Here is a 57,671-nt window from a genome sequence, read left to right as displayed (position 1 = left end):
CGCGCACCGTCGCAAGTGTGGCGCTGACACCATTCACAAATTCGACCGCGAGCATTGCGGAGTCGAGCGGCGGCGGCCCGGCCTCGCGCGCGGTGAGGCGGCGAAGGTTGGGGCATCCGCACGGGGCATGATAGGGACGTTGCGCAAGCTGCGATCGGCAACAGGATACGCCCATGCCCGCCTTCCCGACCTCGACCACCGTTCTCGATTCCCTGCTGTTCCGCGACGCCTTCGGCACCAGCGCGATGCGCGAGGTGTTCTCCGATCTGCGGCTGCTACAGCGCTATGCCGAGGTCGAAGTCGCGCTGGCAAAAGCCGAAGCGCGCTGCGGCGTGATCCCGGCCGACGCCGCGGTGGAGATCGCAAAGCGCACGGATGTTGCCGCACTCGATTTCGATCGGCTGCGGCAGGAGACCGACATCGTCGGCTACCCGATCCTGCCGCTGGTGCACCAGATGGTGAAGCAGTGCGGCGAGGCCGGCCGTTACGTGCATTGGGGCGCGACCACGCAGGACATCATGGATACCGCCGTGGTGCTGCAGCTCCGCGACGGCCTGAAGATCGTTGAGGACGATATTGCCGCGCTGCGCAGCATCCTCGCTGATCTCTCGAAGCGCTATCGCGATACGCCGATGGCCGGTCGCACCCATCTGCAGCAGGCGCTGCCGGTGACCTTCGGCTACAAGACCGCGATCTGGCTCGCTGCATTCGACCGTCACGCCGAGCGGCTGGCCGAGCTCAAGCCGCGCGTCCTGGTCGGTCAGTTTGCCGGTGCTGCCGGGACATTGGCCTCGCTGGGTGACAAGGGCTTCGACGTGCAGCAGGCGCTCTGCGAAGAGCTCGGCCTCGGCGTTCCGGTCTCGACCTGGCATGTCGCGCGCGACGGGCTGGCGGAGGCGGTGAACTTCCTCGCGCTCGTCACGGGATCGCTCGGCAAGATCGCGCTCGACACCATGATCATGGCATCGACGGAATTCGCCGAAGTCTACGAGCCCTTCGTGAAGGGGCGCGGCGCCTCCTCGACGATGCCGCAGAAGCGCAATCCGATCTCGTCGGAGCTGATGCTGGCGGCGGCGAAGGCCGTGCGTCAGCACGCAGGCCTGATGCTGGACGCGATGGTGCAGGACTTCGAACGCGCCACCGGCCCGTGGCACGCCGAATGGATGGCGATCCCCGAGAGCTTCGTGCTAACCGCCGGCGCGCTGCATCAGGCGAAGTTCGCGCTCGGCGGTCTCATCGTCGACGAGAAGCGGATGGCCGACAATCTCGATATCAGCCGCGGGCTGATCGTTGCCGAAGCCGTGATGATGGGACTGGCACCCGCGATCGGTCGGCAGGAGGCCCATGACGTCGTCTACGACGCCTGCCGTGTCGCCAATGACAAGGGGCTGATGCTGGCCGACGCGCTGGCGGCGGATCCGCGCGTGGCAAGCCGCATCGATCGCGCGACGATCGACCGTCTCACCGCGCCGAAGAACTATCTCGGGCTCGCGCCCGAAATGGTCGATCGGGTGCTGACGTCGACGAAGCGGTAAAATTCGAGACATTCGCTCGCCGTCGCGTGATCGACTTTGGTCGCGGGAACCTTGCGAATGCGGATCGAATTGGACTACGAATCCCCTAATCCTCAACCGACAGCGCCGGACGTTTCATGACTGCACATCAACGCAACCTTTCCGCCTCGATCGATCCCGTGAAACTCGATCGGCTCGCCGAAGTGGCGGTGAGGGTCGGGCTGCAGCTGCAGCCTGGACAGGATCTTCTGCTCACAGCGCCTGCCGTGGCGATGCCGCTGGTGCGACGCATCGCCGAGCATGCCTACAAGGCCGGCGCGGGTCTCGTGACGCCGTTCTTCTCTGACGAAGAGCTCACGCTCGCCCGCTACCGCTACGCCAACGATGCGAGCTTCGATCGTGCCGCGAACTGGCTCTACGAGGGCATGGCCAAAGCCTTTGGCGCCAACACGGCGCGGCTTGCGATCGTCGGCGACAATCCGATGCTGCTGTCGGGCGAAGACCCGACCAAGGTCGCGCGCGCCAGCAAGGCCAATTCGATCGCCTATCAGCCGGCGCTGGAGAAGATCGTCAATTTCGACACCAACTGGAACATCATCGCCTATCCCAGCACATCCTGGGCCAAGCAGGTGTTCCCCGACGATGCCGAGGACGTCGCGGTGGCCAAGCTCGCCGACGCGATCTTCTCCGCGTCACGGGTCGATCAGGACGGCGCCGTCGCCGCCTGGGAAAAGCACAATGCCAAGCTGCGCCAGCGCACCGAATGGCTGAACGGCCAGCGCTTCCACGCGCTGAAATATTCCGGCCCCGGAATGGACCTGACGATCGGGCTGGCCGATGGCCACGAATGGGAAGGCGGCGCGTCGACCGCGAAGAACGGCATTGTCTGCAATGCGAACATTCCAACCGAAGAGGTCTTCACCACGCCGCATTGCCGGCGTGTCAGCGGCCACGTCGTCAGCTCCAAGCCGCTGTCCTATCAGGGCACGTTGATCGACAATATTGCCGTCAGGTTCGAGGACGGCCGCATCGTCGAGGCGAAGGCTTCGCGCGGCGAAGAGGTGTTGAAGAAGGTGCTCGACACCGACGAGGGCGCGCGCCGGCTGGGCGAAGTGGCGCTGGTGCCGCACTCCTCGCCCATCTCGAAGAGCGGGCTGTTGTTCTTCAACACGCTGTTCGACGAGAACGCCGCCTCGCACATCGCGCTCGGCCAGTGCTATTCGAAGTGCTTCGTCAACGGCGACAAGCTGACGTCGCAGCAGATCGCCGACCAGGGTGGCAACAAGAGCCTGATCCATATCGACTGGATGATCGGCTCCGCCCACACAGACATCGACGGCATCCATGCCGATGGCCGCACCGTGCCGGTGTTCCGGAAGGGTGAATGGGCCTAACGGCCGCTTGCGGTTAAACTAGTGGAACCGGCTGTCGCGTGAGGCGATCAACTCGCCTCGCGTGGCGCCGAAGCGGCAGGTCTCGTATTGTGGCCGGAAGCCGAGCCGGCGATAGATCTTCAGCGCAGGGGCATTCCGGCTCGAGACATTCAGCCAGCAGGGATGCTCGACCGACACCTCGTGGGCGCTCAGCACCCGATAGACCAGGAGCTGGCCGAGCCCGCGGCCCTGGCGCGCCGGATCGACGGCCACCGACTCGATCCACATCGAATTCTGTTCCGGCTCGGTCAGGCAGAAGCCCGACATCTGTCCGTCTTCCGACGCCACCCAGACCTCGCTGTCGGACAACAGTTGTGCCATCTCCTCCGGCGAATACAGGCGAAACGCGGCGTCCGAGGCGTAGGCCGCGTTGTGGATGCGGGCGACCTCGGCCGCGCAGGCGGTCACGTCGCCGGCGCGCTCGATGGTGGCGCGCGCAGCCGCAAGTGTACGGGCAGGCTGCAGCGGTTCCACGCACTTCATCCCGATCTCCGACCCGATATGAGCGAAGCCGAATATCGTCACGAACGCCATTCCCGCGGGCCAGTCGCGGCTCACCAGCGTCTGCACGAGGAGATCAGCGTCCGCGTCAATCGCGAGCACGTGATCGAGCAGCGCAAGCCCGATGCCGCGGCGCCGTGCCTCGGGTGTCACCACGATCTTGAGGAACCGGGAATGGTGCGCGCCCTGGTCGCGCAGTGAGGATTCCGCGAGGCCGACCAGGCGGCCGTTGCGCTCGGCGACACGAAAATCGCGCCCGCCGCGGTTCTGCGGCAGCTTCAGGAACTGCTCCCATTGCGGTAGCGTGACCGGACCAAGCCGCGGTTCCACCGCGGCCGCCTTGCTGTAGAGTGCGACAACCGCTTCCGCATCGGTTTCTCGGAGCGGCCGGATGGTGATGCCGTCATCCATGAGTCGCAAGATTACCCGATATCGAGTCGATAGACATCCTTTGCCGTCTTCGAGAATAACGCTGTCTTCTCGACTTCGCTATATTGTGATGCCAGCCGTTTGAACGCGTTGAAGATCACCTGGTAGCTACATTGGCCCTTATCAGGTGGGAAGTTGCTCTCGAACATGCAACGGCTGGGGCCAAAGGCCTCGATGCAGGTCTCCACATAGGGCCGCCATGCGGCGGCGAGTTCCTCCGACGAGGGCGGCTTCGGGCGGAGATGGAAGTCGTAGCCGAGCAGGCACATCGCGAGCCCACCGAGCTTGACCACGACGTTCGGGCATTTGGCGATCTCCTGGATCGAGGCCCTCCAGACCGGGAAGGTCTCGCTGCGCTTGCCGGCGAAGCGGCCGGTTCCAACCGGCCCGCCGCAATGATCGAGCACGATCCTGGTCTCGGGAAAGGCGCGGGCAAGGTCGGTCAGCTCGCCGATCTGCGGATGGAATAGCCAGGCATCAAAGCTGAGGCCGAGCGGTGCAAGGCAGGCAAAGCCCTTGCGGAAGGTGGGATCCAGCAACAGGCCCTTCGGCCGGTTCGCATACATGTGGGCGACATTGGGGTCTTCGTCCCAGGCGGAGGAATGGCGGATGCCGCGGAACCGGCCGTTGCCAGCCGCGATCTCGGCCTCGAGGACCGCCTTGGCCTGATCGCCGATCAAAAGATTGACGTGGCTGACGATGCCGGCGCAGATCGCCGCCTTGCCGTAGCCGCCGCTGGCCGCCATTGCGGCAACGCCGTTGGCGAACTCGACCTCGCCAACGGGGCGGAACGCCTCGGGCCCGGCAGCGCGATACATAGACCGGCAATCGACGTAGACGGTCGCGATGATGTTGTGTCCGGAGGCGATGTCATCACGCATGTCCTCGATCAGGTAGCGCAACCCGCCGCGGTCCCAGAGATGGTGGTGCGGATCGATGATCGGCCTATAGGGATCGATGATCTCCTCGGTATATTGTGCGAGCCAGTCTTCACGAGGATCGGCATAAAGCCCGCTTGCGGAGGCGGGCAGAGTGCTGGCCATGGATGATGCTCCCTGTTCTTGCTCTTGTCGGCCGCCGATGCGATGTCGGCTAGGGAGAGGATAACGAGGCGGGCGCGCAGGTCAAATGTGCACGTGCTGCGTCTTCTCGCGCGTCACCATCCACGCCACGCCGGCGCCCGCAAACTGAACAAGGCTGCCCGCGATCATCGACAACCACAATCCGTGCTCGCCGCCGCCGGGCGCGGCGTAGCATGCACCCAGTACCGCGACCCCGATCGTCGCACCGCTGATGCGGGCCACGTTGATGAGCGCTGCGGCCGTGCCGGCGCGCGCGGTGGTGACGTGACCGACAGCCATCGCGGAGAGCGGTCCTGCCGCGAGGCCGAGACCGAGGCCGGTCATCGCCAATCCGAATCCGGCGGTAGCGATGTTCGATTGCAGGCCGCCCAGACCGATCAGCAAGAGGCCGATGCCCATGAGCGTCACGCCGCCCGATGTGACCACGCGGATGCCGAGCTTCTCCGAAAGAGCGCCGGAGAGCGGCGAGACGACGATGAACACGAGCGACATCGGCAGCAATGCTGCGGCGCTTGCGGCGGCGTCGAGCCGTCCGCTCGACTGCCAGGCCAGGGGCAGGACGAAGACCATACCGTATCCGCCGAATGTCATGCCCAGGGTGGCGATCATGGCGGCCCGGAACTGCTTGATCGTGAAGATGTCCGGAGATACCAGCGCGTCGGAGCCTTTCTTCCGCTCGATCGCGATAAACAGTGCCGCCGAGAGCACCGTAACCGTCAGCGCCGCGGTCATTGCGCGGGGCGCCGACTGCGCGCTGATGGCGGCGTAAGTCAGACCGCCAAGCGCCAGCGCGCCGAAGAACTGCGCTGCGGCGTCGAAAGGGCGCCGCCGCGGATCGGAGGATTCCGCAATCGTCCATCCGGCCATGATCAGCGCCAGCAGGCCGAACGGCACGACGACCAGGAAGATGCTGCGCCAGCCGAACCAGGGAATCAACATGCCGCCGAGACTCGGCCCCAGCGCCATCGCGACACCGTTGTACGCGGCCCAGACGCCCAGCGCGCGGGCGCGTTCACCCGGTTGATCCCAGACCACCCGGATGATCGCAAGCGAGGCCGGAATCATCAGCGCGCCGCCGGCACCAGTAAGCGCGCGTCCCAGGATCAGCATTTGTGCGGACGGCGCCGCCGCGCATAGCAGCGACGCGAGGATGAAGATCAGCGCTCCTGACATCAGGATCCGGCGCCGGCCGTAGATATCGGCGAGCATTCCGCCGGTCAGCAGGGAGACCGCATAGACGAGGTTGTAGCAATCCACGATCCATTGCAGTTCGTCGACACCGGCGCCGAAGTGATCGCCGATCACGCGTGCGCCGAGATTGACGATGAACGTATCGACGTGCGCGATCATCACAGTCAGGCAAAGCGTCAGCAGTGTCAGCCGGTGCGACGCGCGCATGGCGAAGGGCTTACGCAGAAGCGTGTCGGTCATCGCGTATCCTGTTCTCTGATGTCGGGGTAGGGCGGTCAGGCCCTGGTCGCGGACCGCTTGGCGCGGGCGCGCTGCTGTGGCGAGACCGCAGGTCGGGTGCCGCCCGCGACCCATTCGTCGTAGAACTCGATCTTGGCGTCGACCAGCGCGAGCGCCTCGGTCCATTTGGCGATCATGGCTTGGACGCGAAGCTGGTGCTCGGCGAGCAGCGCACGGCGCTTGCGCAGGCTCGCGCTGCCCTGCTTCACCAGCGCGGTGTATTCCCGCAATTGCCGGATCGACATGCCGGTCAGGCGCAGCCGCTCCATCAGGTCGAGCCAGCCGATATGATAGTCGCTGTAGACGCGCCGACGACCGCGGTCCCTGATCACGCCGGGCATCAGGCCCTGTGCTTCGTACCAGCGGATCGTGTGCACGCTGCGGCCGGAGCGCCGCGCGATGTCACCGATGTAGAGCGCGCTCGGCACAGCCTGCGCCTGCGGTGTGCGGGCATCCATCACAGATACACGGCCTTCATCGCACCCGCCGGATAGCGTTCGCCGGCTACGGCTCCGGGCGGGATCGCGGCCGAAATCCGCGCAAGCTCTTCCGCCGACAGCGTCACCTTGAGCGCGCCGATATTCTCGTCCAGCCGTGCGCGCTGCTTGGTGCCGGGGATTGGCACGATGTCCTGACCCTGGCCGAGCAGCCAGGCGAGCACGAGCTGCGAGGGCGTGCAGGCCTTCTCACGCGCGATCGCCACGACGCTACCGACGAGATCACGGTTACGGGCAAAGTTGTCACCGGAAAAGCGCGGATGGTCGCCGCGGCGATCGCCCGCGATGTCAGCCTGCGAGTGGATCTGCCCGGTCAGGAAACCGCGACCGAGCGGCGAATAGGCGACGAAGGAGATGCCGAGCGCGCGGGTGGCTTGCAGTGTCTCCTCGGCCTCGCTGCGATAAAGCAGGGAGTATTCGGTCTGCACCGCCGCGAGCGGATGAATTTTGTGCGCGCGGCGAATGGTTTCGGGGCGCGCTTCGCAGAGGCCGAGATGACGGACCTTGCCTTGCTCCACCAATCGCGCCATCGCGCCGACGGTGTCCTCGATGGGGACGTTGGGGTCGATGCGGTGTTGGTAATAGAGGTCGATGGTCTCGATGCCGAGCCGCTTCAGGCTCGCCTCGCAGGCCTGCTGGACGTAGGCGGGGCGTCCGTCGACGCCCTGGCCGGTCGCGGTCTTCACCTGGCCGAACTTGGTTGCGATCACGACCTTGTCGCGCAAGCCCTTCAGGGAGCGGCCGAGCAGTTCCTCATTATGTCCCCAGCCGTAGAGATCGGCGCTGTCGAGAAAGTCGATCCCCTGGTCGATGGCGTGGCGGATCAGGTCGGGCGTCGCCGCATCGTCGTTGGCGCCGTAGACGCCCGACAGTGACATGCAGCCGAGCCCGATGGCTGAAACCAGCGGGCCGTTGTTGCCGAGCTTGCGGTGCGGGAGCTTGCTGGAGGTGGTCATGTCGCTGGTCCTCGTGGCAGGGGTGTCGGATAGCCCAAAGTGAACATGCTAGAGCATACTCTAGGTCAAGCGAAAAATGCCGGCGCACGAAATCGTGTCGATTTGACCGGCTGGCTCAAACGCCGTCGAGAATGATGACGGTCGGCGTGGCCGGCAGCGTATCGCGCGAGATCCTTAACGTGCGCTCGCCGCCGCGGCGGTCGATCTCGAATTGCTGGCCGATCAGGCGCATGAATTCGTCGAGCGGAGTCGCGAAGCGGTGCATCGGCAGCACCACCGCCGCGCGCAGCCGCTTGGTGATTTCGGAGATGCCGTCGAGCGACATCGTATAGGTGCCGTCGATCGGGACCATCACGATGTCGAGCCGGCCGATCGCCGCGAACTGGCTGTCGTCGAGCTTGACGTGGAGGTGGCCGAGATGGCCGATGCAGAGGCCCGCGACCTCGAAGATGAAGATCGAATTGCCGTCCTTGATCATCTCGCCGCCGGGACCTTCGCCCCAATAGCGGCGGATGTCGGTGGTGACATTGCGGATATAGACGTCGCCAATCCGCATCGCGTAGTGCGCGGCCTGGCCGTTCTCGCCCCAGCCGTGCAGCACGTGCGGAATACGGGGATCGGGGAACAGCGTGTAGTGCGTCGAATGCGCCCGGTTCATGGTGACGACATCGGGCAGCCGTCCGGTCTGGTAGGCGCCGCTGTAGTCGGTTGCGATGCGGATGCCGCCCGGCGTGTCGATGTAATAGGTCGAATGGCCGGCATAGGTGATCGCGACCTCGTCGGTCTTTGCCGCCACGCGCGGAAGGCTGACCGGCGTTGCGCGCGGCGGCGCATTCGCCATCGCCAGGCACTCGCTGCGCTGGGCCTCCTGGGCTTCCACGTGCGCGGCGAAAGCTCCGAACAGCACCAGCACCGCGAGCAGTCTGAGCATGGCATGTTCCGTCTGTGACGACGTTCGTTGCGCGACAGTATCGCCGAATTGACGTTTCGTCATGATGATGCCAGCGCATCGCTCCTGGGCGCAAGCTGCAACACGATTCCGGCGATTAATCCGACGAGCGGCGTTACCATGCGCTGATATCATCCAATTGCGGGAGTCCGCCGTGACTGACCAAGCCTCCGCGCCGCGTGCGCCTTCGACCAAGCGGCTGGAGCCGCTGCGTCACGTCAACGCCGATGTGCTCAACATCGCCTATTACGAAGCCGGCCCCGCCGATGGCCCGGCCGTGCTGCTGATGCACGGCTTTCCCTACGACATCCACTCCTACGTGGACGTCGCGCCTGACCTGGCGGCGCAAGGCTGCCGCGTCATCGTTCCCTACCTGCGCGGTTACGGGCCTACGACGTTCCGCGACAAGGCGACGCCGCGCTCGGGCGAGCAGGCCGCGGTCGGCGCCGACATGATGGCGCTGATGGATGCGCTAAGCATCAAGCGCGCGGTGTTTGCCGGCTATGATTGGGGCGGCCGCGCCGCCAGCATCGGCGCAGCGATCTGGCCGGAACGCTGCATCGGGCTCGTCTGCGCCAACGGCTACATGATCCAGGACGTCGCGAACGCAATGGTGCCGACGCGGCCGGAGCGCGAGGTGCCGCTCTGGTATCAGTATTACTTCCAGCTCGAGCGCGGTCGCGCCGGCCTTGCCGCCGACCGGCGCGGTATCGCGAGGATCTTGTGGTCTCAATGGTCGCCGACCTGGGTGTTCGACGATGCCTGCTTCGAACGGACGGCGGTCGCGCATGACAACCCCGACTATGTCGACGTCGTGATCCATAGCTATCGGCACCGCTTCGGCCTCGCCGAGGGCGATCCACGCTATGCCGAGATGCAGCGTCGGCTGGGCGCTTTGCCGGCGATCACCGTTCCTGCCGTCGTCCTCGACGGGGCCGATGACTGGGTGACTGCGCCAAGAGGCGGCAGCGCCAGCGCGGCAAAATTCACCAACCGCCGGGCGTATCGGGTGATCCCGGATGCCGGCCACAATCTGCCGCAAGAGGCGCCGGAAGTATTTACCGCTGCGGTGATGGAGCTGATCAAAGGATAGAACGCGTCACGCCCGTTTCGGGCTGATCTTCCAGGCGGTGACCAGGGTTATCGCTGTCAGAATTCCGCTGACGATCGCGGCTAGCGGGATCGTCAGCGCCAGCGCCGCGGTCGCGGCCCAGCCGATCGAGCAGAACGCTTCCGCGAAGGTCGCGATGCGCGAGGAGGTCTGGCGCCGGCGGAACTGGCTGCGCTTGGCCTGTGCGCGGAACCAGAGCTGGATCGCGGCGGCAGACCCGGTGGCCACGATGATGGCGATGGCGGTCACCGCCGCCTGCCATGGCGAGACAAATATCAGCGCCATGACCAGCGGCGCGAAGATGACCGCGATCGCGATCAGGACCACCTCGATCTTGGCGCGGATCACACGCGACGGTGGCAGCGGCGCGGTCGTCACCAGATCGGCGGCGTCCTCGCCCGAGATCGTCAGCCAGGCGAGCCCGCCGGCGAGCTGGCCCGCGGCCATCACGATCACGGGGGTGATCAGGACGATCGCGGTCGACGAGTCGGAAAAGCTCCGCCACAGCATCAGGGCGGGCGGCACCAGATAGAGCATCTGCATCAGGCTCTGCGACAACAGCCATGGGTCGCGGCGCAGCAGCAAGAACTCCTTCCGGCGCAGCGCTTGCTGCCGCGAGCCGACCCGGAACGAGCGATCGCGCCGGCGCGTGGCCGTGGCGGGNCGGGATTGGCGGCCACGCTGGTCACTGTGTCGGCAAATCGCGGCGCTAACGCCGCCATGACGATGCCGAGCATCATGAGCCCGCCGGCGACGAGCAGCAGCATCACTTCAAGGTCGCCCAGCGCGGCGCGCGCCGGCCACCAGACGATACTGTTGGGGCCGGGTGCAATGCGTGCTGCCGTGTCCGAGGTCAGCACGGCAAAACGCGACAGCGTGCCATAGGACAGCACCGCGACCACTTGCAGCGCGATCACGAAGCCCGCACCGATGACGGCGGAGACGATCTGCGCGACGAGCCGCGTCCGACCTGGCCCGATCAGGCGGAACAGCAACACGGTGACAGCAATCGCGGTCGCCGCCGCCGACAGGCCGATTGCAACGACGACGCCGAAGCCCGCAAGCCAGCGCGCGCCGCCGAGAAGCGCCAGCACATCGACGAACGGCGCCGACAGCAGGAGCGCCATGCTGGTCACCGACAGAGCGATCGCCGCGATCCGGACCGAGAAGAGGTTGGTGAGCTTCGCCGGCGACGACATGATCAGATCGAGGTCGGCGCGGGCATAGAACACGCGCGTCACGGATTCGATCGCTTGCGACAGCATCAGCGCCCAGGACAAGAAGACGGTCGCGGTCAGCACGATCAGCGACGAGGGATCGAGCGGAAACTGCAGGTCGGCAAAGCGGCCGACCACCGCATAGGCCGGCAAATGCAGGATCGCGGCGACGATCAAAAGTCCGATCACCGCGCGGTTGCGACGGCGCCGGCCGCCAGTCATCATCNNNNATTCCCGCCAGGCGAGGCGGAATTCGTGGCGGACGAACCAGGAGAGATGGGCGGCCGAGCTCACGCGGCCGCCGCTTCGGTATCGACAAGCGCGATGAACATGTCTTCCAGGCTGGTGTCGTTGCGTCCGTTCTGCTGACGCAGTTCGGCCAGCGTGCCTTCGGCGATCAGCTTGCCGGCTGCGATCACGCCGATCCGGTCGGCCATGCGCTCGGCGACTTCGAGAATGTGCGTCGTCATGATCACGGTGCAGCCGGCGCGCACGCGGTCCTGCAGCAAGCCCTTCACGTGACGCGCCGACAGCGCGTCGAGGCCGGTCAGCGGTTCGTCGAGAATGATCAGACGGGGATCGTGCACCAGCGCGCCGGCCAGAGCCACCTTCTGGCGCATGCCCTTGGAGAATCCCTCGCAGCGTTCGTGCAGATGCGGCTCGAGCCCGAGCGACACCAGGAGATCGCGCGCCGACGCCTCCGACTGCCTGGGATCGATGCCCCACAGACCGGCGACGAATTCGAGGTACTCCAGCGGGGTCAGCTTGTCGTAGATCATCGGCTCNTCGTCCGACACCCAGGCCGTCACCTGCTTGGCGGCGACCGGATCGGAGAGTGCATCGATGCCGAGCACCGAGACCGAGCCGGCATCGGGCCGCAGCAGCCCCGACACCATGCGCAGCGTGGTGGTCTTGCCGGCGCCGTTCGGCCCAAGCAGCGCGTAGAACTCGCCGATGCGCACGGTGAGATCGAGCGCGTCGACCGCCGGGCGGTCAAAACGCTTGGTTAACCCTCGCACCTCGAGTGCGGACAGTCCTGCGGTCATGATGTGTGGCGATCCGGGAGTTCGCTCTTCGGTTGCGCAGCTTGGGCAAAAACTGTTTCGGCACGGTGAATCGTCTCAGGCAAATCGCGCGGGTTATGAACAAAACTCCGTGCCGCGGCATATCTCGGCAATTGTGATAATACCCGACAACCCGGGCTTTGTTGACAGGGATCGGAGCTTTTGGCTCAATTGGACCCGGACATAGGCAGCTTTCAGCGCTCCCGGCACAGGGCGCGAGGGCGGGATGCACCAAGGCGATCGGCACGAATCGCCAGTGCATCGGGAGGGAACGATGCTGGACTTTGTTCAGCAGCTCGTCAGCGGCATTGCGCTCGGCTGCGTTTACGGCCTGATCGCGCTTGGCTTCGTGCTGGTCTACAAGGCAACCGAGGTCGTCAATTTCGCGCAAGGCGATTTGATGATGCTGGGCGGCTTCTTCGCCTTCACCTTCATCGGCATCCTCGGGCTGAATTACTGGGTCGGCTTTGCCGGCGCGGTGATCTGCATGGCGCTGTTCGGCATGCTGGCGGAGCGGCTGGTGGTGCGGCCGATCCTCGGCTACCCGCAATTCTCCATCATCATGGCGACGATCGGGCTCGGCTATTTCCTGCGCTCGGTCGCAGGGATGATCTGGGGCACCGACGACTTCAAGATCGAGACGCCGTTCAGCAACGGCGTATTGCGGATCGGCAGCCTGGTGCTGGCCTATGACAAGCTCTCGGTGATCGCGGCGACCATCATCCTGTGCACGCTGCTCTATCTGTTCTTCAACCGCACCACGCTCGGCACCGCGATGCGCGCGAGTTCGGAGAACATGCTGGCTGCCTATTACATGGGCATTCCGGTCAAGCGCGTGGTGTCGATCGTCTGGGCGATCTCGGCGGCGGTTGCGACTTGCGCCGGCGTGCTGCTGGCGCCGATCACCTTCATCCATTCCAATGTCGGACTGGTTCTGGGGCTGAAGGCGTTTCCAGCCGCGGTGCTCGGCGGCTTCGGCTCGATCCCCGGCGCCGTGGTTGGCGGCGTCCTGATCGGCGTGATCGAGAGCATGGCCGGCTTCTATCTGCCGGAGGGATGGAAGGACGTCGCGCCCTACATCGTGCTGCTCGCGGTACTGCTGCTCAAGCCCGAGGGCTTGTTCGGCGTTCACGCGCGCAAGAAGGTCTGAGGAGCAACGCATGCGCTTTCTCTTCAAGACCGACTATGACGACGACATCAGGCTCTTCCCGCATTCCGGTTACGTTTACTCGTACGGCCTTCTGCTGATAGCGCTGCTGATCGCGCCATACGTGCTCTCGAGCTATGTGATGAGCCAGCTCGTTTTCGTCTGCATCTATGCGACCGTCGGCGTCGGGCTCATGATCCTGACCGGCTTCACCGGACAGGCCTCGCTCGGTCACGCGGCCTTTCTCGCGATCGGCGCCTACACCGCGGCCTATCTGCAGCAGTTCAACGTGCCGTTTCCCGTCTATTTCCTTGCTGCGGGGCTGCTGACCGGCGTGGTCGGCGCACTGGTCGGCTTTCCGGCGCTGCGGCTGCAGGGCATCTATCTTGTGATCGCGACGATCTCTTTTGCGTTCATCGTCGAGGAGATCATGGCGCGCTGGGAAAGCGTGACCAACGGCAACGAGGGCATGCGGGTCAAGGCCGTGCAGTTGCTCGGCGCCACGGTGTCGCGCGACGACCCAACCTTCTACTATCTCTGCCTCGCGGTGCTGGTGCTGACCATCGTCGGCACGCTCAATTTGCTGCGTTCCCCGACCGGGCGCGCCTTCGTCGCGATCCGCGACAGCGAGACTGCCGCGCGCAGCATGGGCATCAACGTCTCGCTCTACAAGGTGAAGTCGTTCGCGATCTCGGCGGCGATCACCGGCTTCGCCGGCGTGCTGTTCGCGCACAAGCTCTCCTTCATCTCGCCGGAGATGTTCACGCTACAGCTCTCGATCGAGTTCATCATCGTGATCCTGATCGGCGGTATCTTCAGCCTGCATGGTGCGGTGCTGGGCGCGATCTTCCTCGTCATGATCGATCCGTTCCTGACCTATCTGAAGGACGACATGCCCGGCGTGATCGCCGGCATCGCGGCAACGCTCGGCGCGTCGCCGGAGCGTGCGGGGCACATCCAGGATGCCGCCTCCGCCTTTGCTTCCGCCAACGGGCTGAAGGGCGCGATCTACGGCATCATCATCGTCGGCTTCGTGCTGTTCGAGCCGCTTGGGCTCTACGGCCGCTGGCTCAAGATCAAGCTCTTCTTCCAGCTGTTCCCGCTCTACAAGCGCGCCACCTTCAAGCGGCAGAAGATCTATGTGAAGTCGGAGCGGAACCGATGAGCTACTTCCGCGCCGAGAACCTGTCCTTGCATTTCGGCGGCCTCAAGGCCGTCGACGCGGTCAGCTTCGCGGTCGAGAAGGGCGAGATCCTCTCGATCATCGGGCCGAATGGCGCCGGGAAGAGCTCGATCTTCAACCTGATCTCGCGGATCTATCCGCCGACCTCGGGCAGGATCTTCTTCGAGGATCAGGACATCACCCGGGAACCGGCCTACGATATCGCAAGGCTCGGCATCGCGCGCACCTTCCAGAATATCGAGCTGTTCGAGAATGCGACCGTGCTGAGCAATCTTCTGGTCGGCCGCCACCGCCATTCGACGACGCAACTCTGGCAGGAGCTGCTGTTCCTGCCGAGCGTGCGTGCCAACGAGAAGCTGCATCGCCGCCGCGTCGAGCAGGTGATCGAGTTCCTCGATCTGGAGCCCTACCGCGACAAGCTGATCTCGGGCCTGCCCTACGGCGTGCGCAAGGTGATCGAGCTCGCGCGGGCGCTGTGCTCGGAGCCGAAGCTGATCCTGCTCGACGAGCCGTCGTCGGGCCTCAATGTCGAGGAGACCGACGACATGTCGTTCTGGATCCGCGACATGAAGAGCGAGCTCGGAATCACCGTGCTGATGGTCGAGCACGACATGACGCTGGTCAACCGCGTCTCCGACCGCGTCATAGCCTTGAACTACGGCCGGGTGCTGGCGATGGGCTCGCCGTCGGAGGTGCAGCATCATCCCGACGTCGTCGCGGCCTATCTCGGGGCATGAGGACGATGCGATGAGCGCGCCAGACATCATCCTGAAGCTCAGCAACATCGAGAGCTATTACGGACCGATCATGGCCATCCGCGGCATCAGCCTCGAGGTGCCGCGCGGTCGGATCGTGACGCTGCTCGGCGCCAACGGCGCCGGCAAGACCACGGTGCTGAAGACGATCTCCGGCATCCTCGATCCGCAGAAGGGGACGATCGAGTTTCTCGGCAGGCCGATCCAGCGCATGGAGGCCGACAAGATCGTGCGGCTCGGCCTGAGTCATGTGCCCGAGGGACGCGAGGTGTTTCCGTTCCTGTCGGTGCGCGAGAACCTGATGATGGGCGCCTATCCGCGCAAGGATCGCGACGGTGTGGCTGACGACCTCCAGCGCGTCTATGGCTATTTTCCGCGGCTGAAGGAGCGGCTCGATCAGCCGGCCGGCCAGCTCTCCGGCGGGGAGCAGCAGATGCTGGCGATCGGGCGCGCGCTGATGAACCGCCCGACGCTGCTGTTGCTCGACGAGCCGTCGCTGGGCCTGTCGCCGATCCTGGTGAAGGAGATCTTCACCATTATCCGCCGCGTGAACGAGGAGCAGGGCATGTCGATCCTGCTGGTCGAGCAGAACGCCAAGATCGCGCTGGAGACGGCGGACTATGGCTATGTGCTCGAGATCGGCCGCGTCGTCATGAACGATACCTGCGAGAGGCTGATGAATTCACCAGATATCCAGGAGTTCTATCTCGGCGCCAAGGAGGCGGGCGCACGCGGAGAGCGGCGCTGGAAAAAGAAGAAGACGTGGCGTTGAGAGGTATGTGGAGCTAGATTTCAAGCTCGTTTCGCGAACAAGACCGGCGATCGATCCGGCGCGCGGGGCAGGCGACAGAGGAGGGAACGCGCATGGCCGGACCGGCAGTGCTGACGGTCGCCGACACGATCGCGAAGAGTTTTCTGCGCGCAGTGGAGACGCGTGGCGACAGGCCCGCGATCCGCGAAAAGAAATTCGGCATCTGGCAGCCGACCAGTTGGCGCGAATGGCTGCAGATATCGAAGGACATCGCCTACGGCCTGCACGCGACCGGCTTCCGCCCCGGCGACGTCGCCTCGATCATCGCCAATGCCGTGCCGGAATGGGTCTACGCCGACATGGGCATCCTGTGCGCCGGCGGCGTCTCGTCCGGCATCTACCCGACCGACTCGCCGGCGCAGGTCGAATACCTCATCAATGATTCCCGCACGCGAATCGTGTTCGTCGAGGACGAGGAGCAGCTCGACAAGGTGCTGGCGTGCCGCGCGCGCTGCGCGACGCTGGAGAAGATCGTCGTCTTCGACATGGAGGGCTTGAGCGGCTTCTCCGATCCGATGGTGCTGTCGCTTGCCGAATTCATCGCACTCGGCCGCAACCATGCACAAGGCAACGACGCCTTGTGGGACGAGATGACCGGCAGCCGCACGGCCTCCGATCTCGCGATCCTGGTCTACACCTCGGGCACGACAGGTCCCCCCAAGGGCGCGATGCATTCCAACCGCAGCGTGACCCACCAGATGCGTCACGCCAATGACTTGTTCCCATCGACGGACAGCGAGGAGCGGCTGGTGTTCCTGCCGCTTTGCCATGTCGCCGAGCGGGTCGGCGGCTACTACATCTCGGTCGCGTTGGGCTCGGTGATGAACTTCGCCGAGAGCCCGGAGACGGTGCCGGACAATCTGCGCGAGGTGCAGCCGACCGCATTCCTCGCGGTGCCGCGGATCTGGGAAAAGTTCTATTCGGGCATCACCATCGCGCTGAAGGACGCGACCCCATTCCAGAACTGGATGTATGCCCGCGCGCTCGGGATCGGCAATCGCATGGCCGAATGCCGCCTCGAGGGCGAAACGCCGCCGCTGTCGCTGCGGCTTTTGAACCGCGCCGCCTACTGGCTGGTGTTCCGCAACATCCGCCGCATGCTCGGGCTCGACCGCTGCCGGATCGCCTTCACCGGCGCGGCGCCGATCGCTCCGGACCTGATCCGCTGGTATCTCGCGCTCGGCATCGACATGCGCGAGGTCTACGGCCAGACCGAGAATTGCGGCGTCGCCACCATGATGCCGACGGACCGCATCAAGCTCGGCTCGGTCGGCAAGGCCGCGCCGTGGGGCGAGGTGATGATCTGTCCCAAGGGCGAGATCCTGATCAGGGGCGACTTCCTGTTCATGGGCTATCTCAATCAGCCGGAGAAGACCGCCGAGACGATCGACGCCAAGGGCTGGCTGCACACCGGGGATGTCGGCGCGATCGACAATGAAGGCTATGTGAAGATCACCGACCGGATGAAGGACATCATCATCACCTCGGGCGGCAAGAACGTCACACCGTCGGAGATCGAGAACCAGCTCAAATTCTCACCCTATGTCTCGGATGCGGTCGTGATCGGCGACAAGCGGCCGTATCTGACCTGCCTGATCATGATCGACCAGGAGAATGTCGAGAAGTACGCCCAGGATCACGACATTCCCTTCACCAACTACGCCAGCCTGTGCCGCGCGCGTGAAATCCAGGATCTGATTCATCGCGAGGTCGAGACGGTGAACGCCGGTTTCGCACGCGTCGAAACCATCAAGAAATTCTACCTGATCGAGCGCCAGCTCACGCCTGAAGACGAGGAGCTGACACCGACCATGAAGCTGAAGCGCAATTTCGTGAACAAGCGCTACGCGGCCGAGATCGACGCGATGTATGGCGAGCGCGCGGCCGCGACCAGGGAAATGGCGAAGGCGTAAGGAGGCCCAGCCCTTCGCTCAACACGGGCCACTGAAGGAGGAGACTGCAATGTCGAAATCGCTGAAAGCGCTGGGCCTTGCGGTGAGCGCTCTGGCGCTGACCTGCCTGCCGGCCGCAGCCCAAACCAAGGTCACTAACGAGGGCATCTCGCCGACCGAGATCGTGATCGGAACGCATCAGGACCTGTCGGGCCCGATCAAGGTCTGGGGCGTTCCGGTGTCCAACGGCATGAAGATGGCGGTGGAGGAGATCAATGCGAGCGGCGGCATCAACGGCCGCAAGCTCAAATTGATCCTGGAAGACAACGGCTATGATCCGAAGAAGGCCGTGCTGGCCTCGCAGAAGATGGTCGAGCGCGACAAGATCTTCGCGATGGTCGGGCCGATGGGGTCGCCGACCGTGCTTGCCGCGCAGGACATCCTGTTCGACGCCGGAGTGCTGCAGCTGTTCCCGCTGACCGCGGCCGAATTCACCTTCAAGTTCGATCCGAACAAGCCGCAGGAGCGGCTGAAGTTCAATAATCTGCTGCCCTATGTCGAGAGCACGCGCGCCGCGCTGAAGTACATGATGGACTGGAAGAACTTCAAGAAGCCCTGCATCATGCATCAGGACGACGAGTACGGCAAAAACGTGCTCGACGGCTTCAACCAGCAACTCGCGGCGATGAAGGTGCAGCCGGCGTCGATCACGAGCTACAAGCGCGGCGCCTCCGATTTCTCGGCGCAGGTCGCCAAGATGAAGTCCGACGGCTGCGATCTTGTCGTGCTCGGCACCGTGATCCGCGAGACGATCGGCGCGATGAGCGAGGCCAGGAAGCTCGGCTGGGATGTGACCTTCCTCGGCGCCACGCCGACCAACGTGCTGGAGGTGCCGACGCTTGGCAAGGAGGCGGTCGAAGGGCTTTATGCGGCCTCGGGCTTCGAGATTCCCTATGAGGACACCGCCAAGGGCAAGGTGAAGGACTGGCTCGTCAACTACAAGAAGATGTTCAACACCGAAGCCAATACGCAGGCGATCATCGGTTACAACGCCGTGATGACCTTCGCCTTCTACGCGCAGAAGGCGGGCAAGGATCTCACCGGCCAGAAGATGCTCGATTCGCTGGAGTCGGGTGACAAATTCCTCGACATCTTCAGTTCACCACCGACCAAGTTCTCGAAGACCGATCATCTCGCCAACACCATCACCCAGGTGCAGCAGGTCAAGAACGGCCGCTGGGTTCTGGTGAAGGACAATCTGATGTTCTGAGCGGACGGCCTACACCGTCATTGCGAGGCGCAAAGTGAAGAAGCAATCCATTCCGCCAAGAGGAGTGGATTGCTTCCGTCTTCGCCGAGGCTTGGGCGGAGAAGTCGCTTCGCTCGCGAGGACGCCGTGCGATCAGTTGAGTTGCGCCGCCGGCCGCAACGCGACCTCGGTGATGGGCGGCGCGTCGACATATCTGCTGACGCCGTGCTCGTCGATCACGAAGGTCGGCCGGAAATTCCTGACATTGGAATCCTCGATCATCGCCATGCGGCGATTGTCGAGCGTGAGCCAATGGCCGTCGAGGCGCGCCGCGACGACGGCATGGTCTTCGCCGCCAAGCAGGTCATGCATGACGACGATCCGCAGATCCTCGGGCGTAACCCCGGCTTTCTGCAGCGCGACGAATTTCGCGATCGCGTAGTCCTCGCAGTCGCCGGCGCCCTTGGCGAAGGTAGTGAGCGGCGAGCTCCAGACATCGATCTCGCCGTACAACGCAAGGTCGCTGCCCGGGCGGATCGCAAGGTTGATCGCGCGGTTGATCTCGCCGAGCCTGGCGCGGCCGTGACGCGTCCGCCCGGCATCGATGATTGCGAGAAACCGTAGCGCCTCCAGTGAGACGCAACCCTCGCGGTCGCCGTCGCAGATCGCGAGCTGCACCAGCTCGTCGGCAAGATGGCGCTGCACCCCCAGCCATTTGTCGTGCAATCCGCCGTCGGCGACCAGGGCAGTCGGCAACCCGAACGGCTCGGTTGATTTCCTGACCAGCTCTGCCGGCCCCGGCGTCAACAGCGACGTGGCGTCGAGCTTGGACACGGGCGCGAGCCAAGCCAAGCCGCAAAGAAGCATGACGCTGCGCAGCGTACGCAAGTGAAGTGGAATCCGCATGTGACACCCCTGTTTGGGCATCGGTGGAATGATGGTGAACGCCCGATGTGACCGGATCGTTTCATGCAGTCACGATGGCGGGCGCTGCTTTGAGTCTGCTTAAGGCCCAACCGGATCGTGCCCGGATATGTAAGAGACGCTGAAAGCCATCTCGGCGGCATCCCGAAAACTTTATCGGTTTTGTGAATGCGGCCGGCGAACCTTTTGCCGCCTGCCGGCGCCCTATGCTTGCCTTCTGGTTAACCCGGCGGGGCGCTCGGAATTTGTGCGATTTGTAAGCCAATTCACAGCTTTAGCCGGAAAATTGAGCTCAAATCCCGCCGGGGAACTGAGAGAAAATAGAGGCAAGTAGAAATATGCCAGTCAATACCACGAATACGTGGACCAATACGTATTCCGGTTCAGCTGCCACCTCAGATTATCTGCAAACAGGATCAAACTACGCGGAATTTGGTGGAAGTAGCGGTGTTCAGCGCGTTGAGGGCGCCCGGCGTGAGCTTCCTGTGCAAGCACAGGACGGTTTCGCCGCGGTCTATGCGATGATATGCAAGCACAATTGCTTGCATATTCTATAGATATAAACCTTACGTGCGGTGAGCCGCGGTGAACTTTGTCGATAAATTCGACGGCTTCTTGCCGAGCCTGGACGCTCACTCCCATGGGCAAGTCCATGTCGACAGCGTTTCCGGTCATACTCCGCCCGGCGCGATCGTCGTCGACGATGCGCAACTGCTGTTCACCGGTGACTTCAAGCGCTCGGGCCCCGACCTTGTCCTGTCCAAGGACGATCGCGAACTGGTGCTGCACGACTATTTCAAGGGCGAGAAGCGTGCGGCTCTGGCCTCGCCAGACGGCGCGCATCTCACGGGCGACATTGTCAATGCCCTCACCGGATATACCCAGTTCGCGCAGGCCGGCGGCGGTGCCGTCGAGCCTGCCAAGGTCATCGGCCACGTCAGCAAGCTGGTCGGTAGCGCCACTGCCATTCGCAATGGCGTGGCGATCGTCCTGAACCAGGGTGACAACGTCAACAAGGGTGACGTGGTCCAGGCCGGCGCCGACTCGACGCTCGGCATCACCTTCATCGACGGTACCGTGTTCGGTCTTGGACCGAACGCGAAAATGGTGCTGAACGAAATGATCTACGACCCGAACGGGTCGAACAATTCGTCGCTGATGAGCCTGGTGCAGGGCACGATCTCGTTCGTCGCCGGCGCGACCGCCAAGCACGGCGACATGAAGGTCGATACGCCGGTTGCGACCATGGGCATCCGCGGCACCGCGGTGCTGGTCGAAATCGATTTCGACGTGCAGGGCACGGGTGGCGTGCCGCCGGCCAAATTCCAGGTGCTGGTCGAGCCGGACGGCTCGACCGGCTCCTACATCCTGTTCGACAAGACGACGCTCAATCCGATCGCGACCGTCGACCAGGCCGGTACGCAGACCATCGTCAATGGCCAGGGGAGCGTCAGCTTCCTGTCGTCGACGCAGCTCTCGACCGATGCGCAGAAGCTCATCTCCGACGTCTTCGCGCTGAAGTTCACCGACAACACCAACACGAACACCAAGCTCACGTCGAACTTCACCGATTCGATCGTTCCGACCACGACGGGCTTCAAGTTCGCAAGCGGCGATGTGATCGTGCCGACAGTCCTCCTGCTGACCTTTGCCAATGGGCCGGCGCAGAATGCGGCGGTCAAGGGCAGCAACCATGTCGCAGGGCCGCCTGATGCCGTGGCATTCAACGCCGCGTTTACCGAGCAGCCAGGGCTGACCAACAGCACGTCCCCTGACACGGTATCGAACGCGATCAGATGGGTTGACGTCAACCTCGGCGACATACCGAGTGCGACGGCGTACTTTACCTCATTTACCTATCAAGACGCCCAGCACAACGACGTCACCGCGTCGCTGACGGCTCAGCAACTCGCGGCCATCAAGGCGGTCGAGATCCCGCTGCTCGTCGAGCAGACCCCGGGCAATACCAATTTCGGCTCCGCGACCTGGACCTACAGCCTGCCCGACGGCGCCTTCGATTTCCTGGCGGCCGGCGAGACGCTGACGCTGACCTATACGGCGCGTGTCGACAACAATTACGTGCTTCTCAACGAGACCGCGTTCAAGACCTTCACCGTCACGATCACCGGTACCAACGATACGCCGATCGTGACGTCGTCGGCGCAGGCGGCCACGATCACGGAGATGCCGTGGACGACCCATTCGGCCGTGCCGGATACTGCGCATGGAACGGTCACCTTCACCGATCCGGATCTGACCGATACGCATACGGTGACCATTACTGGTGTCAGCGAGTCCGGCGTCACCACCGGCCTCGCCGACCCGGCCACCGTGCTGAGCTGGTTGTCGCTAGGAGCGCTCACTGATGCGACCAATGGCACGACCGGATCGCGCTCCTGGACGTTCTCGGCGGCCGACAAGGATTTCGATTACCTCGCGGCCGGCGAGACGTTGACGCTCACCTACACGGTCCAGATCGACGATCATCATGGCGGCGTGGTTACGGTGCCGGTCACGATCACGATCGTCGGCACCGACGACAAGCCGGTGATCACGTCGCCGACACAGGCCGCCGCGATCACCGAAGCTCCCGGGGTGACCGGCTCGCTGACGCCCGACACCGCGTCCGGCACGGTGAGCTTCACCGACGTCGATCTCAGCGACACCCACAGTGTCGCCGTCACCGGCGTGGCCGAGTCCGGCGTCACCACGGGCCTCGCCGACGAGGCGACCGTGTTGAGCTGGCTGTCGCTCGGCACGCTGATCGACTCGACCGGCGGCGTGACGGGATCACGCTCATGGGCGTTCTCGGCCGCCGACAGGAACTTCGATTACCTCGCCGCCGGCGAGACGCTGACGCTAGTCTACACCATTCAGGTCGACGATCATCATGGCGGGGTGGTCACGCAGCCGGTCACGATCACGGTTACCGGCGCCAACGATTTGCCTGTCATCACCTCGGCCCCGCAAGCGGCCGCGATTACCGAAATGCCGGATACGACCGGTTCGTCGACGGCGGACACGGGGTCGGGCGCGGTGACGTTCACGGATCCGGACCTCAGCGACGCCCACAGTGTCACGATCACAGGCGTGACGGAATCCGGCGTCACCAGCGGTCTCGCGAATGAATCGATCGTGCTGAGCTGGCTGTCGTTGGGCAAGCTGACGGATTCGACCGGCGGAGTAATCGGGTCAAGCCCGTGGCTGTTCTCGGCCGCCGACAAGAATTTCGACTATCTTGCCGCCGGCGAGACGCTCACCCTCGTCTACACGATGCAGGTCAACGATCATCATGGCGGCGTGGTCGATCAACCCGTGACGATCACCATCACCGGCACCAACGATTTGCCCGTCTTCACGTCTGCTCCGCAGACGGCCGCGATCACCGAGTTGCCGAATACGACGGGTTCGTCCACGCCCGATGTCGTCTCCGGCGCGATCTCCTTCACCGATGCGGACCTCAGCGACTCCCATACGGTCACGATCGCCAGTGTGACGGAGGCCGGCGCGACCGCCGGTCTCGCCGATTGCGAGACGGTGCTGAGCTGGTTGTCGCTGGGCAAGCTGACAGACTCGACCGGTGGCGCGACGGGATCGGATGCCTGGACATTTTCGGCGGCGGACAAGAACTTTGATTATCTCGCGGCTGGCGAGACGCTGACGCTGACCTATACGGTGCAGATCGACGATCATCATGGCGGTGTCGTCAGCCAGCCGGTGACCATCACTGTCACCGGCACCAATGACGCGCCGACGCTGCCCGACGTTGGCACGGTGCTCGCCCCCGGCGCCGAGGGCAGCTTCGGCTCACTCACCGGTACGCTCCACGGGTACGATGTCGACGATGGCGAGACCGCAACGCTGACCTACGGCGCTCTGAATGCAACGCATCACGCGACGAACGAGGCGATCAAGGGCCTCTACGGCTCCCTGACGGTGAACGTCGACGGCACCTATATCTACGTTCCGGATGCCACCGCGCTCAAAGGGCTTGCTGCAGGCGCCTACACCGATACGTTCGGCATTGAGACCACCGATGTTCACGGCGCCATGGGTACGGCAACGCTGACGGTCGATGTCCAGGGTGCCGGGGCCGTTCCGGTGCTCAATGTCGATCATCTTGTCATGACGCACGATCCCGAGAGCGGCACGGACACGGTTACGGGCCTGACAGTCACGGATGCGGGAGCAAGCGCCGACGAGATCTTCACCCTGACGGCCTTGACGGCCGACTCGAGCAGCAGCGTCAAGCCCGCGTCCGATGCGGGGTACCTGACCAACATCAACGCCACGCTCGCGTCCGGCCTCGTTTATCACGAAGGTGAGGCGCCGACGGACAGGGTCACTGTCTCCGTGGCCGATAGTCACGGCGCGACCGATACGGTCAATCTCATCTTCAGCGTTCAGCAAAATCCGACCGAACCGGTGACGCTGACCGGCACCAGTGACAAGGACGTGTTGTTCGGCACGCCGGGCTATCAGGATCAGTTCGTGTTTGCGCCGAACTTCAATCACGACACGATCATGAATTTCACGCCCGGTCAGGATCATATCGATCTTTCCGCGGTGGTATCGACCGCCGACGCGGCCATTTGGTTCAACCAGCACGTTGCGGTCTCGCCGACCAATTCGGCGGATACGCTGATTACTATCGATGCCGCCGACACGATCACGCTGCACGGGGTCGCCAAGGCGAGCCTGTCGCAGAACGACTTCATCCTTCATATAGCCTGACCAGCGTCCGGCGCCCGCTGTCGGCGCCAGTCGCGAGCCCATCCCGCGTTGCGCATTGGAACAAGCTCCCGTGCATGATATCCAGACCGCATGAAACGGCTGAGGGCGATACGGAGATGGTTCGCGCGGCGCTTCGGCTACGACCGGCTGGCGTGCCTTGTGCTGTTGGTCGGTATCGCCGCGCTCCGTGTCTGGGACCCCGCGCCGGTTCAGGAGCTGCGCGTCAGGACGTTCGATACCTTCCAACTGATCGACCCTCGCATCAAGACAGTACGACCCGTCACCGTCGTTGATATCGACGAGAAGAGCCTCGCGGACCCCAGGCTCGGGCAATGGCCATGGCCGCGGACGCGGATCGCCGACATCGTCACCAATCTGACCAGGCTCGGTGCGGTCGTGATCGCATTCGACGCGGTCTTCTCCGAGCCCGATCGCCTCAATCCGGACATCGCGGCCGATACGTTCGGCAATCTCGATGAGGAAATGCGCACCAGGCTGCGGCAGCTGCCTAGCAACGACAGTATCCTGGCCGATGCCATCAAGAACTCGCGGGTGGTGCTAGGTGAATCCGGTGGAATCAACGTCCGGGCCGATCTGAACGAAAAGCTTCCGGTCACCGGCTTTGCGATGCTCGGCGAGGACCCGCAGCGCTTCATGTTCGAGTTTCCCGGGCTGCTACGCAACGTGCCGGTGCTGGAGGAGGCAGCGGCCGGGCGCGGCCTGTTCACCATCAGGCCGGAGCGGGACGGCATCGTGCGGCGAGTGCCGATGATCATGGTCGCCCAGGGCATCACCATGCCATCGCTGACCTTCGAGATGCTGCGGGTCGCCAGCGGTTCGGACACTATCCTGATCAAGGCCGACGAGGCCGGCATAAAGAGCATCGGCGTCAAGGGATTTTCGATTCCGACCGATCGCAACGGCCAGCTCTGGATCCACTACGCGAGGCGGGATCCCTCGATCTATGTCTCCGCCATTGACGTGCTGGAAGGGCGCGTGGCGCCGGACAAGATCGCTGGCAAGCTCGTGGTGATCGGCACGTCGTCGATCGGGCTGAACGATATCAAGACGACGCCGGTGACGCCGGCGATGCCCGGCGTCGAGGTTCACGCCCAGGTGCTGGAGAGCGCGCTGACCGGCGATGTGGTTTCACAGCCGGGTTACGGAGTCGGCATCGAGTTCTTTGCCGCGATGATCATGGGGCTCCTGGTGATCGCCTTCGCGCCGAAGTTCGGCCCGGTGACGCTGGTCGTAGTCGGCGGGCTGTTTGCGTCGGTATTGGTCGGCACGTCATGGTACTTCTACGCCAGGCATCGCCTGCTGATCGATTTCACCTATCCGCTGATGTCGACCACGGCGATCTACCTCACCCTGATCTTCTCCGCCTTCGTGCGCGAGCAGCAGCAGCGCCGGCAGATCAGATCGCAGTTCGTCCAGTACATGTCGCCCGCGCTGGTCGAACAACTGGCGCAGTCGCCGGAAAGGCTCGTGCTCGGCGGCGAAGAGCGCGAGATGACCATCATGTTCTCGGACATGCGCGGCTTCACCTCGATCTCGGAAACCTACAAGAGCGATCCGCAGGGCCTGACGGCGCTGATGAACCGTTTCCTCACGCCGCTCTCGAACGCGATCCTGCTTCGCAAGGGTACGATCGACAAATACATGGGCGACGCCATCATGGCGTTCTGGAACGCGCCGCTCGACGACAAGGATCACCAGCTCAATGCCTGCGACGCTGCGCTCGACATGCTGCAGCGTGTCGAGGAGCTCAACCGGACGCGCGAGCAGGAGGCGCGGCAGGGCGGCCATATCTATGTGCCGCTCAACATCGGCGTCGGCCTCAACACCGGCACCTGCGTGGTCGGCAACATGGGCTCCGACGTGCGGTTCGACTATTCGGTGTTCGGCGACAGCGTCAATCTGGCGTCGCGACTGGAAGGGCAGTCCAAGGAATATGGCTTCCCGATCATCGTCGGATCGAACACGGCGCTCGCAGTGAAGGACAAATTCGCGATCCTCGAGCTCGACTTCATCATGGTGAAGGGCAAGAAGGAGCCCGAGGTGATCTATGCGATCGCCGGCCGCGAGGATGTGGCGAATTCCGGCCGCTTCCAGCGGTTGCGCAATTTGACCATCGAAATGCTCGCTTGCTATCGCGGCCGTGATTGGGATGGCGCGCTGGCCGCAATCGCTCGCGGCCGCAAGACCGACGAGGCGCAGACGCTGCAATATCTCTACAGCCTCTACGAGGCGCGCATCATGGCTTTCCAGAAGGATCCACCTCCGGACGATTGGAACGGCGCGTTCGCGCTGCTGACGAAGTAGCACAGGTACCCAAACATACACGGTGTCATGCGCGGGCTTGACCCGCGCATCCATCAAAATGAGTGCCTCATTCAAGCGAATGGATTGCCGGGTCAAGCCCGGTAACGACGACCGTCACTCCAGCCCGATCTGCGTGAGATCCTGGAACCAGTGCTGCGCCTGCACGAAGGACTTCACCTTCGGCGACAGCGCGTGCGGATTGGTGTCGTGCACCACCCGATCCCGACAGGCGTACCGAGGTGCCGCCGATCTCGGGCGATCCACCCAATCCGATCGATCCGCCGCCCGGTTGCCGGTTTCACACCCGTTGTCCGTTTGCGGAGCCGCTCTGCGCAAACGCAACGCCAAAGCTCAGCGATCTCGATACAATGGGCCATCAAGCGGCGTGCTACATGGCCATTCCTGGCTCAGGGCACAGCCGTGCGCCGGCAAAAGCAAAAGGAGAAAACGCGGCATGACCAGACCCACGCCTAAGGATGTCAAGGTGATCGCGCACGTCGCTGATGTGCCCGCCGATGACGAAGTGGCCAACCGCATCGCCAATTCGATCGGGCCCGCATTCGACGGCTTTGCGCCAATCTCCGGCACGTTGCCCTTCGACCTCGAACCCGCGAGCTTCCTGCTGGCGCAGATCGCAAAGGTGTCGAAATGAGCACCGAACCTGCCTTGATGACCCTGACCGCAGTCGCCAAGGCGATTGCCGAGAAGAAGGTCTCCTCGCACGAAGTGACGCGCGCCGTGTTGCATCGGATTGCGCAATGGCAGCCGCGTCTCAACGCCTATATGGCGATCGAATCGGAACAGGCGCTGGCCGCCGCCACAGAGGCCGACACTGAACTCGCCAAAGGCAAGAGTCGCGGCGCGCTGCACGGCGTCCCGTTGGCGCACAAGGACATGTATTACGAGGCCGGCAAGGTCGTGACCTGCGGCTCGCTGATCCGCCGCGATTTCGTGCCGAAGACGACAGCGACCGCGCTGCAGCGGCTGAAGGATGCGGGGCAGGTTCGGCTCGGCTCGCTGCAGATGGTTGAGTTCGCCTACGGGCCGACCGGCCATAACGTGCATTACGGCGCGGTGCGCAATCCCTGGAACGTCGATCACATCACCGGCGGTTCGTCGTCGGGCTCCGGTTCGGCGGTCGCCGCGCGCCTGACTTTTGCGGCGCTCGGCTCGGATACCGGCGGCTCGGTGCGCATGCCTGCGCATTTCTGCGGCGTCACCGGCCTGAAGACGACAGTCGGACGCGTCAGCCGCGCCGGCGCGATGCCGCTGTCGCAGTCGCTGGATACGGTCGGTCCGCTGGCGCAGACGGCAGAGGATTGTGCGCTGCTGCTCGGCTTGATGGCCGGTGCTGATACCGAGGATCTCACGGCCTCGAGCCAGCCGGTGCCGGACTACATGGCCGCGACCAGGGAATCGCTGAAAGGCCTGAAGATCGGGGTGCCCACCGCGTTCTATGTCGACGATCTCGATCCCGAGGTCGCGCGCATCCTCGACGAGACCATTGCGACGCTGAAGAAGGAAGGCGCCGAGATCGTGAAGGTCGAGTTGCCAGACCAGCGTCAGCTCTCTTCGGCGTCGCAGCTGGTGCTCGCGGTCGAGGCCGCGGCCTTCCACAAGCGCTGGATGATCGAGCGGCCGCAGGATTACGGCGCGCAGGTCTTGATGCGGTTGCAGAACGGCCTCACGATTCCGGCGGTCACCTACCTCGAGGCGATGCGGTGGCGTGGGCCGGCGCTCGCCGCGCACAATGCGGCGGTCAGCGGCGTCGATGCGGTGATTGCGCCGTCGTCGCCGGTGCCAGCGCCGACGATTGCCGAGAGCGATGTCGGCAATGGCCCGGGTGCGGACGCAGTGCTGCAGCGGCTGACACGGTTCACCCGCCCGGTCAATTATCTCGGCCTGCCGTCGCTCTCGATCCCGAGCGGTTTCACCAAGTCGGGCCTGCCGGTCGGCATGCAGCTGATCGGCCGCTCCTTCGAAGAGGCCTCGCTGCTTCGGATCGGCGCCGCTTTCCAGCGCGCGACCGACTATCACGCAAAGGTGCCGAAACTCGCATGACTGACCTCGTCGAGATCAACAACCTCAACATCCGCTTCACCGGCGATCGTACGGTCCACGCCGTGAACGATCTCAGCCTGTCGCTCGCCGAAGGCGAGGTGTTGGGGTTGCTCGGCGAGTCCGGCTCGGGCAAGAGCGTGACGTTGCGGGCGCTGATGCGGCTGTTGCCGAGGAAGCGCACGGAGATCTCCGGCAGCGTCAAGGTGCTGGGCCGGGAAGTGCTGGCGATGGACGACGAGGCGCTCTCCGCATTCCGCGGCCAGACCGTCTCGATGATCTTCCAGGAGCCGGCGCTCGCGCTCGATCCCGTCTACACCATCGGCCGGCAGATCGCCGAGACCGTGATACGTCATGAAGGCAAGAGCGAACGCGAGGCAATGGCGCGTGCGCTCGAGATGCTGGAGGTGGTGCGGATCCCGTCCGCCAAGCGGAGGCTGGAGTCGTATCGGCATGAGATGTCGGGCGGCATGCGGCAGCGCGCGATGATCGCGGTGGCAGCGGTTTAGCTCGCGCGGGCGACGGCGTCCGCAATCCAGCGCCGTACCGCGGCGATCCGCCGGTCCTGGGCCTGCTCGGTGCGAGATATCAGATAGATGGTTTCGCTGTGCGCCGCCTCGAACGCAAAGGGGGGCGACCAGCCTGCTGCCGAAGCCCGGCTGCGCCCCCGATCAGGGGGCCATTCCCAGCGCGAACCGAGCCCGTGCTCGGCCGCGCAATGGGAAGCCCGTGCCGCCGCCTGGTTCCGAATGCACCACAGCGTGGTTAATGGCGTCGGTTCGGTGGCGCGGGTGCTCTGGCCCGCCGACTGGACCCACGGTATCGGGCGTCCGGTTCAGAACGTGATGGGCTGATCCGAACCCGAATCTGACGGTTCAATTGTTCCGGCAACCACAGGGCGAATAGGTCGGAGTGCGGGCGGGCCGAGACCTGCTGGCGCCCGAAGGTCGGGCTTGGCGTCGGGAGCGGCGTGTTGCTTGATGTTTACGGCGAGATCGGCCGTGTCTCGATGTCGGTCATTCTCGTGCCCTTTTCGAGAAGCGCGCCCACGAACCGGCCCGGTTCGGCGGCAAACTAGCCATCATTCCTTCAACTCCCCGTGCGATCACCAAATGCGGTTGCGAACCCGCTCTCGGGTTAACGCGACTTAAATGTACGACGGTCACAAAAATGGACGATGGTCGCAAACGTCGATACAACGTGGCTATCACGTGACCCTTTTGTAGAGACTGGATTTTTATGGCAGCTGCTCCCGCTGTCCGGCGTTCCGAACTGAGTGAGGCGCTGCGCGCATGCCGCAGTGCCTTCATCGGCGTCGGTCTCATGAGTTGCATGATCAACCTGTTGTACCTGACAGGTTCAATGTTCATGCTGCAGGTCTACGACCGGGTGCTGCCGAGCCGCAGTGTTCCGACCCTGATTGGCCTCGTGGTCATCGCCGCCGGCCTCTACATGGCCCAAGGTGTGCTCGATCTGCTGCGCGGACGGATCCTTGGCCGCATTGGAACCTCGCTCGATGAAGCCCTCAATGCACGGGTGTTCGATACCATCGTCCGGTTGCCGCTGACCGTGGGCAATCGCAGCGAGGGCCTGCAACCGCTGCGCGACCTCGACAATGTGCGTTCCTTCCTCGGCAGCATGGGGCCCGGCGCGTTCTTCGATCTGCCATGGCTGCCGTTCTACATGGCGATCTGCTTCGCGTTCCACTGGCTGCTCGGCGTCACGGCGCTGGTCGGCGCCGTCATCCTGGTGACGCTGACGCTGATCACCGAGTACATGTCGCGCACGCCGGCCAAGGAAGCGTTGAGCCTCGCCGCGCGGCGCAACGATATCGCCGCGTCCAGCCGCCGCAATGCCGAGGTGCTCGTCGCGATGGGCATGGCCGGGCGGATGAACCAGCGCTGGAACGATGCCAACGAGGATTATCTGGCCGGCAACCAGCGCGCCAGCGACGTCACCGGCGGGCTCGGTGCGGTCGCCAAGGTGCTGCGCATGATGCTGCAGTCCTCCGTGCTCGCGGTCGGCGCCTATCTCGTGATCCACCAGGAGGCCACCGGCGGCATCATCATCGCGGGCTCGATCCTGAGCGCGCGGGCGCTGGCGCCGGTCGATCTGGCGATCGCGCATTGGAAGGGCTTCGTCGCCGCGCGCCAGAGCTGGCACCGGCTCAACCGGCTGCTGCAGCAGATGCCGGCACGGCCGGAGCAGACCCTGTTGCAGCCGCCGACGAAGAAGCTGTCGGTCGAAGCTGTCACCATGGTGGCGCCGGGCGACCAGCGCGTGATCGTGCAGGATGTCAACTTCACGGCCGAGGCTGGCAGCGGCGTCGGCGTGATCGGGCCGAGCGGGTCCGGCAAGTCGTCGCTGATCCGGGCGCTGGTCGGCGTCTGGGCGCCGGTCCGCGGCAAAGTGCGGCTCGACGGCGCAGCGCTCGACCAATGGTCGTCGGACGTGCTCGGACGCTATGTCGGCTATCTGCCGCAGGACGTCGAACTGTTCGGCGGCACCATCGCGCAGAACATTTCCCGCTTCGATCCCGAAGCCAAGTCCGACGGCATCATCGCGGCGGCCAAGGAGGCCGGCGTGCACGAGATGATCATCAAGATGCGCGAGGGCTACGACACGCAGGTCGGCGAGCAGGGCAGCGCGCTGTCGGCCGGCCAGGCGCAGCGCGTCGCGCTGGCGCGTGCACTCTACGGCAATCCGTTCCTGGTCGTGCTCGACGAGCCGAATTCAAATCTCGACAGCGAAGGCGACGAGGCGCTGACCCGCGCGGTGCGTGCAGCGCGAGAGCGTGGTGCGGTCGTCATCGTGGTTGCGCACCGGCCGATCGGCATCGAGGGCGTCGATCAGCTCCTGGTGCTGAAGGACGGCCGCATGCAGACCTTCGGGCCGAAGGAGGTCGTGCTCGGGCAGGTGCTGCAGCGCGTCGCGCCGCCGACACCGGTCAGGATCGTTGCCGATGCGGGGGCAACCAAGTCATGACCGATCAACCGCGCAACGCACATCTCTCGATCAGGAAGCATCTGATCGTCGGCCTCGCCGTCGTCCTGGTTCTGGGCGGCGGCGTCGGCGGCTGGGCTTCGACGGTGCCGATCTCGGGCGCGCTGATCGCGCCGGGCTCCGTGGTGGTCGATTCCAACATCAAGAAGGTGCAGCATCCGACCGGCGGCGTGGTCGGCGAGATCCTGGCGCGTGACGGCGATCTGGTCAAAGCCGGCGATGTCGTCGTGCGTCTTGACGAGACGGTGGTGAAGGCGAGCCTTGCGATCGTGGTCAAGACCTTGAACGGTCTCTATGCGCGCGCTGCGCGGCTCGACGCCGAGCAGCGGGGGCTGGAGAAGATCAAGTTCCCCGCGACGCTGACGGAACATACCGACGATCCGGACGTCAAGGACGTCATGGCCAGCGAAACCAAATTGTTCGATTTCCGCGTCAACGGCCGGATTGGGCAAAAGGCGCAGCTGCGCGAACGCGTCACGCAGTTGAACGAGGAGATCTCCGGTCTGGAGGCGCAGGAAGCCGCCAAGGACAAGGAGATCGCGCTGGTGCAGCAGGAACTGGTCGGCGTCCGCCAGCTCTATGATCAGCATCTGGTGCAGCTCACCCGCCTCACCACGCTGGAGCGCGACGCAGCGCGGCTCGCCGGCGAGCGGGCGCAATACATCGCGCAGCGCGCGCAGGCCAAGGGCAAAATCACCGAGACCGAGCTGCAGATCATCCAGGTCGACAAGGACATGCTCGCGGAGGTCTCCAAGGATTTGCGCGAGACCAATGACAAGATCGGCGAGTTCGTCGAGCGCAAGGTCACCGCGGAAGACCAGCTTCGCCGCGTCGATATCCGGGCGCCGCAGGATGGCATGGTGCTGCAATCGACGGTGCATACGGTCGGCGGCGTCATCACCGCAGGCGACGCCATCATGATGATCGTGCCGCAGGGCGACGCGCTGTCGGTCGAAGCCAAGGTCAACCCGCAGGATATCGACAAGTTGCAGATCGGCCAGAAGACGCTGTTGCGGCTCTCCGCCTTCAACCAGCGCACCACGCCGGAGCTGAACGGTGTCGTGACCCGCGTCTCCGCCGACACCACCACCGATCAGCGCACCGGGCAGGCCTATTACACCATCCGCGTCTCAATGCCGCCGGACGAAATCAAGCGTCTCGGCAGCGAGGTCAAGATCATCCCGGGCATGCCGGTGGAAGCCTTCGTCCAGACCGGCGACCGCACCATGCTGTCCTATCTGATGAAGCCGCTGAGCGACCAGTTCATGCGCTCGTTCCGCGAGAAGTGAGTACCTGCGAGGTTGTTTCCTCACGTCGTCCCTGCGAAAGCAGGGACCCATAACCACCATAGATCATTGCGGTACTCAGCGGTGGCTCCAGCGATCTTCAAAGCTGGCAGTTGTGGTTATGGGTCCCGGGTCGCGCTGCGCTTGCCCGGGACGACAGCAGAAAATTATCGCGACAGATTCTTCAACAGTAACTCCAGCGCGGCCTTTGCGAACGCCTGCATGTTCGCCTGCCGGTCGTTGCTTCCGGTCTCGAGCGTGATCACCTGCTGCTGCGGGCCGGCGACCGCCATGCAGCTATGGCCGGCGGCGTCGCCGTAGCGGTTGCCGGTCGGGCCGGATGCGCCGGTTTCCGACAGCCCCCAATCGGTCGAGAGGCGCTGGCGGATCTGGCTTGCCAGCAGCTGCGCATAGGGTTCGGACGCCGAGCGGATGCCGCGCATGGCGTCATTGGGAATATCCATCAGCACGCTCCGCGCGTCGCGGGTATAGATCACGCCGCCACCGATGAAGTAGGCCGATGCGCCGGGCACCGCGAGCAGTGATGCGGAGATCAATCCCCCGGTCGACGATTCCGCGACCGAGATCGTCTGCTTGTTCGCGATCAGCTTTGCCGCGATCCGCTCGGCGATAGATACCAGCTCAGTCATTGGCGGCCTTCCTGTTGTGTGCCATGAAAAATCTCCGGGTCGTTCTGCCTTCCTAGCACACCACATCGGCCTCTGCCGAGTTGCCGACCACCGGCAGGCCTGCTTGAATACGGCCCAAACAAAGTCGGCGTCGCGATGGGCGCGCCGATCAGAGGAAACATCATGACGTCGCCGATCGCCGGCGGCGTGGATTGCGATCTGCATCCCGCCGTGCCTCACCTCACCAGCCTGCTGCCCTACATGAACGACTACTGGCGCGACCAGGTGACGACGCGCGGCATGACCGACCTGATCTCGCAATCCTATCCGGTCAACTCGCCGATTTCGGCGCGGCCGGACTGGCGGCCGGCACAGGGCAAGCCCGGTTCTGATATCGCCGACATGCAGCGCCAGGCGCTCGACAAGTTCGGCAGCGCCTACGGCATCTGCAATCCGCTCTACGGTGTGCAGATGGTGTTCTCCGAGGACATGGCCGACGCCTTCTGCCGCGCGCTGAACGACTGGCTGGCGAAGGAGTGGCTCGACAAGGACGATCGGCTGCGCGGCTCGATAGTGATCCCCGTGCAGAGCATCGAGAAGGCGGTCGCCGAGATCGAGCGTTGTGCGCAGGACAAGCGCTTCGTGCAGGTGCTGATGCTGGTCATGGGCGACATGCCGCTCGGCAAGCGTCACTATTGGCCGATCTACGCTGCGGCCGAGCGCCTCGGGCTACCGATCGGCATCCATGCCGGCAGCGCCTATCACAACCCGCCGACCTCGGTCGGCTGGGGCTCCTATCACATCGAGGACTATGTCGCGCAGGCGCAGGCGTTCCAGACCCAGCTCACCAGCCTGATCGTCGAGGGCGTGTTCGCACGCCACCCGAATCTGAAGATGGTGATGCTGGAATCGGGCTTCACCTGGCTGCCGCCGTTCCTGTGGCGGCTGCACAAGTTCTGGCGCGGCGTGCGCATGGAAACGCCGTGGGTCGACCGCGCGCCGCTGGAGATTGTGCGCAGCAACATCCGCTTCTCGCTGCAGCCGGTCGACGCGCCGCCGGAACCGGACACGCTGAACCGGCTGTTCGACCATATGCAGTCGGACGAATTGATCCTATTCTCGACGGATTATCCGCATTGGCAGTTCGACGGCGATGACGTGCTGCCGATGGGATTGTCGCCGGATCTCGTCCGCAAGATCATGGTCGACAATCCGTACGCGACCTACACGCGCCTGAAAGTGAAGGAGACGGCGTCATGAACGTCCAGCTTCGCGAAATTCCGCCAGCCGCATCGTCCTCCGGCATCAAGACCGCGATCGCCGATTGCGACATCCATCCGGCCCGTGCGACCCCGGACGAGCTGTATCCGTTCCTGGCCAAGCGCTGGCACGCCCATCTCGAAACCTTCGGCGTTCATACCTATCAGGGCATGATGGGGGGCCCGCCCTATCCGAAGGCGCAACCGAACGCCTCGCGCCGCGATGCCTACCCGCCGGAAGGCGGTCCGCAAGGCTCCTCGCTGTCCTTCATGCAGAAGCAGCTGCTCGACCGCAACAATGTTGCGCTCGGCGTGCTCAATCCGCTCAACACCGGGCAGGGCATCCGTAACCAGGATCTCGCCGGTGCGATCTGCTCCGCGGTCAACGACTGGCAGATCGAGAAATGGACCAGCAAGGATTCACGGCTGAAAGGTTCGATCGTCGTCGCCAATGAGGACGGCGTCTCAGCCGCCGCCGAAATCCGCAAGCGTGCGGGCGACAAGAATTTCGTTCAAGTGCTGCTGCTCAGCCGCAACGTCGAGCCGCTCGGCCAGCGCCGCTACTGGCCGATCTACCAGGCGGCGGAAGAGGCCGGGCTGCCGATCGGCGTGCACGCATTCGGCTTCGGCGGCAACCCGATAACCGCGTCGGGCTGGCCGAGCTTCTACATCGAGGAGATGGTCGGCCATTCGCAGTGCCAGCAGACCGCGCTGGCGAGCCTCGTGCTCGAAGGCGTGTTCGAACGCTTCCCGAAATTGAAGATGGTGATGGTCGAGGCCGGCTTCGGCTGGGCGCCGTCGCTGGCCTGGCGGCTCGATAAGGTGTTCTCGCGGCTACATGCCGAGGTGTCGCATCTCAAGCGCAAGCCGTCGGAATACATCCGCGACCACATCTGGTGGACGACGCAGCCGATGGAGGATCCGGAGAGCCGTGATCATCTGTTCCAGACCATCGAATGGATCGGCTGGGACAAGCTGTTGTTCGCGACCGACTATCCGCACTGGGATTACGACGAGCCGTCGCGTGTGCTGCCGGCCGGCGTCAGCGGCGCCAACAAGCAGGCGTTCTATCTCGACAATGCGAAGAAGCTGTACGGTGTTGCGTAGCATGATCCGGACAAGTGGAAACCGGTTTTCCGAAAAGATCATGCGTGAGAAAAACTGATGGCGCGTCATGTGATTGCCCCGGTGGATGAGCTGCCGCCGGGTTCGCGGAAATCCATCGAGATCGACGGTCGGCCGATCGTGGTGTTCAACGTCAAGGGCGAGTTCTTCGGCCTGTTGAACCGCTGCCCGCATCAGGGTGCGGCGCTCTGCGAGGGCCCGCTGATCGGCCTGGCGTCATCCACCGACCCCGGCGAGATAGAATACACAAAACTCGGCGAGATCCTGCGCTGCCCCTGGCACGGCTGGGAGTTCGATATTCGCACCGGCCAGTCCTATTGCGATCCCCGCCGGTTTCGCGCGCGCGCCTACCCGGTCAATGTCGAGGCGGGCACCAATCTCGTGAAGGGGCCGTATGTTGCCGAGACCGTCAAGGTCGCGGTCGAGAGCAACTACGTGGTGGTGGACCTGTAGCCGCGATCTGCCCGGTATCCGTTGTCACGGGAGGCCGGTATCGATGAGCGCTGTGCGAAACCTTTTGATGCGCGCGTTTGGCCGCCCTCAAGGTCTCCTCGGGAGATTGGGGGGCGTCATTATGGCGCGCATGAACGTCGATTGCGGCGTCTGGGTGATCGATCTCCTCGAGGTCAAGCCAAACGACAGCGTGCTGGAGGTGGGGTTCGGTCCCGGCGCGGTGATTGAACGCCTGTCTGGTCTAATTTCAGCCGGCAGCGTCGCAGGCATCGATCCGTCTGCCGAAATGGTGGCGCAGGCCCGGAGCCGAAACGCAACCGCGATCCGCACCGGGCGCGTTGACCTCCGGCTTGGCTCCGTCGAGCGCTTACCGTTCGCAGACGACAGCTTCGACAAGGCGCTGGCGATCAACTCGATGCAGGTCTGGCCGGATGCGATCGCGGGCTTGCGTGAGATGCGCCGGGTTCTGAAGCCAGACGGCAGAATTGCGCTCGGCTTCACGGTCTATTCCGGGCAGTCGAACGAAGGCGTCGCGGAAAAGCTCACCGCTGCGGGCTTCACGAACGCAAACGCGGTGAAATCGGACGAGTGGTTCTGCGCCCTGGCCACAAAGGCTGGATGAAGTGCGCTACTGATGCGCACCGCTCATCATGATCTGCGCGCTCATGCGCATAACTCACCAGCACGCTGAGCGGACACGAGCCCCGTGTCGATACCGAGCGTAGAACTTCCCGCGAAACGAGATCACAAGCTCGTCAAGTGGCACTGAAAGCCCGTCAATATCCTCCTTTGCGATTCTTGCTCGCATTCGTCGGTGGACGGCCCGGCTAGGTCGGTCTACATCCTGCAGGTGCCGGGGGCGGCCGCGTTAGGAGTGGACATGGGTCGCGGTACCGGAAACACTTGAATGTACTTCTGCCGTGCTTCGTCGCGCTCGGCGTCATGTTCGGGCTGGTGGCCTACGCGCCAGAACTGTACCGTGCATTCTGCGGCGCTACAGGATATGGCGGGACGACGCAGCGGGCGTATTCCGACCCGACCACCACCTCCGACAAGACAGTAACGGTTGCGTTCGACAGCAACGTGGCGCCGGGCTTGCCTTGGCGATTCGAGCCCGAGCAGCGCTCTGTCACGGTTCACCTGGGCGAACAGAAACTCGTATTCTTCACGGCCGAGAACCTCAGCAACGAGTCGATCGTCGGGCACGCCGCATTCAACGTCACGCCCGAGACGAGCGGCATCTATTTCAACAAAATTCAATGCTTCTGTTTCAATGAGGAGCGCCTCGAACCGCATCAGAAGGTCGAAATGCCTGTTGTCTTTTTCGTCGATCCAGCCTTTGCCAAGGATGCGGACAACCTCCACGTCGATACGATCACGCTCAGCTATACGTTCTTTCGCTCGACGAATCCGTCGCAGAGCAAGAACCTTTCGCGCTTCCTGGCGAATGCCGCGCCGGATCCGGTCCACGGTCGGCAGCTCTTCACCGAACGGTGCACGGCCTGTCACGCGACCGATATCAACAAGGCTGGGCCCGTGCTTGGCGGGGTGGTGGGCCGCAGGGCCGGCTCGGCCCCCGGATACCACTATTCGGCGGCGCTGAAGAGCGCGGGTCTTACTTGGTCTACGGATAACCTCGATCGCTGGTTGGCCGATCCGCAGAAACTCGTGCCGGGCGCACGCATGCCGGTGCGCGTGCTCGACGCTCCGTCTCGCCGCGACATCATCGCTTACCTGCAGAAGGTGGGCCAGCAGCGCGGCAACCGCACCGGTTCGAACGCAGCCGCATCGGATGGAGAATACTAGCCTGGCATTCGGGCAAACGCGACGGAGGGAGAAGATCGTTCCGGCAGGGCTCGGACGGGCAACGCTCCGAAATGACGGAGCCTACGAATGCTCCATCATCCGCCGTTCCCGCGCGTAGCGCACCAGCGCGACGAAGCGGTAGATGCCGTGCACGAACTTGCCATAGGGCATGGTGATGAACAGCGCGAACACCACGCCGAGATGCAGCGCCAGCAGCGGGCCCATCGCGCCGGTCTCGCGCCAGAGCAGCAGCGCAAGGCCAGTGACGCTGGTCAGGAACAGCATCACGATGAACGCGGTGTCCATGCCCATCCGCTGCTCGTCGACCAGCACGCGGTCGCGTTTCCGTTTCTCTGACAGCAGGCCGAGCGGACCGATCACGAGGCCGATGCCGCCGAGCGTGCCGAGGACGACAGGCAGGTCCCACCACGCATAGGGAGCCTCGCGCGCCAGCAGATAGTGATACAGCGTGCCGACACAGGTCGCGGCAAAGCACAGGGCAAAGCCATAGAAAGTGAAATGGTGATAGAGCTTGCGGCGGTCGGTCGGTTGGTCGTCCTCGTTGAAGCAGCCGACCCCGCCGCCGTCGAGATAGCGCAGTTCGCCGGCGTCGCGGATGGCTTGCAGCAGCGCCTTGCCATCGGTCGTCATACCGACGGGCTCGCCGATATCGCGCCAGAATGCGCGTACTCCCATGACCAGCGCCAGGATCGCATAGAGGAAGGCGAGGCCGAACAGCAGCGCCATCGCATTGTGCGGCATGAGTTTGTAGAACGCGCCGGGGCCGGTGTGGATACCATAGAGCACGCTCGGGTCGTGGACCGCGGCGAAGCCGAAGATGAACGCAGCCACGCTCAGCGCGGCGATCAGGCTGATGACAAGCCCGTTGCGCGCAAACGCGCCGGCGAAGGCGCGCGGCCAGGAATAGGCGGCATAGGATTCGGCACGCGCGATCGCGAGCGTCTTCGGCACATTGACGTTGAATTCATGCGGCGGCGAGAACTGGCAGTCGGTGTAGCAGGCGCCACAGGCATGGCAGAGATTGGCGAGATAGTTGAGGTCACCGTCGGAGAAGGCGCGCCGCATCTCCATCGCGGGAAACACCGCGCACAGGCCCTCGCAATAGCGGCAGGAGTTGCACACCGTCATCAGACGGTCGGCTTCCTCCAAGATCCTTGTCCCGTGCATCGCTTCGCTCGCCTCGCTACTTCCGGGTCAGCCCTTTGCCTTCCAGCCATGTCTGGATCAGGCCGGCAACCTCGGCGTTGTTCTTGTCCATCATCATCATGTGCGAATTGCCCTTGATACCGACTGTCGGTAGATCGACGACGTCGACGCTGCCGCCGGCGGCCCTGATCGCATCGGCAAAGGCGACGCCGGTGGCGCGGATCTTCGGCCAGCGCGAGTCGCGCTCGATGTAGTCGCCATAGACCATCAGCGTCGGGATGTTCTTGAGTGCATCGACTTTGGCGGGATCGCCGACGCCGGCAGGTTCGATCGCGATCAGCGCCTTCACCTTGTCGGGCCTCGCCTGCGCGACCTTGAAACCGAAGGTGCCGGCCTGGCTATGGAACAGGATGATGCAGGGGCCGACGCGGTCGATCTCGGCGATATAGGCCGCGATCGTCGCGTCGTCGTTGGTGGTCCAGCGCGGCACGTTCTGCTTGACGAAGTTCTCGTAGCCTTCGTTCGGGAACTGGCTGCCCGGCATCAGCTTGCGCTTTGCGGGATCGGGGTCGTAGGAGCCGGGGCCGTCACCGATGCGAAACCGCTCGAAAGGATTCGCCGTGGTGAGAAACACCGGCTCGCCCTTGAAGATATCAGGGTATTGCGCCCAGCCGGCGCGGCCACGCTCGACCGCGTCCGAGTTGTAGACGCTCCAGCCCTTGCGCAGGAAATAGTTCAGCCAGCCCTCGCGGCCGTCGGGTGTCGTCTCGTAGGTGACGCCGGTCAGTCCGCCGCCATGCCACAGCAGCAGCGGATAGGCGCCCTTCTCGTTCTGCGGCAGGAAGTACTGCACGTACATCTGCTCGACCTGGTAGGTGCCGTTCGGATCGACCTTTGCCGGTACGCCACCGGGTGTGAAGGTGACGTCCTTCACCGGCTTGCCCGTGATCACAACGAGGCGTCCGCCGACATGGAACGACCCCATGTCGCGCAGTGCGATCGGTTCGGCAGCGTGCGTGACGGTCGATGCCATCAGGACGGCGGCAGCGGAGGCAATCGCAAGGCGTCGCATGGCTGCTCCCTGTTTCTTTTTTCCTCTTCCCGCAAGCGGGGCGAGGGGGCTCCGGCACGGCGCTCAGTTCCGCGCATTCTTCGCCGCTTCCCGCCCGGCGACGCGGCCGAACACGCTGCCGATGGTCATGCCGATACCGGCAGCGTAGCCCTTGCCCAGCACGTTGCCGGCCATGATCTCGCCGGCGGCGAACATGTTGGCGGAGGGCTTGCCGTCCTTCATCAGCATCCGCGCCTGCTTGTTCACGCGAGTGCCGAGATAGGTGAAGGTGATGCCGGGCCGCACCGGATAGGCGAGGTAGGGCGGTGTCTCGATCTTGCGCGCCCAGTGCGTCTTCTGCGGTGTGATGCCCTCGGTGCGGCAGTCGTCGAGGATGGTGTGATCGAACGTGCCCGGCTGCACCGCAGCGTTGAACTCGGTGATGGTCTTCTCGAGCGCCGCCGGATCGAGCTCGAGCTGGCCTGCGAGCTCGGCAATGGTCTGTCCCGCGATCGGCGGAAACAGCGTCGGCATGAAGCTGGTCACGACAGTCGAATCGAAGATGATGTAGGCGATCTGGTCCGGCTGGGCTGCGACCAGGCGGCCCCAGATCGCATAGCGCTTCGGCCAGATGTCCTCGCCCTCGTCGTAGAATCGCTCGGCATGCTTGTTGACGACGATGCCGAAGACAACAGAGTCGTGGCGGGTGATGATGCCGCCGTCGAATTTCGGCGCGCGCGCGTCGATCGCCACGGCGTGACATTGCGTGGGATCGCCGATTTCCTGCACGCCTTTGGCGAGCAGCAGCTTCAGGATCGCGCCGCGGTTATAGGGCGTGCCGCGGATCAGGAAATTATCGGCGGCCTCGCCCCAGGATTCCTTCAGCCATTCGATGTTGGCCTCGAAGCCGCCGGAGGCGGCGACCAAGGTAGAAGCGCGCACCTCGGTCTTGCCGTTGACCGGCTGCTTCAGCGCAGCCGAGAGGAACATGCCGTCCTCGATCTTGAGATCGATCACCTCGGCATTGTAGAGGATGTCGACGCCGAGTTCCTCGGCGGTGCGATACAGCGCGTTCAGCATGGCGCGGCCGCCGCCCAGGAAGAACGAGTTGGTGCGGCCGAGGCTCAGCGTGCCGCCGAGTGAGGGCTGCCAGCGCACGCCCTGTTCGACGATCCAGTTCAGGATGTCCTTGGACTCGTGGATCATGAAGCGGGCCAGTTCCTCGTCGGTCTGGCCGCCGGTCACCAGCAGCAAATCATTCCAGAACTCCTCCTCGGTGTAGGGGCCGGTGAGGATCTCGGTCGCCGCATCATGGGCGCAGCGCATGTTGCGCGTGTGGCGGGTGTTGCCGCCGCGGTAGAACTTCGGCGCGCCTTCCAGCACCAGCACGGAGGCGCCGGCCCGTCTGGCGCTGATCGCAGCACAAAGGGCGGCGTTGCCGCCCCCGATCACCAGCACGTCGAATCTGCGCGTCAGATCAACCATGCGCTCTTGTTAGCGCTGCTGGCACGGAAAGCAACACGGTCGGGCGGATACCTGATCCGCCCGACCGCGAAGCGGAATATCAGGCCGCCACCGTCTCGCGCTGCTCGACGGTCTGGCCGCCCCGCCGATAGACGATCAGCGCGGCGATGATGCCGAGCGCCGCGCCGAACATCAGCCAGAAGGCGGGAGAGGCCTTGTCGCCGGTGTATGCGATCAGTTTGGTCGATGCGAAGGGGGTGAAGGTGCCGAACAGGCCCGCCGCCAGCGCGAAAGCGATTGAGAAGCATGTGGTGCGGACGTGCGCGGGCACGATCTCGACCAGGCATCCCAACATCGTGCCGCTATAGACGCCGAAGTAGAACGACAGCATCATCTGGACGGCCAGCAGTTTTCCAAGCGTGGGCTCATGCGAGAGCCAGGAAAGCGCCGGGTAAGCCGTCACGAACGACAAGGTTGCGATCGCGATCAGCACCGGCTTGCGGCCGAGCCGATCCGAGAGAGCGCCGCCGACCGGATTCCAGATGAAATTCGTCACCGCAACCAGAAGGGTGACGAGCAGCGTCCCTGACGGCGACAGGTGGAGCTCCTTGCCGAAGCCGGGCGCATACACCGTGATGAAATAAAAGGTCGTGGTGGTCAGGACCGCGATCATCATGCCGAGGATGACGATGCGCCAGTTCGCGATCGCCGAGGCGAACACTTCGCTCGCGGTCGGATGTCTCTTCATGGCCAGGAAGGCCGGCGTTTCCTCAAGCGACCGCCGCAGCATGAAGATGACGGGAATGATGAGGCATCCGATGAAAAACGGGATACGCCATTTGGCGACGCCGCCGATGGCATCCAGGAATGTGTCGCCCGGGATCATCTCTCTCAGGACGAAACCGATGATGGCTGCGACGAAGATGGCAACCTGCTGACTGGAAGATTGGAACGAGGTGTAGAAGCCTCGATTGCCAGGTGTCGCGATCTCCGAGAGATAGACGGAGACGCCGCCGAGTTCTACGCCGGCGGAGAAGCCCTGTATCAGGCGCCCGATCAGGACGATGATCGGCGCGGCAATTCCGATAGCTGCATAGGACGGGCAGAAGGCGATCACGACTGTGCCAAGCGCCATCAGCGCGAGCGTCACGATGAGACCCTGGCGGCGGCCGATGCGGTCGATATAGGAGCCCAGCACGATCGCCCCAATCGGGCGCATCAGCGCGCCGAGCCAGAACACGCCATAGGCATTGAGCAGCGCCGCGGTGTCGTTTTGCGCAGGAAAGAATGCCCTCGCAATATCCTGTGCGTAGAAGCCGAACAGGAAGAAGTCGAATTGCTCGAGGAAATTGCCGCTGGTCGCGCGCAGGATGGCACCGAAGCGCGACTTGATCTGCGGGACTTGCGACGGATTCGACTGCGACATAAGGCCCTTTCCTCCCCATGGTAAAAGCGCTGGCAAAATTGCCCCCGCCAGCCAAGGCAGTTGTCCTGCCTCCCGCGGCAATTTGGCACGCCTGTCCGGCACGACCAACCCGAAAACGCGCGCCGACCATGGAAAAAAGCCGTGCGCGAAATGGCTTGACGCAGCGTGCGCTGCATCAGAGCGGCGCGCGCGCCGTCCCGCTGAGCCAGTTCCTGAATGCCGACAGCTTCGGCGTATCGGCCCGTCCCTGAGGGGAGACCAGGTAGAAGCCGGCGTCCGCCGGCAGCGTGATCTTGAAGGGAACCACCAGGCGGCCCTTGGCGATGTCGTCCTTCACATAGGAGGTCCGGCCCATCGCGACGCCGATCCCGTCGATCGCGGCTTGGACGGTGACGAAGGTCAGGTCGAAGGTGATGCCGGGCTGCCTGGAAATGTCGGTCGGCAGTCCGGCCGCGGTGAGCCACAGCCGCCAGTCGTCGCTGTTGGTGTTGCTGGTGTGCAGGAGCACGTGGTCCCTGAGGTCCTCGGGACACTTCAGCGGCTTGCTTCCTTGCAGCAGGGACGGGCTGCACACCGGGAAGAGTTCATCCGCCATCAGCCACTCGGCGCGCAGACCGGCCCACTGGCCGCGGCCGTAGCGGATCGCAGCGTCAACCTTGTCGCGCTGGAAATCGACCAGGCTGGTCGAGGTGGTGATGCGGACGTCGATCCCGGGATGCGCCTCCTGGAATGCGGAGAGCCGCGGCAGTAGCCATTTGGCCGCGAGCGAGGCGAGGGTGGAGACAGTCAGGACGTGACCGTCGTCCCTGCGTAGCAGTCGGTCCGTCGCCAGCCGCAGGTCGTTGAAGGCGGCGCGGACGCCGGGGAGGTATTCGGCAGCCTCTGGTGTCAGGCTCAGCGAACGATTCTGGCGCACGAACAGGCGCACGCCGAGCTCTTCCTCGAGCCGCCGGATCTGATGGCTGATCGCGGTTTGCGTCACGTTCAGCTCGGACGCCGCCAGCGTGAAGCTCATGTGCCGCGCGGCGGCCTCGAAGGCCCGCAGGCCGTTCAACGAGGGCAGTCGGCCAGTCATTTCTGCAAGTCCATATACATGACTTTAATTCATGCGAAACGGTACAAAGTGTCGTTTGTAGAACGCGGTCAGCACGCAGATATTACCGTCAATAGGTTACCGATAGGAGCCGGAAATGTCCATTTTCAGTCATGAATCGATGACAAATCATCATGCCGACGGCCTTTTGAACCAGGTCGGCGAAACTCTTCACATCTGGTGGGACCGTTACGAGCGCCGCCGCGAGCTGTCGCAGTGGTCGGACCGCGACCTTCACGATATCGGCGTTTCCCGGAGCGACGTGGCTTTCGAAACCGAAAAGCCGTTCTGGCGGGCCTGAGCAGGCCGTCAACGCTGGCGTCGCTTCGATAGAGGGACGCCAGCCAGTTTCTTGACCCGAGGAGCGTGTCATGGCTGCGCTGCGTCTCAATGATCTCAAGCAATATTCCGACGTGCTCCGCGCGAAGGACGGAAGTGAGATCAAGGTGCGTTTCGTCGAGCGGCGCGATCGCGAGGAGCTGCAGAGCTACATCCGCTCGCTCTCCGCGGGGTCGCGTTACAACCGCTTCCTTGGAGCGCTGAGCGAGCTGCCGAAGACGGAGCTCGAGCGTTTTATCCACGTCGGCGAGGCTGGCCGGTTCACGGTGGTCGCGACGATGGTGGTCGACGGCTTCGAGATGATTGTCGGCGAAGCCCGCTATGCCTTCCATGCCGACACGTCGAGCGTCGAGTTCGGCCTGTCGATCGACGATCGGTGGCAGGGCCACGGTATCGGCAAGGCGCTGTTGAAGAACCTTGAATGCCGCGCGGCGTCCTTCGGAGCCGAGCGCATCTTCGGCGATACGCTGCGTTCCAATACGACGATGATCGGACTTGCGCGCAAGTCCGGTTACGCGTTCACGAACGGCGCCGGCGACTGGAAGCTGGTGCGCTTCGAGAAGGAGATTCTGGTCAAGCCGCAAGACATTCCGTGTGCCAGCTGGCGGCTCGCTGCCGCGTCCCGCTTGGCCGCGACGTCCTCGCTTGCGGTTTGATACACTGCGCCCGGTTCTGGCCCTCCAGAACCGGGCGTTTTTTTGCCGAGATGTGCTGCCGCAACTTCCGCTCGTCATCCGCGGAGCCTGACCCGCGCATCCATCAGGCAAATCTCATCCGATGGATTGCCGGGTCGAGCCCGGCAATGACACGACGCGGGCGCGTAGCGCTCAATTGCCCCTGAACACCGGCTTGCGCTTCTCGATGAAGGCCTGCACTGCCTCTTTGTGATCGGCCGTCGTGGTCAGCCGGATCAGCCGCTCGGCCTCGTGGTCGCGCGCGGTCGCGAAGTCGAACAGCAGGGCTTCGTCCAGATTGTCCTTCATGTAGCGCAGCGCCAGCGTCGGGCCTTCGGCCATCGATTTCGCTAGCGCAAAGGCTTCCTCCTGCAGCATCTCGTCCGGCACCACGCGGTTGACGAGGCCGATCTGCTCGCATCTCGTGGCATCGACCTTCTCCGAGGTGAACATCAATTCGCGGGCGCGCGATGTGCCGACCAGCCGCGTCAAGAGCCAGGCCATGCCGTAGTCGCCGCTCAAAGCCACGCGCAGATAACCGGTCGAGACGAAGGCGGATTGCGCGGCGATCCTGAGATCGCAGGCCATCGCGATCGCAAGCCCGGCCCCGACCGCGGGACCGGGCAGCGCGGCGATCGTCGGCTTGCGTACCGAAGCGAGCGCGCCGGTGAGCAGCCGCTGGCGCTCCTGCAGGTCTGCGACCTTGTCCTCATAGGACATTTCGAGCTTCTTCTTGTCGCGATGCGCACCCATGCCCTTGACGTTGCCACCGGCGCAGAAAGCGTTGCCGGCGCCGGTGACAAGCAGCACGCCGACCTCGGGATTCTCGCCGCAGGTCCTGATCATCGTGCGCAACGCCGGCGTCAACGCATCCGACAGCGAGTTACGGGCGTCGGGGCGGTTCAGCGTGATGATGGCGACGCGGTCGCGGATCACGCAGAGCAGTTCGTCGGTGCCGGTCTCGATCTTGATTTCGCTGGTCATGTTTCCTCCGTGGGATACTCGTTGCCATCATTGCGAGGAGCTCGCGACCAAATTGCAGAGCAATTTTGCGCTGAAGCGACGAAGCAATCCATTCCTCTGCGCGCGGCGACATGGATTGCTTCGCTCCGCTCGCAATGACGGTTGCGGCGGACGGTTTCGGGTAACGTTACGCCAGTTAGATGATATCCGTCATCTCAAAACTTCTCAACCCAGGGCCGCAATTCGAGCTCCCAGCTCCAGGCGCTGCGCGGCTGCTGCAGCACGTTCCAGTAGCTGAGCGCAATGGCATCGGGATCGAGCATCGAATCCGGCCGGTCTTCAGGCTCGGCGCGGGCAGCGCTGCGGATACCGCCGTCGATCACGAAGTGCGCGACATGAATGCCCTGCGGCGACAATTCGCGCGCCATGCTCTGTGCCAGTCCGCGCAACGCGAACTTGCCCATCGCGAACGGCGCCGATTGCGCATAGCCTTTCACGCTGGCGGAGGCGCCGGTGAACAGGATCGCGCCCTTTTTGTTCGGCAGCATGCGCTTCGCCGCTTCCTGCGCCACCAGAAAGCCGCCGAAGGCCGAAACGGCAATCGCCTGCGCGACCTCCGACGGCACCAGCTCGACAAACGGCCCGCGCGTGCGGCCGGAGGCGTTGTAGACCACGAGATCGGGCGTTCCCATCTCGCGTTCCACCAGGCCGAACAGCCGTTCCACGTCCTCATGCTTGGTGGCATCGCAGGCATAGGCGCGCGCGCCGGTCTCAGTGCAGAGCGCGCCGAGCTTCTCGATGCTGCGGGCGGCCAATGCCACGCGAATTCCCTCCCGCGAAAATAGCCGCGCGAGCGAGGCGCTGAGCCCCTCACCTGCGCCGACGATCAGGGCGATCTTGTATTTTGGGATGTCCATTGGGCTTTCCTTTGCTCTACCGGAGGAGGATAGTCTCTCCCAAGAAATGAGCAACGAAGCCGGGAATTCAATGCAGCAGGATCTCAAGCCGTCATCCGCCAGCCAGCCGGGGCTTCTCGCCCCCGACACGACAGGGATGAACTTCTATCGGGCCGATCCGGCGCTGACCGATCTGTTGAAACTGCATTTGCCCGATGCGCTGTTCCGCCACATCGAACCGCATCTCGACCGGCTCGGCGGACTGGCCGGCGGCTATCTCGACGAATGCGCACGGCTCGCCGACAGGCACACACCGGTGCTGCATCAGCGCGACAAATTCGGCCGCGACGTACAGCATATCGAATATCACCCGGCCTATCGCGAGATCGAGAAGGCGGCCTTCGGCGAGTTCGGAATCCACGCCCTGTCGATCCGCAAGGGCATCATGGGCTGGCCGGACAAATACCCGGTCGTCGCCAAGCATGCCTTCACCTTCCTGTTCAACCAGACCGAATTCGGCATGGGCTGCCCGATCAACGTCACCGACGGTTGCGCCAAGCTGCTCAACAATTTCGGCAGCGAAGCGTTGAAGGCGAAGTATCTCGACGGCCTGACACAGACCGACGTGAGCAAGCTGACGCAGGGCGGCCAGTTCATGACCGAGAAGGAAGGCGGCTCCGATGTCGGCACGCTGACGACGCGCGCCGTGCAGGAGGGCGATCACTGGCGGCTCTACGGCGAGAAGTGGTTCTGCTCGAACGCCGATGCCAAGGTGGTGATGCTGTTGGCGCGGCCGGAAGGGGCAGGGCCGGGCACGCGCGGCGTCGGCCTGTTCCTGATGCCGCGCTTCCTCGATGACGGTTCGCAGAACCACTACCGGATCGTGCGCCTGAAGGACAAGCTCGGCACCCGCTCGATGGCCTCCGGCGAGATCAAGTTCGACGGGGCGGTCGCCTATGCCGTCGGCAAGCTCGACCGCGGCTTCGTGCAGATGGCCGAGATGGTCAACTCGTCGCGGCTCTCCAACGGCGTCAAATCCACGTCACTGATGCGCCGCGCCTGGCACGATGCGATCATGGTGGCAAGGGGACGCGTGGTGTTCGGCCAGCGCATCATCGATCTGCCGCTGGCGCGCCGGCAGTTGATGAAGATCATGCTGCCGACCGAGCAGGCGCTGTCGATGAGCTTCCTGACCGCGGATGCGCTCGATCGCGCCGAGGCCGGCAGCCAGGACGCCGCGGCACTGCTGCGCATCCTGACCCCGACCCTGAAATTCCGTGCCACCCGCGATGCCCGCAAGGTCTGCGGCGACGCGATGGAGATGCGCGGCGGCATCGGCTACATCGAGGAATTCGTAACGCCGCGGCTGTTGCGCGACGCCCATCTCGGCTCGATCTGGGAGGGCACCGGCAACATCGTCGCGATCGATGCGCTGAAGCGCGCGGTCGGTCGTCATGGCGCGGACAGTGCGCTCGCGGCCGATCTGCACGCGCGGCTCGACGACAGCACCAATGTCCCGCAGGCCTGGCGCAACCGGCTGCGCGGTCTCAGCGACCGTGCGGTCGCGTTTGCGCGCGAGGTCGCAAGTCGCATGGACAATGAGGGCGATGCGCGCCGTGCCACCAGCCTGCTCTACCATGTCGCGAGCGCGGTGGCGCTGGCGTGGGAAGGCGGACGCATCCATGAGATGCGCGGCGATGCGCGCCGCCTGCTGCTGTCGCGGATGGTGATCGACCACCGCGTGATGCCGGGCGATCCGTTCCGGCTAACGGAAAATACCCTTCAGCGCAGGATGACCGAACACCTGCTCGGCGACCGCGCCATCGGGATGGCCGAGGTTGGCGAATTGCTCGTCGCAGCGTAGGCTGCGGCACCAGCCGCTTGCGCAATCGCACCTCTCCATCGGGAGAGGTCGGATCGCGCTAGCGATCCGGGTGAGGGGTATTGCTCCATCGATAGATCTCAACCCCTCACCCGGACCGCATCTTCGATGCGCTCCGACCTCTCCCTTTGGGAGAGGTGGAGAGCGTGCGCAACAATAAACATGAGAGGAAATTCCGATGAAGGCCGCCGTCCTGCATGAAGTCAACAAGCCGCTGGTGATCGAAGACGTCAGCGTGCCCAATCCGGGGCCGCGCGAAGTGCTGATCCGCACCGCGGTCGCGGGCCTCTGCCATTCCGACCTGCACTTCATGGAAGGGCTGTATCCGCATCCGCTGCCGGCCGTACTCGGACATGAATCGGCCGGTGTGGTCGAGAAGGTCGGCTCCGACGTCAACTATGTGAAGCCCGGCGACCACGTCGTCACCTGCCTCTCGGTGTTCTGCGGCACCTGCGATAACTGCACCACCGGCCGCACCGTGCTGTGCACGGACACTACGGTGAAGATGCTGCCCGGCGCGTCCAACCGCCTGTCCTGGAACAGGAAGGAGAAGCTGAACCAGTTCCTCAATCTCTCGTCCTTCGCCGAGCAGATGCTGGTGCATGAGAACGCCATCGTGAAGATCAAGAAGGAAATGCCGCTCGATCTCGCGGCGCTGATCGGCTGCGGCGTCATCACCGGCTACGGCGCCGTGGTGAACACGGCGAAGGTCACCGCAGGCGAGACGGTCGCGGTGATCGGTTGCGGCGGCGTCGGCATGGCCGCGATCAACGGCGCGCAGATCGCAGGCGCCGGCCGCATCATCGCGATCGACACCAACCCCGCCAAACTGCAGCTCGCCACCAAGCTAGGGGCCACCGACATCGTCGATCCGGCGAACGGCGACGTGGTGCAGCAGGTGCGCGAGCTTACCGGTGGCGGCGTGCATCACTCCTTCGAGGTGCTTGGCCGCAAGGACACCGCCGAACAGGCCTTCGGCATGCTCGCTGCCGGCGGCACCGCGACCATCGTCGGCATGATCCCGTTCGGCCAGAAGATCGAACTGCACGGTTTCGATTTCCTGCGCGAGCGCAGGATCCAGGGCTCCTCGATGGGCTCCAACCACTTCCGCGTCGACATGCCGCGCCTCGTCGACTTCTACATGCGCGGCAAGCTGCATCTGGAGGACTGGATCTCGGCCAAGCTGAAGCTCTCGGAAATCAACGAAGGCTTCGCCAACATGAAGGCCGGCAAGACGCTGCGCAGCGTGATCATGTTCGATAGCTGATTTGTCGTCATTCCGGGGCGATGCGAAGCATCGAACCCGGAATCTCGAAGTAGTATGCGGCACGGGATTCCGGGTTCAGCCCTGCGGGCTGCCCCGGAATGACGGTCTCCTCATCGCGCCACGTGCGCCGACACGGCGAGCCATTTGCCGTTCTGCCTGGCCCAGCAGTCGGTGTAGCGGCCGTGGGCCGGTTCGCCGTCGGCGCCGATGTAGCTCGTCCTGGCATGGATGATGGCGAAATCACCGAGGATGCGGATCTTGACGTCCTCGGCCTTCAGCCTCTTGATCTTCACCGGGATCGCGGTCTGCTTCAGGAAGGCGGCGCGATCGACGAGGCTCTTGTCGGCATTGGTGCAGTAGAAATCCTCGGCCAGGATTTCATCGAAGCGCTTGACGTCGCAGTTCTGAACGGAATCGACGTAGTCCTTGTTGAGCTGCGTGAGCTCGTCGAGGTCGTTGTTCATTGTTGTCACTCTCTGGTTCCGTTCTTCCTCATTGCGAGCGCAGCGAAGCAATCCATCTCTCCGCTCGCTGAGATATGGATTGCTTCGTCGCTTCGCTCCTCGCAATGACGGCCTATTAGTCGTCACACCTCAATCATCGAACATCTTCGGCGGCACGAACCCGCCGAACTCCCGCTCGATCAGCTCGGCCAGCTTGAGCGGCGTGCGGTCTTCCAGCCAGGGGCCGACGATCTGCACACCGACGGGCAATCCGTCGGGCGCGAAGCCGGTCGGGATTGCGGTGGAGGGCAGGCCGGGCAGGGTTGCTATCCCGGGCCAGGCGAGCTGGTCGGTGTAAACGTGCGGTTCGCCGTCGATCATGATCCGCCGCTGCTCCTGCTCGGGCGAATGATCGTGCGGATAGGCCGGTGTCGGCATGATCGGGCAGATCACTGCGTCGAACGACTTGAACAGCTCACGCCATTGCGCGCGCAGGCGGGCGCGGCCGCCATCGGCGATCACCCAGTCGCGGTGGCTGAGTGCGATGCCGCGCAAGCGCTCGGCCTGGAGGCTGGTGTCGCTGGCCGGCAGTGCGGCCGCGGCCGCGCACGCGCCGGCATAGATCTCGGGCGGGAAGGTCGCGGCAAGGAACGACAGCAGCATGCGCATATAGAGCCGCGAAGAGGCGGCAAAATCCGGCAGCAGCGGGCTCGAGCGCGAGACCTTGGCACCGGCCTTGTCGAGGTTGCTCGCCAGCTTGTCGATGGTGCCGCGGATCACCTTGTCGGTCGGCAGCACCGGATCGGTGTCGACGACGAGAATACGGAAATCCTTCAGCGCAGAATGGCGCGCCGACCGCAGTTCGAGCTTATAGGCCTTGCCGGCTTCCAGCGGATCGGGGCCGGCCATCACGTCGAGCAGCAGCGACAGGTCGGCGGCGCCGCGCGCCATCGGGCCGATCACCGAGAGGTCGCGGTCGAACGGCANGGCGGTGGTGTGTGGCCGCGCGAGGGCAGCAGCGCGAAGGTCGGCTTGTGCGCGTAGATGCCGCAATGGAATCCCGGCACGCGCAGCGAACCGCCGATGTCCGAGCCGAGCGACAGCGCGCCGTAGCCCGCGGCGAGCGCGGCCGACGATCCGCCGGAGGAGCCGCCCGGCGTGCGGCCGAGATCGTAGGGATTGTTGGTGGTGCCGTAGACTTCGTTGTAGCTTTGCCAGTCGGCGAGGTTGAGCGGCACGTTGGTCTTGCCGAGGATCACGCTGCCCGCATCTTTCACCCGTGCGATCGAGAGTGCGTCTTCGGCCGGTGTGAAGTCCTTGTGCGCCGGATTGCCCCAGGTCGTCGGCAATCCCGCGACATTGTAGGATTCCTTCACGGTCATGGGGATGCCGAGCAGCGGCCTGTGCTCGCCGCGTGCGATCGCGGCGTCGGCCGCGCGGGCCGCGGCAAGGCCGCGCTCGAAATCGCGCACGCAGATCGCGTTGACCTTGCCGTCATGGCGTTCGATGCGACCGATCGTGTCCTCGGCCAATTCGATGGCCGAAACCTGCTTTGCCTTCAGCGCCGCCGACAGGTCGACGGCGGTCTTGAAACTCCATTGCGATTTGGCCACGGCGCGCTCCATTGTTTTGGGCATGATCATGCTCAGAATGGAGCAGGTGAGCAAGGCTGGCTTGATCGCAATTGCGTGGCCGGCCTTGAGCGTTTTCGGTTCTGATTGAATGCAAACCGCTCTAAAGCGCGATGAGATTGGGTTGAATCGTCATCGCGCTTTAGCTCCTGGTTTGAGCATGACCTTTTCGGAAAACCGCTTCACACTTTTCCGGATCATGCTCTAGTTCGGGAGCATGCGCTGCATGACGCGGTCGCGGTAGATCAGGAGGTGCGCCAGCGCCGCCGCGACGTGGAGACCGATCAGCACCAGCAGGGACCATTCCGCGATCTGGTGCAGGCCGTCGATCGCCTTGCCCGCCGCTGCGTTGTCCGAGGCCAGCATCGGCAGCCGCATCATGTAGAAGAACGACACCGTCCAGCCGCGAAATGACGCGAACAGCCAGCCGGTCAAGGTCGTCGCCAGCACGAGCAGATAGAGCATCCAGTGCGAGACTTGCGAAGCGATCCGTTGCCACGGCGGAAGCGACGGCTCGGCCGGGACCGGGTGGGTCAGCCGCCAGATCAACCGCAGCACGATCAGGGCAAGGATCAGGATGCCGAACGAGATGTGGAACGTCATCGCGGCACCCGGAGTCTGGCCGCGATGAATGTCCGGCATCAGCCAGCCGATCGGATATTGCACGGCCAGCAGGCCGACGATGATCCAGTGGAGGAGTTTCGCTGTTGCGTCGTAGGACGGACGGGTCATCGGCTTTCCCGGATGGCGTGAACGGATCGAGGCCTGTGCTAGAAGGGCGTCGTGCGTGCCGAAACATGCGCCATCGGATTGATGGCACCATTCGCGCTTGAGCGCTCTCCCGCATTGTCCTTGGTCCCGGGTACCGGGAATGCATAGCCGATAATGGTCTTCACGACGAGTCGGTCAGACGCGGAGGTGAGGCCGTAACCGACGCCGAAATCGATGTCGACGTCCTCGATCTTGAAATCTGTCACCGCAAACAGCGTGTGCTGCTGCTGGGCGAGCGGGCTGAAGTCGCCGATCTTGCCGAAGTCGGCGTAATATTCGAGGCCGACATAGACGTCATCCTTCAGCTTGCGGGCCAGGCGGACGGCTGGCGCGAAGTCAGCCTCGCCATATCTGCCGAAGCCGACGTCGACGATCGGATTGACGATGAATTCAAAGTCGGCATTGCGTACGCCGATGATCGGCCGGATCTCGAGACCCCAGCGGGTCTGCGCGAATTTCGGCATCTCGTAGCTGAGCTCGAAATTGATGCCGTAGAACAGGTTGCGCTTGTCGGCGTTCGGCGAGACGAACAGCGTGCGCAGCTTGAAGGCATCGGACAGGAACTGCTGATCCTGCACGGCAAACGGCAGATAGAGCCCAAGCTCCCACCAGTCGGTCATGCCGTAGGCGAATTCCGGCGTGCCGTTGAGGCTGTGGTTGGAGGCAAAGCCGCCGGGGAACGGCGGGTCCTTCTGGCCGATGCCGACAAAGTTGAGATGCTGCTGGATGGTGAGCTGGCCGGGCTCGGCGATGCCGGCGTTGTAGACCTGGATCTCGTCGGTCGCCTTCGCGGTGCCGCTGCATCCAAGTGCGGCCAGCATGGTCAGTGCGGCGCCGGCCGGCAGCCGGTGTTGGCGGGGACTCCACATCTGCACACCTCGCTCTACGCGGCCCCGATCAATATGCCGACCGCGAGCACGATCGCGCCGCCCAGCACGATCTGGAACACGGCCTGCAGGAACGGTGTGTCCATGTATCGCGCGCGGATAAAGGCGATTGCCCACAATTCGAAGAACACGACGATGCCGGCGATCGCGGTCGCGATCCAGAATGCGTTCGGCCAGGCATCGGGAACGAGATAGGGAATCGTGTGGCCCAATCCGCCGAGCGTCGTCATCAGGCCGCAGGTCAGGCCGCGCAGCCAGGGCGAGCCGCGGCCGGTCAGCGAGCCGTCGTCGGACAGCGCTTCGGCAAAGCCCATGCTGATGCCGGCGCCGATCGAGGCGGCGAGGCCGACGAGGAAGGTCTGCCAGTTGTGATGGGTGGCGAAGGCGGCGGCGAACAGCGGCGCCAGTGTCGACACCGAACCGTCCATCAATCCGGCGAGGCCCGGCTGCACATATTGCAGCACGAACATGCGGCGCCGCGTGCGGTCTTCCTCGGCGCGCACGTCGGGCTTGAGGATGTCGCCGGTGAGCTTGACCGCGAGCTTTTCGTGGCCCTTCTCCTCCTCGGCGAGGTCGCCAAGCAGGCGGCGTACGCCGGTATCCTCAGCCTTCTCGGCGGCCTTGGCATAGAAGCGCTCGGCCTCCAGCTCCATGGTCTCGACTTCCTTGCGAATGGTGTCGAGCGGCAGGTTCTTGGTCAGCCAGATCGGGCGCCGGCGCAGGAAGCCTTTGACGTCCTCGCGCCGGATCGGTGGCAGATGCGGGCCGAAGCGCTGCTCGTAGGTTTCGAGCAGGCGGTGGCGGTGGCCACGTTCCTCCTCGGCCATTTCTTCGAAGATTTTCGCGGTATCCGGATAACGCTGGGCGAGATCCTCCGCGAACGTCATGTAGATGCGGCTGTCCTCCTCCTCGGAGGCAATCGCGACCGCCAGCACCTCGCGCTCGCTCAAATCGGCGAAATTCTTCACGGTGACGCCCGCCTCTATGATTTAGAATTAGAATAATTCTAATATTTGGACTCGGGGTGGAGGTCAACCACGGAGCCCGTGTCTTCGTACCGTTTGTGATCACTTAGAAGGGAACCAGGCGGCCCCGCGCTCGTTCGAGTTCCGGCGAGCTCAAGAGCGGGGGACTCCATGAACACGGTCAAATATCGTCTGAACAATGCGCGCCTGGCGCCGCGCCGGACCAAGCTCGAAATTCCGGGCTGGGCGGGCACGCGCGAACCGCGCACCGACGGCTCGCGCGAGCAGGTCTGGCATTGTGTGCCGTTCTCGGAGGGCGCGCAGTACGGGATCGAGCTGTTCTATCCCTACGACTTCGAACTGCGCGTCACCACGCGGGACGGCCATTTGCATCTCGATGCCGAGTGGGGCGAGCCGCCGGAGAGCGGTTTGCAATGGCCGCCGTTCCGCAATTTCGGCGACAGCTTCTACACCTATCAAATCCTGCTCGACCTCAAGGTCGAGAAGGGCATGGCGGTCCGCACCGAGCCGCATCCGCGCTTTTACACCGACCGCACCGACACGGTGCCGATCGCCGTGCCGGCGCTGATCCGCAACTGGTGGCCGATGATGTTCTTCTGTGTGTTCAAGGCGCCGGCGGAGGGCCGCACCCACATCTTCCGCCCGAACGAGCCGTTCGCGCAGATCATCGTGATCCCGGAGGAGGCGAATTTTCAGCTCGAACCGATGGGTGAGGAGGAAGCCTCCGAACGCGAACTACAGTCGCGCCGCATCTACAACAACCGGCCCAAGCTCGCCGCCGGCACTGAATGGACGTCATCGACCGACACTGTGTTCGACGGCACCTATCGCCATTTGCACCGCGCCGCAAAGGAGAAGGCACGCCAGGACTAACCTGTCCCCAGCATCATGGCCGGCAAAGCAACGGGGCCTGCGGGCCCCGTTGTCGTTTCGCGTCGCTTAGTAACGATAGTACCCGTGATGGTGATGATGATGGTGGTGGTGATGATGGTGATGATAGTAGCGCCGATAACGCGGCACCACGACCACGGGCGGCGCGTAGCGGCGATAATAGCCATGGTGATGATGGTGGTGGTGATGATGGTGATAATAGTACTGCGCAAGCTGCACATTCTCGCCGGTTTGCGGCGGCGCGGACTCGTCCAGCGCTTGCAGCTTTGCCGAGGCGTCCGAGATCGGCTCCAGCAGTTCCGCATACGAGTTCGCGTGCAGGACATCGGTCGGGGCCGGTGCCGCTTGCGCGGTGCCGAGGGCGCCGAGCGATACGACCGCGCCCAGCAGTCCGGCAATCTTCTTTTCCATAGTTCCTCCTCCTAATCAGGTCGCCGGATAAAAGACCGGCTGACCGCAACGCGAGGTTCCACGGAATGTTCCCGGAAATGTCTGGGACATTTCCCTATGCGTCCGCTTCTTATTGCGCTGCACGGGCGAGGAACTGAAGCAGCAGGCGGCTCACCTCGTCCGGTTGCTCCTGCTGCACCCAATGGCCGGCGCCGTCGATCAGATGGCATCCGATCATCCGCGTGCACGTTCTGGTCTGCATCGCTTCATAGACGCCGGGCCGCTGATATATGCCCCAATCCTGCTTCCCCGAGATGAACGCGGCGGGCACGTCGATGGTGCGGCCGCCCCACGTCTGCAATTCCGGCACGAACGCGCCCGAGGTGCCGCAGCGATACCATTGCAGCCCGCCCTGGAATCCGGTGCGCTGATATTCGGCGGCGTAATAGGCGAGCTCGCGGTCCGGCAGCCATGTGTTGGCCGCGATCGCGTCGCGCGAGGGCATCTGCTCCGCGACCGTCGCTGCCATGTCCTTGGCGAGATCCATCACATAGTAGGTCGGCAGCTTGGCGAGCTCGCCCGCCGACC

Annotated in this window: 49 protein-coding genes and 6 pseudogenes (1 of these 55 cut by a window edge); 27 read left to right on the top strand and 28 right to left on the bottom strand. The window is 64.0% G+C overall.

Annotated elements, in window-relative coordinates; translation table 11 throughout:
* Positions 1-55, bottom strand: partial view of a hypothetical protein gene (locus AS156_RS41430; protein WP_245313168.1) — the 5' portion only. It extends 143 nt beyond the left edge of the window; 55 of the gene's 198 nt are visible here — the first part of the coding sequence; the start codon lies at positions 53-55; its stop codon lies off the left edge, out of view.
* Between the two features lie 118 nt (positions 56-173).
* Between AS156_RS41430 and AS156_RS32120 the strand changes: the two genes are divergently transcribed.
* Both AS156_RS32120 and AS156_RS32115 read left to right on the top strand, forming a co-directional pair.
* Positions 174-1,535 carry a class-II fumarase/aspartase family protein gene (locus AS156_RS32120; protein WP_066513266.1) on the top strand — a complete coding sequence of 454 codons (1,362 nt, stop codon included), beginning with the start codon at positions 174-176 and terminating at the stop codon, positions 1,533-1,535.
* Positions 1,536-1,651: 116 nt separating this feature from the next.
* The gene (locus tag AS156_RS32115) at positions 1,652-2,908 is read left to right on the top strand and encodes an aminopeptidase (protein WP_066513264.1); all 1,257 of its coding nucleotides are present in this window, start codon (positions 1,652-1,654) and stop codon (positions 2,906-2,908) included.
* Between the two features lie 18 nt (positions 2,909-2,926).
* Here the strand turns inward: AS156_RS32115 and AS156_RS32110 are convergent, their stop codons facing one another.
* The 6 genes from AS156_RS32110 to AS156_RS32085 form a co-directional block, all read right to left on the bottom strand.
* Entirely contained in the window at positions 2,927-3,859 is a 933-nt protein-coding gene (locus AS156_RS32110) for a GNAT family N-acetyltransferase (protein WP_066513262.1), read from the bottom strand.
* An 11-nt stretch (positions 3,860-3,870) separates the two neighbouring features.
* The gene (locus AS156_RS32105; RefSeq protein ID WP_066513261.1) at positions 3,871-4,920 is read right to left on the bottom strand and encodes an amidohydrolase family protein; all 1,050 of its coding nucleotides are present in this window, start codon (positions 4,918-4,920) and stop codon (positions 3,871-3,873) included.
* A gap of 81 nt (positions 4,921-5,001) precedes the next feature.
* Positions 5,002-6,504 carry an MFS transporter gene (locus tag AS156_RS32100; protein WP_201456136.1) on the bottom strand — a complete coding sequence of 501 codons (1,503 nt, stop codon included), beginning with the start codon at positions 6,502-6,504 and terminating at the stop codon, positions 5,002-5,004.
* Positions 6,426-6,887 carry a MerR family transcriptional regulator gene (locus AS156_RS32095; RefSeq protein ID WP_066513258.1) on the bottom strand — a complete coding sequence of 154 codons (462 nt, stop codon included), beginning with the start codon at positions 6,885-6,887 and terminating at the stop codon, positions 6,426-6,428. The genes AS156_RS32100 and AS156_RS32095 overlap by 79 nt, the downstream gene beginning before the upstream one ends.
* Positions 6,887-7,882: an aldo/keto reductase gene (locus tag AS156_RS32090; protein WP_066513257.1), complete on the bottom strand. Its 996-nt coding sequence runs from the start codon at positions 7,880-7,882 to the stop codon at positions 6,887-6,889. Before AS156_RS32090 ends, AS156_RS32095 begins: the two co-directional genes overlap by 1 nt.
* Before the next feature lie 115 nt (positions 7,883-7,997).
* Positions 7,998-8,813 carry an MBL fold metallo-hydrolase gene (locus AS156_RS32085; protein ID WP_066513255.1) on the bottom strand — a complete coding sequence of 272 codons (816 nt, stop codon included), beginning with the start codon at positions 8,811-8,813 and terminating at the stop codon, positions 7,998-8,000.
* A 226-nt stretch (positions 8,814-9,039) separates the two neighbouring features.
* Between AS156_RS32085 and AS156_RS32080 the strand changes: the two genes are divergently transcribed.
* Positions 9,040-9,924, top strand: a complete 885-nt coding sequence (locus AS156_RS32080; protein ID WP_430641826.1) for an alpha/beta fold hydrolase — start codon at positions 9,040-9,042, stop codon at positions 9,922-9,924.
* 6 nt (positions 9,925-9,930) lie between these two features.
* Here the strand turns inward: AS156_RS32080 and AS156_RS45215 are convergent.
* From AS156_RS45215 to AS156_RS45205, 4 genes and pseudogenes are all read right to left on the bottom strand, one after another.
* Positions 9,931-10,605: pseudogene (locus AS156_RS45215) on the bottom strand (permease); the annotation flags it as partial.
* A gap of 1 nt (position 10,606) precedes the next feature.
* Positions 10,607-11,385, bottom strand: a pseudogene (locus AS156_RS45210) (permease); the annotation flags it as partial.
* A gap of 64 nt (positions 11,386-11,449) precedes the next feature.
* A pseudogene (locus AS156_RS32070) lies at positions 11,450-11,944 on the bottom strand (ABC transporter ATP-binding protein); the annotation flags it as partial.
* 1 nt (position 11,945) lies between these two features.
* The coding region (locus tag AS156_RS45205) for an ATP-binding cassette domain-containing protein (protein ID WP_245313167.1) at positions 11,946-12,205 on the bottom strand (260 nt) is incomplete at its 3' end.
* A 292-nt stretch (positions 12,206-12,497) separates the two neighbouring features.
* Here AS156_RS45205 and AS156_RS32065 point away from each other — a divergent pair.
* The 6 genes from AS156_RS32065 (at position 12,498) to AS156_RS32040 (ending at position 19,281) form a co-directional block, all read left to right on the top strand.
* On the top strand, positions 12,498-13,373 hold the full coding sequence (locus AS156_RS32065; RefSeq protein ID WP_066513250.1) for a branched-chain amino acid ABC transporter permease: 876 nt from the start codon (positions 12,498-12,500) through the stop codon (positions 13,371-13,373).
* A 10-nt stretch (positions 13,374-13,383) separates the two neighbouring features.
* Complete coding sequence (locus AS156_RS32060) at positions 13,384-14,535, top strand: branched-chain amino acid ABC transporter permease (protein WP_066513249.1); 1,152 nt, start codon at positions 13,384-13,386, stop codon at positions 14,533-14,535.
* On the top strand, positions 14,532-15,290 hold the full coding sequence (locus AS156_RS32055) for an ABC transporter ATP-binding protein (protein ID WP_066513248.1): 759 nt from the start codon (positions 14,532-14,534) through the stop codon (positions 15,288-15,290). Before AS156_RS32060 ends, AS156_RS32055 begins: the two co-directional genes overlap by 4 nt.
* 10 nt (positions 15,291-15,300) lie before the next feature.
* Complete coding sequence (locus tag AS156_RS32050) at positions 15,301-16,080, top strand: ABC transporter ATP-binding protein (protein ID WP_066513247.1); 780 nt, start codon at positions 15,301-15,303, stop codon at positions 16,078-16,080.
* Between the two features lie 92 nt (positions 16,081-16,172).
* Positions 16,173-18,032 carry an AMP-dependent synthetase/ligase gene (locus tag AS156_RS32045; RefSeq protein WP_066513246.1) on the top strand — a complete coding sequence of 620 codons (1,860 nt, stop codon included), beginning with the start codon at positions 16,173-16,175 and terminating at the stop codon, positions 18,030-18,032.
* A 49-nt stretch (positions 18,033-18,081) separates the two neighbouring features.
* Positions 18,082-19,281 (top strand): ABC transporter substrate-binding protein, encoded by a 1,200-nt coding sequence (locus AS156_RS32040; protein WP_066513244.1) that lies wholly within the window; start codon positions 18,082-18,084, stop codon positions 19,279-19,281.
* Between the two features lie 132 nt (positions 19,282-19,413).
* Here the strand turns inward: AS156_RS32040 and AS156_RS32035 are convergent, their stop codons facing one another.
* Positions 19,414-20,166, bottom strand: a complete 753-nt coding sequence (locus AS156_RS32035; protein WP_066513243.1) for a transglutaminase-like cysteine peptidase — start codon at positions 20,164-20,166, stop codon at positions 19,414-19,416.
* Positions 20,167-20,769: 603 nt separating this feature from the next.
* Here AS156_RS32035 and AS156_RS32030 point away from each other — a divergent pair.
* The 8 genes and pseudogenes from AS156_RS32030 to AS156_RS32000 all read left to right on the top strand — a co-directional run bounded on the left by AS156_RS32030 (position 20,770) and on the right by AS156_RS32000 (position 33,593).
* A complete protein-coding gene (locus AS156_RS32030) occupies positions 20,770-24,918 on the top strand; it encodes a VCBS domain-containing protein (RefSeq protein ID WP_066513242.1) in 4,149 nt (1,382 codons plus the stop codon).
* 90 nt (positions 24,919-25,008) lie between these two features.
* Positions 25,009-27,243 (top strand): CHASE2 domain-containing protein, encoded by a 2,235-nt coding sequence (locus AS156_RS32025; protein WP_066513240.1) that lies wholly within the window; start codon positions 25,009-25,011, stop codon positions 27,241-27,243.
* Between the two features lie 218 nt (positions 27,244-27,461).
* Positions 27,462-27,701 (top strand): annotated as a pseudogene (locus AS156_RS41425) (oligopeptide/dipeptide ABC transporter ATP-binding protein); the annotation flags it as partial.
* Entirely contained in the window at positions 27,698-27,895 is a 198-nt protein-coding gene (locus AS156_RS32020; protein WP_066513238.1) for a hypothetical protein, read from the top strand. The pseudogene AS156_RS41425 and the gene AS156_RS32020, both read left to right, overlap by 4 nt.
* Positions 27,892-29,304: an Asp-tRNA(Asn)/Glu-tRNA(Gln) amidotransferase GatCAB subunit A gene (locus AS156_RS32015; RefSeq protein WP_066513236.1), complete on the top strand. Its 1,413-nt coding sequence runs from the start codon at positions 27,892-27,894 to the stop codon at positions 29,302-29,304. The genes AS156_RS32020 and AS156_RS32015 overlap by 4 nt, the downstream gene beginning before the upstream one ends.
* Positions 29,301-29,801 (top strand): annotated as a pseudogene (locus tag AS156_RS32010) (ATP-binding cassette domain-containing protein); the annotation flags it as partial. The gene AS156_RS32015 and the pseudogene AS156_RS32010, both read left to right, overlap by 4 nt.
* A gap of 739 nt (positions 29,802-30,540) precedes the next feature.
* On the top strand, positions 30,541-32,286 hold the full coding sequence (locus tag AS156_RS32005; RefSeq protein WP_066513235.1) for a type I secretion system permease/ATPase: 1,746 nt from the start codon (positions 30,541-30,543) through the stop codon (positions 32,284-32,286).
* Positions 32,283-33,593: an HlyD family type I secretion periplasmic adaptor subunit gene (locus tag AS156_RS32000; protein WP_066513233.1), complete on the top strand. Its 1,311-nt coding sequence runs from the start codon at positions 32,283-32,285 to the stop codon at positions 33,591-33,593. Before AS156_RS32005 ends, AS156_RS32000 begins: the two co-directional genes overlap by 4 nt.
* Before the next feature lie 164 nt (positions 33,594-33,757).
* Here AS156_RS32000 and AS156_RS31995 read toward each other — a convergent pair whose 3' ends face one another.
* Positions 33,758-34,240, bottom strand: coding sequence for a CinA family protein (locus AS156_RS31995; RefSeq protein ID WP_066513231.1), 483 nt, complete (start codon positions 34,238-34,240; stop codon positions 33,758-33,760).
* A gap of 162 nt (positions 34,241-34,402) precedes the next feature.
* Here AS156_RS31995 and AS156_RS31990 point away from each other — a divergent pair, with 162 nt between their 5' ends.
* The 5 genes from AS156_RS31990 (at position 34,403) to AS156_RS31970 (ending at position 38,862) form a co-directional block, all read left to right on the top strand.
* A complete protein-coding gene (locus AS156_RS31990) occupies positions 34,403-35,479 on the top strand; it encodes an amidohydrolase family protein (protein ID WP_066513314.1) in 1,077 nt (358 codons plus the stop codon).
* Positions 35,476-36,585, top strand: coding sequence for an amidohydrolase family protein (locus AS156_RS31985; RefSeq protein ID WP_066513230.1), 1,110 nt, complete (start codon positions 35,476-35,478; stop codon positions 36,583-36,585). The genes AS156_RS31990 and AS156_RS31985 overlap by 4 nt, the downstream gene beginning before the upstream one ends.
* A gap of 57 nt (positions 36,586-36,642) precedes the next feature.
* Complete coding sequence (locus AS156_RS31980; protein ID WP_066513229.1) at positions 36,643-37,056, top strand: Rieske (2Fe-2S) protein; 414 nt, start codon at positions 36,643-36,645, stop codon at positions 37,054-37,056.
* Positions 37,057-37,210: 154 nt separating this feature from the next.
* On the top strand, positions 37,211-37,678 hold the full coding sequence (locus AS156_RS31975) for a class I SAM-dependent methyltransferase (protein ID WP_201456135.1): 468 nt from the start codon (positions 37,211-37,213) through the stop codon (positions 37,676-37,678).
* A 281-nt stretch (positions 37,679-37,959) separates the two neighbouring features.
* Positions 37,960-38,862: a cytochrome c oxidase assembly protein gene (locus AS156_RS31970; protein ID WP_066513228.1), complete on the top strand. Its 903-nt coding sequence runs from the start codon at positions 37,960-37,962 to the stop codon at positions 38,860-38,862.
* An 81-nt stretch (positions 38,863-38,943) separates the two neighbouring features.
* On the opposite strand, the gene tcuB is transcribed toward AS156_RS31970, so the two are convergent.
* From tcuB to AS156_RS31945, 5 genes are all read right to left on the bottom strand, one after another.
* A complete protein-coding gene (tcuB, locus tag AS156_RS31965) occupies positions 38,944-40,050 on the bottom strand; it encodes a tricarballylate utilization 4Fe-4S protein TcuB (protein ID WP_066513226.1) in 1,107 nt (368 codons plus the stop codon).
* A gap of 16 nt (positions 40,051-40,066) precedes the next feature.
* On the bottom strand, positions 40,067-41,101 hold the full coding sequence (locus AS156_RS31960; RefSeq protein ID WP_066513224.1) for an alpha/beta hydrolase: 1,035 nt from the start codon (positions 41,099-41,101) through the stop codon (positions 40,067-40,069).
* A gap of 63 nt (positions 41,102-41,164) precedes the next feature.
* A complete protein-coding gene (gene tcuA, locus AS156_RS31955; protein WP_201456134.1) occupies positions 41,165-42,565 on the bottom strand; it encodes an FAD-dependent tricarballylate dehydrogenase TcuA in 1,401 nt (466 codons plus the stop codon).
* 79 nt (positions 42,566-42,644) lie between these two features.
* Positions 42,645-43,970: an MFS transporter gene (tcuC, locus tag AS156_RS31950; RefSeq protein ID WP_066513223.1), complete on the bottom strand. Its 1,326-nt coding sequence runs from the start codon at positions 43,968-43,970 to the stop codon at positions 42,645-42,647.
* 175 nt (positions 43,971-44,145) lie between these two features.
* Positions 44,146-45,045 carry a transcriptional regulator GcvA gene (locus AS156_RS31945; protein WP_066513221.1) on the bottom strand — a complete coding sequence of 300 codons (900 nt, stop codon included), beginning with the start codon at positions 45,043-45,045 and terminating at the stop codon, positions 44,146-44,148.
* Between the two features lie 115 nt (positions 45,046-45,160).
* Between AS156_RS31945 and AS156_RS31940 the strand changes: the two genes are divergently transcribed.
* Positions 45,161-45,364 carry a DUF1127 domain-containing protein gene (locus AS156_RS31940; protein ID WP_066513219.1) on the top strand — a complete coding sequence of 68 codons (204 nt, stop codon included), beginning with the start codon at positions 45,161-45,163 and terminating at the stop codon, positions 45,362-45,364.
* A gap of 70 nt (positions 45,365-45,434) precedes the next feature.
* Positions 45,435-46,058, top strand: coding sequence for a GNAT family N-acetyltransferase (locus tag AS156_RS31935; protein ID WP_066513217.1), 624 nt, complete (start codon positions 45,435-45,437; stop codon positions 46,056-46,058).
* A gap of 171 nt (positions 46,059-46,229) precedes the next feature.
* Here the strand turns inward: AS156_RS31935 and AS156_RS31930 are convergent, their stop codons facing one another.
* A complete protein-coding gene (locus AS156_RS31930) occupies positions 46,230-47,060 on the bottom strand; it encodes an enoyl-CoA hydratase (protein ID WP_066513216.1) in 831 nt (276 codons plus the stop codon).
* A 194-nt stretch (positions 47,061-47,254) separates the two neighbouring features.
* Positions 47,255-47,956: an SDR family NAD(P)-dependent oxidoreductase gene (locus AS156_RS31925; protein ID WP_066513215.1), complete on the bottom strand. Its 702-nt coding sequence runs from the start codon at positions 47,954-47,956 to the stop codon at positions 47,255-47,257.
* A gap of 70 nt (positions 47,957-48,026) precedes the next feature.
* Here AS156_RS31925 and AS156_RS31920 point away from each other — a divergent pair, with 70 nt between their 5' ends.
* Both AS156_RS31920 and AS156_RS31915 read left to right on the top strand, forming a co-directional pair.
* Entirely contained in the window at positions 48,027-49,799 is a 1,773-nt protein-coding gene (locus AS156_RS31920; RefSeq protein WP_066513309.1) for an acyl-CoA dehydrogenase family protein, read from the top strand.
* Positions 49,800-49,995: 196 nt separating this feature from the next.
* Entirely contained in the window at positions 49,996-51,084 is a 1,089-nt protein-coding gene (locus tag AS156_RS31915) for a Zn-dependent alcohol dehydrogenase (protein WP_066513214.1), read from the top strand.
* 110 nt (positions 51,085-51,194) lie between these two features.
* Here the strand turns inward: AS156_RS31915 and AS156_RS31910 are convergent, their stop codons facing one another.
* The 6 genes and pseudogenes from AS156_RS31910 to mbfA all read right to left on the bottom strand — a co-directional run bounded on the left by AS156_RS31910 (position 51,195) and on the right by mbfA (position 55,784).
* Positions 51,195-51,548 (bottom strand): nuclear transport factor 2 family protein, encoded by a 354-nt coding sequence (locus AS156_RS31910; RefSeq protein WP_066513213.1) that lies wholly within the window; start codon positions 51,546-51,548, stop codon positions 51,195-51,197.
* A 129-nt stretch (positions 51,549-51,677) separates the two neighbouring features.
* A pseudogene (locus tag AS156_RS45200) lies at positions 51,678-52,513 on the bottom strand (amidase family protein); the annotation flags it as partial.
* A 1-nt stretch (position 52,514) separates the two neighbouring features.
* The coding region (locus AS156_RS45195; RefSeq protein ID WP_245313172.1) for an amidase family protein at positions 52,515-53,140 on the bottom strand (626 nt) is incomplete at its 3' end.
* Positions 53,141-53,362: 222 nt separating this feature from the next.
* Positions 53,363-53,890 carry a cytochrome b gene (locus AS156_RS31900; RefSeq protein WP_066513211.1) on the bottom strand — a complete coding sequence of 176 codons (528 nt, stop codon included), beginning with the start codon at positions 53,888-53,890 and terminating at the stop codon, positions 53,363-53,365.
* Between the two features lie 38 nt (positions 53,891-53,928).
* Complete coding sequence (locus AS156_RS31895) at positions 53,929-54,798, bottom strand: hypothetical protein (RefSeq protein WP_082747847.1); 870 nt, start codon at positions 54,796-54,798, stop codon at positions 53,929-53,931.
* 14 nt (positions 54,799-54,812) lie between these two features.
* Positions 54,813-55,784 (bottom strand): iron exporter MbfA, encoded by a 972-nt coding sequence (mbfA, locus tag AS156_RS31890; RefSeq protein WP_066513210.1) that lies wholly within the window; start codon positions 55,782-55,784, stop codon positions 54,813-54,815.
* Positions 55,785-55,952: 168 nt separating this feature from the next.
* On the opposite strand from mbfA, the gene AS156_RS31885 reads away from it, so the two are divergent.
* Entirely contained in the window at positions 55,953-56,675 is a 723-nt protein-coding gene (locus AS156_RS31885; RefSeq protein WP_066513209.1) for a hypothetical protein, read from the top strand.
* 66 nt (positions 56,676-56,741) lie between these two features.
* On the opposite strand, the gene AS156_RS31880 is transcribed toward AS156_RS31885, so the two are convergent.
* The gene (locus tag AS156_RS31880) at positions 56,742-57,104 is read right to left on the bottom strand and encodes a hypothetical protein (RefSeq protein WP_066513207.1); all 363 of its coding nucleotides are present in this window, start codon (positions 57,102-57,104) and stop codon (positions 56,742-56,744) included.
* Between the two features lie 109 nt (positions 57,105-57,213).
* The coding region (locus AS156_RS45190) for an alpha/beta fold hydrolase (protein ID WP_245313166.1) at positions 57,214-57,671 on the bottom strand (458 nt) is incomplete at its 5' end.

Origin of the sequence: Bradyrhizobium macuxiense (assembly GCF_001542415.1) — a bacterium.
In the GTDB taxonomy this organism is placed as follows: Bacteria; Pseudomonadota; Alphaproteobacteria; order Rhizobiales; family Xanthobacteraceae; genus Bradyrhizobium; species Bradyrhizobium macuxiense.
Note: the sequence above shows the minus strand (reverse complement) of the source record. Positions and strands in the feature narration are given on the sequence as shown.

What these genes read in the sequence shown, in the direction of transcription:
- AS156_RS32120 (WP_066513266.1), top strand. Translation starts at nt 174, where the DNA reads ATGCCCGCCTTCCCGACCTCGACCACCGTTCTCGATTCCCTGCTGTTC.
- AS156_RS32115 (WP_066513264.1), top strand. Translation starts at nt 1,652, where the DNA reads ATGACTGCACATCAACGCAACCTTTCCGCCTCGATCGATCCCGTGAAA.
- AS156_RS32110 (WP_066513262.1), bottom strand. Translation starts at nt 3,859, where the DNA reads ATGGATGACGGCATCACCATCCGGCCGCTCCGAGAAACCGATGCGGAA.
- AS156_RS32105 (WP_066513261.1), bottom strand. Translation starts at nt 4,920, where the DNA reads ATGGCCAGCACTCTGCCCGCCTCCGCAAGCGGGCTTTATGCCGATCCT.
- AS156_RS32100 (WP_201456136.1), bottom strand. Translation starts at nt 6,504, where the DNA reads ATGGGTCGCGGGCGGCACCCGACCTGCGGTCTCGCCACAGCAGCGCGC.
- AS156_RS32095 (WP_066513258.1), bottom strand. Translation starts at nt 6,887, where the DNA reads ATGGATGCCCGCACACCGCAGGCGCAGGCTGTGCCGAGCGCGCTCTAC.
- AS156_RS32090 (WP_066513257.1), bottom strand. Translation starts at nt 7,882, where the DNA reads ATGACCACCTCCAGCAAGCTCCCGCACCGCAAGCTCGGCAACAACGGC.
- AS156_RS32085 (WP_066513255.1), bottom strand. Translation starts at nt 8,813, where the DNA reads ATGCTCAGACTGCTCGCGGTGCTGGTGCTGTTCGGAGCTTTCGCCGCG.
- AS156_RS32065 (WP_066513250.1), top strand. Translation starts at nt 12,498, where the DNA reads ATGCTGGACTTTGTTCAGCAGCTCGTCAGCGGCATTGCGCTCGGCTGC.
- AS156_RS32060 (WP_066513249.1), top strand. Translation starts at nt 13,384, where the DNA reads ATGCGCTTTCTCTTCAAGACCGACTATGACGACGACATCAGGCTCTTC.
- AS156_RS32055 (WP_066513248.1), top strand. Translation starts at nt 14,532, where the DNA reads ATGAGCTACTTCCGCGCCGAGAACCTGTCCTTGCATTTCGGCGGCCTC.
- AS156_RS32050 (WP_066513247.1), top strand. Translation starts at nt 15,301, where the DNA reads ATGAGCGCGCCAGACATCATCCTGAAGCTCAGCAACATCGAGAGCTAT.
- AS156_RS32045 (WP_066513246.1), top strand. Translation starts at nt 16,173, where the DNA reads ATGGCCGGACCGGCAGTGCTGACGGTCGCCGACACGATCGCGAAGAGT.
- AS156_RS32040 (WP_066513244.1), top strand. Translation starts at nt 18,082, where the DNA reads ATGTCGAAATCGCTGAAAGCGCTGGGCCTTGCGGTGAGCGCTCTGGCG.
- AS156_RS32035 (WP_066513243.1), bottom strand. Translation starts at nt 20,166, where the DNA reads ATGCGGATTCCACTTCACTTGCGTACGCTGCGCAGCGTCATGCTTCTT.
- AS156_RS32025 (WP_066513240.1), top strand. Translation starts at nt 25,009, where the DNA reads ATGAAACGGCTGAGGGCGATACGGAGATGGTTCGCGCGGCGCTTCGGC.
- AS156_RS32020 (WP_066513238.1), top strand. Translation starts at nt 27,698, where the DNA reads ATGACCAGACCCACGCCTAAGGATGTCAAGGTGATCGCGCACGTCGCT.
- AS156_RS32015 (WP_066513236.1), top strand. Translation starts at nt 27,892, where the DNA reads ATGAGCACCGAACCTGCCTTGATGACCCTGACCGCAGTCGCCAAGGCG.
- AS156_RS32005 (WP_066513235.1), top strand. Translation starts at nt 30,541, where the DNA reads ATGGCAGCTGCTCCCGCTGTCCGGCGTTCCGAACTGAGTGAGGCGCTG.
- AS156_RS32000 (WP_066513233.1), top strand. Translation starts at nt 32,283, where the DNA reads ATGACCGATCAACCGCGCAACGCACATCTCTCGATCAGGAAGCATCTG.
- AS156_RS31995 (WP_066513231.1), bottom strand. Translation starts at nt 34,240, where the DNA reads ATGACTGAGCTGGTATCTATCGCCGAGCGGATCGCGGCAAAGCTGATC.
- AS156_RS31990 (WP_066513314.1), top strand. Translation starts at nt 34,403, where the DNA reads ATGACGTCGCCGATCGCCGGCGGCGTGGATTGCGATCTGCATCCCGCC.
- AS156_RS31985 (WP_066513230.1), top strand. Translation starts at nt 35,476, where the DNA reads ATGAACGTCCAGCTTCGCGAAATTCCGCCAGCCGCATCGTCCTCCGGC.
- AS156_RS31980 (WP_066513229.1), top strand. Translation starts at nt 36,643, where the DNA reads ATGGCGCGTCATGTGATTGCCCCGGTGGATGAGCTGCCGCCGGGTTCG.
- tcuB (WP_066513226.1), bottom strand. Translation starts at nt 40,050, where the DNA reads ATGCACGGGACAAGGATCTTGGAGGAAGCCGACCGTCTGATGACGGTG.
- AS156_RS31960 (WP_066513224.1), bottom strand. Translation starts at nt 41,101, where the DNA reads ATGCGACGCCTTGCGATTGCCTCCGCTGCCGCCGTCCTGATGGCATCG.
- tcuA (WP_201456134.1), bottom strand. Translation starts at nt 42,565, where the DNA reads ATGGTTGATCTGACGCGCAGATTCGACGTGCTGGTGATCGGGGGCGGC.
- tcuC (WP_066513223.1), bottom strand. Translation starts at nt 43,970, where the DNA reads ATGTCGCAGTCGAATCCGTCGCAAGTCCCGCAGATCAAGTCGCGCTTC.
- AS156_RS31945 (WP_066513221.1), bottom strand. Translation starts at nt 45,045, where the DNA reads ATGACTGGCCGACTGCCCTCGTTGAACGGCCTGCGGGCCTTCGAGGCC.
- AS156_RS31940 (WP_066513219.1), top strand. Translation starts at nt 45,161, where the DNA reads ATGTCCATTTTCAGTCATGAATCGATGACAAATCATCATGCCGACGGC.
- AS156_RS31935 (WP_066513217.1), top strand. Translation starts at nt 45,435, where the DNA reads ATGGCTGCGCTGCGTCTCAATGATCTCAAGCAATATTCCGACGTGCTC.
- AS156_RS31930 (WP_066513216.1), bottom strand. Translation starts at nt 47,060, where the DNA reads ATGACCAGCGAAATCAAGATCGAGACCGGCACCGACGAACTGCTCTGC.
- AS156_RS31925 (WP_066513215.1), bottom strand. Translation starts at nt 47,956, where the DNA reads ATGGACATCCCAAAATACAAGATCGCCCTGATCGTCGGCGCAGGTGAG.
- AS156_RS31920 (WP_066513309.1), top strand. Translation starts at nt 48,027, where the DNA reads ATGCAGCAGGATCTCAAGCCGTCATCCGCCAGCCAGCCGGGGCTTCTC.
- AS156_RS31915 (WP_066513214.1), top strand. Translation starts at nt 49,996, where the DNA reads ATGAAGGCCGCCGTCCTGCATGAAGTCAACAAGCCGCTGGTGATCGAA.
- AS156_RS31910 (WP_066513213.1), bottom strand. Translation starts at nt 51,548, where the DNA reads ATGAACAACGACCTCGACGAGCTCACGCAGCTCAACAAGGACTACGTC.
- AS156_RS31900 (WP_066513211.1), bottom strand. Translation starts at nt 53,890, where the DNA reads ATGACCCGTCCGTCCTACGACGCAACAGCGAAACTCCTCCACTGGATC.
- AS156_RS31895 (WP_082747847.1), bottom strand. Translation starts at nt 54,798, where the DNA reads ATGTGGAGTCCCCGCCAACACCGGCTGCCGGCCGGCGCCGCACTGACC.
- AS156_RS31885 (WP_066513209.1), top strand. Translation starts at nt 55,953, where the DNA reads ATGAACACGGTCAAATATCGTCTGAACAATGCGCGCCTGGCGCCGCGC.
- AS156_RS31880 (WP_066513207.1), bottom strand. Translation starts at nt 57,104, where the DNA reads ATGGAAAAGAAGATTGCCGGACTGCTGGGCGCGGTCGTATCGCTCGGC.